At 72.1% G+C, this 56,355-nt stretch carries 48 protein-coding genes and 4 pseudogenes (1 of these 52 only partly in view); 20 read left to right on the top strand and 32 right to left on the bottom strand.

The window, feature by feature from the left end:
• A protein-coding gene (locus ACP4IX_RS29085; protein WP_426557484.1) for an MFS transporter crosses the window boundary here: on the bottom strand, positions 1–683 show its 5' portion. It extends 652 nt beyond the left edge of the window; only the first 683 of its 1,335 coding nucleotides appear in the window; it begins with the start codon at positions 681–683; the stop codon falls past the left edge of the window.
• A gap of 37 nt (positions 684–720) precedes the next feature.
• On the opposite strand from ACP4IX_RS29085, the gene ACP4IX_RS29080 reads away from it, so the two are divergent.
• Positions 721–1,278 (top strand): TetR/AcrR family transcriptional regulator, encoded by a 558-nt coding sequence (locus tag ACP4IX_RS29080; RefSeq protein ID WP_426523824.1) that lies wholly within the window; start codon positions 721–723, stop codon positions 1,276–1,278.
• A gap of 308 nt (positions 1,279–1,586) precedes the next feature.
• On the opposite strand, the gene ACP4IX_RS29075 is transcribed toward ACP4IX_RS29080, so the two are convergent.
• Positions 1,587–1,961, bottom strand: coding sequence for a DUF192 domain-containing protein (locus ACP4IX_RS29075; RefSeq protein WP_426523825.1), 375 nt, complete (start codon positions 1,959–1,961; stop codon positions 1,587–1,589).
• Between the two features lie 192 nt (positions 1,962–2,153).
• On the opposite strand from ACP4IX_RS29075, the gene ACP4IX_RS29070 reads away from it, so the two are divergent.
• The 5 genes from ACP4IX_RS29070 to ACP4IX_RS29050 all read left to right on the top strand — a co-directional run bounded on the left by ACP4IX_RS29070 (position 2,154) and on the right by ACP4IX_RS29050 (position 9,246).
• The gene (locus tag ACP4IX_RS29070; RefSeq protein ID WP_426557443.1) at positions 2,154–3,026 is read left to right on the top strand and encodes an LLM class flavin-dependent oxidoreductase; all 873 of its coding nucleotides are present in this window, start codon (positions 2,154–2,156) and stop codon (positions 3,024–3,026) included.
• A gap of 92 nt (positions 3,027–3,118) precedes the next feature.
• Complete coding sequence (locus ACP4IX_RS29065) at positions 3,119–3,910, top strand: class I SAM-dependent methyltransferase (protein WP_426557441.1); 792 nt, start codon at positions 3,119–3,121, stop codon at positions 3,908–3,910.
• Positions 3,911–5,233: 1,323 nt separating this feature from the next.
• Positions 5,234–6,559: a PhoH family protein gene (locus tag ACP4IX_RS29060; protein ID WP_426523828.1), complete on the top strand. Its 1,326-nt coding sequence runs from the start codon at positions 5,234–5,236 to the stop codon at positions 6,557–6,559.
• A 428-nt stretch (positions 6,560–6,987) separates the two neighbouring features.
• Positions 6,988–7,683, top strand: coding sequence for a transglycosylase SLT domain-containing protein (locus tag ACP4IX_RS29055; protein WP_426523829.1), 696 nt, complete (start codon positions 6,988–6,990; stop codon positions 7,681–7,683).
• Positions 7,684–7,842: 159 nt separating this feature from the next.
• Entirely contained in the window at positions 7,843–9,246 is a 1,404-nt protein-coding gene (locus ACP4IX_RS29050) for an AI-2E family transporter (protein ID WP_426523830.1), read from the top strand.
• Between the two features lie 76 nt (positions 9,247–9,322).
• Here the strand turns inward: ACP4IX_RS29050 and ACP4IX_RS29045 are convergent, their stop codons facing one another.
• On the bottom strand, positions 9,323–9,859 hold the full coding sequence (locus ACP4IX_RS29045) for an alkyl hydroperoxide reductase (RefSeq protein ID WP_395574522.1): 537 nt from the start codon (positions 9,857–9,859) through the stop codon (positions 9,323–9,325).
• A 6-nt stretch (positions 9,860–9,865) separates the two neighbouring features.
• Entirely contained in the window at positions 9,866–10,420 is a 555-nt protein-coding gene (locus ACP4IX_RS29040; RefSeq protein ID WP_395574520.1) for a peroxiredoxin, read from the bottom strand.
• Between the two features lie 138 nt (positions 10,421–10,558).
• Here ACP4IX_RS29040 and ACP4IX_RS29035 point away from each other — a divergent pair, with 138 nt between their 5' ends.
• On the top strand, positions 10,559–11,497 hold the full coding sequence (locus tag ACP4IX_RS29035; RefSeq protein ID WP_426557439.1) for a LysR substrate-binding domain-containing protein: 939 nt from the start codon (positions 10,559–10,561) through the stop codon (positions 11,495–11,497).
• A 162-nt stretch (positions 11,498–11,659) separates the two neighbouring features.
• On the opposite strand, the gene ACP4IX_RS29030 is transcribed toward ACP4IX_RS29035, so the two are convergent.
• The 5 genes from ACP4IX_RS29030 to ACP4IX_RS29010 all read right to left on the bottom strand — a co-directional run bounded on the left by ACP4IX_RS29030 (position 11,660) and on the right by ACP4IX_RS29010 (position 16,671).
• Entirely contained in the window at positions 11,660–14,002 is a 2,343-nt protein-coding gene (locus ACP4IX_RS29030; protein ID WP_426523832.1) for an ABC transporter permease, read from the bottom strand.
• Positions 13,999–14,688: an ABC transporter ATP-binding protein gene (locus ACP4IX_RS29025; protein WP_426557437.1), complete on the bottom strand. Its 690-nt coding sequence runs from the start codon at positions 14,686–14,688 to the stop codon at positions 13,999–14,001. The genes ACP4IX_RS29030 and ACP4IX_RS29025 overlap by 4 nt, the downstream gene beginning before the upstream one ends.
• On the bottom strand, positions 14,685–15,209 hold the full coding sequence (locus ACP4IX_RS29020) for a PadR family transcriptional regulator (protein WP_426523834.1): 525 nt from the start codon (positions 15,207–15,209) through the stop codon (positions 14,685–14,687). Before ACP4IX_RS29020 ends, ACP4IX_RS29025 begins: the two co-directional genes overlap by 4 nt.
• Before the next feature lie 176 nt (positions 15,210–15,385).
• Positions 15,386–15,727, bottom strand: coding sequence for a hypothetical protein (locus ACP4IX_RS29015; protein ID WP_426523835.1), 342 nt, complete (start codon positions 15,725–15,727; stop codon positions 15,386–15,388).
• Positions 15,724–16,671 carry an SPFH domain-containing protein gene (locus ACP4IX_RS29010; RefSeq protein WP_426557435.1) on the bottom strand — a complete coding sequence of 316 codons (948 nt, stop codon included), beginning with the start codon at positions 16,669–16,671 and terminating at the stop codon, positions 15,724–15,726. Before ACP4IX_RS29010 ends, ACP4IX_RS29015 begins: the two co-directional genes overlap by 4 nt.
• A gap of 271 nt (positions 16,672–16,942) precedes the next feature.
• On the opposite strand from ACP4IX_RS29010, the gene ACP4IX_RS29005 reads away from it, so the two are divergent.
• The gene (locus ACP4IX_RS29005) at positions 16,943–19,252 is read left to right on the top strand and encodes a transglycosylase domain-containing protein (RefSeq protein WP_426523837.1); all 2,310 of its coding nucleotides are present in this window, start codon (positions 16,943–16,945) and stop codon (positions 19,250–19,252) included.
• Positions 19,253–19,322: 70 nt separating this feature from the next.
• Here the strand turns inward: ACP4IX_RS29005 and ACP4IX_RS29000 are convergent, their stop codons facing one another.
• From ACP4IX_RS29000 to ACP4IX_RS28985, 4 genes are all read right to left on the bottom strand, one after another.
• Positions 19,323–21,389, bottom strand: a complete 2,067-nt coding sequence (locus ACP4IX_RS29000) for a SpoIIE family protein phosphatase (protein ID WP_426557433.1) — start codon at positions 21,387–21,389, stop codon at positions 19,323–19,325.
• Between the two features lie 295 nt (positions 21,390–21,684).
• Entirely contained in the window at positions 21,685–22,401 is a 717-nt protein-coding gene (gene fomD / locus ACP4IX_RS28995; protein ID WP_426523839.1) for a cytidylyl-2-hydroxypropylphosphonate hydrolase, read from the bottom strand.
• 109 nt (positions 22,402–22,510) lie between these two features.
• Positions 22,511–23,914 carry a class II fumarate hydratase gene (locus ACP4IX_RS28990; protein ID WP_426523840.1) on the bottom strand — a complete coding sequence of 468 codons (1,404 nt, stop codon included), beginning with the start codon at positions 23,912–23,914 and terminating at the stop codon, positions 22,511–22,513.
• 77 nt (positions 23,915–23,991) lie between these two features.
• Positions 23,992–25,659, bottom strand: coding sequence for a fumarate hydratase (locus tag ACP4IX_RS28985; RefSeq protein WP_426523841.1), 1,668 nt, complete (start codon positions 25,657–25,659; stop codon positions 23,992–23,994).
• A gap of 221 nt (positions 25,660–25,880) precedes the next feature.
• Here ACP4IX_RS28985 and ACP4IX_RS28980 point away from each other — a divergent pair, with 221 nt between their 5' ends.
• Both ACP4IX_RS28980 and ACP4IX_RS28975 read left to right on the top strand, forming a co-directional pair.
• Positions 25,881–26,588: a DUF1707 SHOCT-like domain-containing protein gene (locus tag ACP4IX_RS28980; protein WP_426557431.1), complete on the top strand. Its 708-nt coding sequence runs from the start codon at positions 25,881–25,883 to the stop codon at positions 26,586–26,588.
• Positions 26,589–26,693: 105 nt separating this feature from the next.
• Entirely contained in the window at positions 26,694–27,077 is a 384-nt protein-coding gene (locus ACP4IX_RS28975; RefSeq protein ID WP_426557429.1) for a WhiB family transcriptional regulator, read from the top strand.
• Positions 27,078–27,274: 197 nt separating this feature from the next.
• On the opposite strand, the gene glpX is transcribed toward ACP4IX_RS28975, so the two are convergent.
• A complete protein-coding gene (gene glpX / locus ACP4IX_RS28970) occupies positions 27,275–28,306 on the bottom strand; it encodes a class II fructose-bisphosphatase (protein ID WP_426523844.1) in 1,032 nt (343 codons plus the stop codon).
• Positions 28,307–28,432: 126 nt separating this feature from the next.
• Between glpX and ACP4IX_RS28965 the strand changes: the two genes are divergently transcribed.
• A complete protein-coding gene (locus tag ACP4IX_RS28965) occupies positions 28,433–28,969 on the top strand; it encodes a DUF4245 domain-containing protein (protein WP_426557427.1) in 537 nt (178 codons plus the stop codon).
• Between the two features lie 106 nt (positions 28,970–29,075).
• On the opposite strand, the gene ACP4IX_RS28960 is transcribed toward ACP4IX_RS28965, so the two are convergent.
• Positions 29,076–29,666: a malonic semialdehyde reductase gene (locus ACP4IX_RS28960; protein ID WP_426523846.1), complete on the bottom strand. Its 591-nt coding sequence runs from the start codon at positions 29,664–29,666 to the stop codon at positions 29,076–29,078.
• Between the two features lie 312 nt (positions 29,667–29,978).
• Here ACP4IX_RS28960 and ACP4IX_RS28955 point away from each other — a divergent pair, with 312 nt between their 5' ends.
• Positions 29,979–30,191, top strand: a complete 213-nt coding sequence (locus ACP4IX_RS28955) for a DUF4287 domain-containing protein (protein ID WP_426523847.1) — start codon at positions 29,979–29,981, stop codon at positions 30,189–30,191.
• A 298-nt stretch (positions 30,192–30,489) separates the two neighbouring features.
• Here the strand turns inward: ACP4IX_RS28955 and ACP4IX_RS28950 are convergent, their stop codons facing one another.
• The 3 genes from ACP4IX_RS28950 to ACP4IX_RS28940 form a co-directional block, all read right to left on the bottom strand.
• A complete protein-coding gene (locus ACP4IX_RS28950; protein ID WP_426523848.1) occupies positions 30,490–30,741 on the bottom strand; it encodes an exodeoxyribonuclease VII small subunit in 252 nt (83 codons plus the stop codon).
• Positions 30,742–30,750: 9 nt separating this feature from the next.
• On the bottom strand, positions 30,751–31,959 hold the full coding sequence (gene xseA, locus ACP4IX_RS28945) for an exodeoxyribonuclease VII large subunit (protein ID WP_426523849.1): 1,209 nt from the start codon (positions 31,957–31,959) through the stop codon (positions 30,751–30,753).
• A gap of 215 nt (positions 31,960–32,174) precedes the next feature.
• Positions 32,175–33,602, bottom strand: coding sequence for an APC family permease (locus ACP4IX_RS28940; protein ID WP_426523850.1), 1,428 nt, complete (start codon positions 33,600–33,602; stop codon positions 32,175–32,177).
• 124 nt (positions 33,603–33,726) lie between these two features.
• On the opposite strand from ACP4IX_RS28940, the gene ACP4IX_RS28935 reads away from it, so the two are divergent.
• Together ACP4IX_RS28935 and ppgK are read left to right on the top strand one after the other, a co-directional pair.
• On the top strand, positions 33,727–34,734 hold the full coding sequence (locus ACP4IX_RS28935) for a 4-hydroxy-3-methylbut-2-enyl diphosphate reductase (protein ID WP_426523851.1): 1,008 nt from the start codon (positions 33,727–33,729) through the stop codon (positions 34,732–34,734).
• A 29-nt stretch (positions 34,735–34,763) separates the two neighbouring features.
• Positions 34,764–35,528: a polyphosphate--glucose phosphotransferase gene (gene ppgK / locus ACP4IX_RS28930; RefSeq protein ID WP_426523852.1), complete on the top strand. Its 765-nt coding sequence runs from the start codon at positions 34,764–34,766 to the stop codon at positions 35,526–35,528.
• Between the two features lie 178 nt (positions 35,529–35,706).
• Here ppgK and ACP4IX_RS28925 read toward each other — a convergent pair whose 3' ends face one another.
• Positions 35,707–36,132 carry a DUF6542 domain-containing protein gene (locus ACP4IX_RS28925; RefSeq protein WP_426523853.1) on the bottom strand — a complete coding sequence of 142 codons (426 nt, stop codon included), beginning with the start codon at positions 36,130–36,132 and terminating at the stop codon, positions 35,707–35,709.
• Between the two features lie 452 nt (positions 36,133–36,584).
• Here ACP4IX_RS28925 and ychF point away from each other — a divergent pair, with 452 nt between their 5' ends.
• The 3 genes and pseudogenes from ychF to ACP4IX_RS28910 form a co-directional block, all read left to right on the top strand.
• Positions 36,585–37,673 carry a redox-regulated ATPase YchF gene (ychF, locus tag ACP4IX_RS28920; RefSeq protein WP_426523854.1) on the top strand — a complete coding sequence of 363 codons (1,089 nt, stop codon included), beginning with the start codon at positions 36,585–36,587 and terminating at the stop codon, positions 37,671–37,673.
• A gap of 75 nt (positions 37,674–37,748) precedes the next feature.
• A pseudogene (locus tag ACP4IX_RS28915) lies at positions 37,749–38,132 on the top strand (hypothetical protein); the annotation flags it as partial.
• A pseudogene (locus ACP4IX_RS28910) lies at positions 38,122–38,457 on the top strand (relaxase/mobilization nuclease domain-containing protein); the annotation flags it as partial. The pseudogenes ACP4IX_RS28915 and ACP4IX_RS28910, both read left to right, overlap by 11 nt.
• A gap of 123 nt (positions 38,458–38,580) precedes the next feature.
• Here ACP4IX_RS28910 and ACP4IX_RS28905 read toward each other — a convergent pair.
• On the bottom strand, positions 38,581–39,849 hold the full coding sequence (locus ACP4IX_RS28905) for a hypothetical protein (RefSeq protein WP_426557425.1): 1,269 nt from the start codon (positions 39,847–39,849) through the stop codon (positions 38,581–38,583).
• 186 nt (positions 39,850–40,035) lie between these two features.
• Here ACP4IX_RS28905 and ACP4IX_RS28900 point away from each other — a divergent pair.
• A pseudogene (locus tag ACP4IX_RS28900) lies at positions 40,036–40,521 on the top strand (tetratricopeptide repeat protein); the annotation flags it as partial.
• 71 nt (positions 40,522–40,592) lie between these two features.
• Here the strand turns inward: ACP4IX_RS28900 and ACP4IX_RS28895 are convergent.
• The 10 genes from ACP4IX_RS28895 to ACP4IX_RS28850 all read right to left on the bottom strand — a co-directional run bounded on the left by ACP4IX_RS28895 (position 40,593) and on the right by ACP4IX_RS28850 (position 50,463).
• Positions 40,593–41,540, bottom strand: coding sequence for a hypothetical protein (locus tag ACP4IX_RS28895; protein WP_426557423.1), 948 nt, complete (start codon positions 41,538–41,540; stop codon positions 40,593–40,595).
• Entirely contained in the window at positions 41,537–42,187 is a 651-nt protein-coding gene (locus tag ACP4IX_RS28890) for a flavoprotein (protein ID WP_426557421.1), read from the bottom strand. The genes ACP4IX_RS28895 and ACP4IX_RS28890 overlap by 4 nt, the downstream gene beginning before the upstream one ends.
• Positions 42,184–43,518, bottom strand: coding sequence for a M16 family metallopeptidase (locus tag ACP4IX_RS28885; RefSeq protein ID WP_426557419.1), 1,335 nt, complete (start codon positions 43,516–43,518; stop codon positions 42,184–42,186). The genes ACP4IX_RS28890 and ACP4IX_RS28885 overlap by 4 nt, the downstream gene beginning before the upstream one ends.
• Positions 43,515–44,801 (bottom strand): M16 family metallopeptidase, encoded by a 1,287-nt coding sequence (locus tag ACP4IX_RS28880; RefSeq protein WP_426523858.1) that lies wholly within the window; start codon positions 44,799–44,801, stop codon positions 43,515–43,517. Before ACP4IX_RS28880 ends, ACP4IX_RS28885 begins: the two co-directional genes overlap by 4 nt.
• 77 nt (positions 44,802–44,878) lie before the next feature.
• Positions 44,879–45,031 carry an LxmA leader domain family RiPP gene (locus ACP4IX_RS28875; RefSeq protein WP_184823924.1) on the bottom strand — a complete coding sequence of 51 codons (153 nt, stop codon included), beginning with the start codon at positions 45,029–45,031 and terminating at the stop codon, positions 44,879–44,881.
• Between the two features lie 95 nt (positions 45,032–45,126).
• Positions 45,127–46,119: a T3SS effector HopA1 family protein gene (locus ACP4IX_RS28870; RefSeq protein WP_426557417.1), complete on the bottom strand. Its 993-nt coding sequence runs from the start codon at positions 46,117–46,119 to the stop codon at positions 45,127–45,129.
• Between the two features lies 1 nt (position 46,120).
• On the bottom strand, positions 46,121–47,263 hold the full coding sequence (lxmK, locus tag ACP4IX_RS28865; RefSeq protein ID WP_426557415.1) for a class V lanthionine synthetase subunit LxmK: 1,143 nt from the start codon (positions 47,261–47,263) through the stop codon (positions 46,121–46,123).
• Positions 47,264–47,415: 152 nt separating this feature from the next.
• A complete protein-coding gene (locus ACP4IX_RS28860; RefSeq protein ID WP_426557413.1) occupies positions 47,416–49,068 on the bottom strand; it encodes a DUF6297 family protein in 1,653 nt (550 codons plus the stop codon).
• Positions 49,061–49,723, bottom strand: coding sequence for an ABC transporter ATP-binding protein (locus tag ACP4IX_RS28855; RefSeq protein WP_426523862.1), 663 nt, complete (start codon positions 49,721–49,723; stop codon positions 49,061–49,063). Before ACP4IX_RS28855 ends, ACP4IX_RS28860 begins: the two co-directional genes overlap by 8 nt.
• Positions 49,723–50,463: a class I SAM-dependent methyltransferase gene (locus tag ACP4IX_RS28850; RefSeq protein WP_426523863.1), complete on the bottom strand. Its 741-nt coding sequence runs from the start codon at positions 50,461–50,463 to the stop codon at positions 49,723–49,725. The genes ACP4IX_RS28855 and ACP4IX_RS28850 overlap by 1 nt, the downstream gene beginning before the upstream one ends.
• A gap of 603 nt (positions 50,464–51,066) precedes the next feature.
• Here ACP4IX_RS28850 and ACP4IX_RS28845 point away from each other — a divergent pair.
• Positions 51,067–53,247, top strand: a complete 2,181-nt coding sequence (locus ACP4IX_RS28845; protein WP_426557411.1) for a DEAD/DEAH box helicase — start codon at positions 51,067–51,069, stop codon at positions 53,245–53,247.
• A 120-nt stretch (positions 53,248–53,367) separates the two neighbouring features.
• Here ACP4IX_RS28845 and ACP4IX_RS28840 read toward each other — a convergent pair whose 3' ends face one another.
• Positions 53,368–54,105: an SAM-dependent methyltransferase gene (locus ACP4IX_RS28840; RefSeq protein WP_426557409.1), complete on the bottom strand. Its 738-nt coding sequence runs from the start codon at positions 54,103–54,105 to the stop codon at positions 53,368–53,370.
• A gap of 428 nt (positions 54,106–54,533) precedes the next feature.
• Between ACP4IX_RS28840 and ACP4IX_RS28835 the strand changes: the two genes are divergently transcribed.
• Positions 54,534–56,126, top strand: a complete 1,593-nt coding sequence (locus tag ACP4IX_RS28835) for a S8 family peptidase (protein WP_426557407.1) — start codon at positions 54,534–54,536, stop codon at positions 56,124–56,126.
• A 141-nt stretch (positions 56,127–56,267) separates the two neighbouring features.
• Here ACP4IX_RS28835 and ACP4IX_RS28830 read toward each other — a convergent pair.
• A pseudogene (locus ACP4IX_RS28830) lies at positions 56,268–56,355 on the bottom strand (2-oxo acid dehydrogenase subunit E2); the annotation flags it as partial.

Below are 56,355 nucleotides of genomic sequence, written 5' to 3'. Positions count from 1 at the left end.
GCAGCGGGCGCCGCGGCACGGACCCCGGTCCCGGCGGGGACGGCACCGATGGCGTACCCGAAGATCGCGGCCGTCACCGCGGCCACCGCCAGGAGGTGCCAGTGGGCGGGGAACGCCGCAGCGGTGGCCGCCATGCCGGCCAGGCCGCCGATGACGGTGCCCAGGCTGAAGCACCCGTGCAGCGTGGGCAGAACCGCCGTACCGGTGATCCGCTCCACGTCGGCACCGTCCACGTTGATCGCCACCTCGCCCGACCCGACCCCCAGGCCGAACAGGCACAGCCCCGCGGTGACCAGGGGCGCGGAGCCGAGGGCGCTGCCCGCGCCCACGACGACCACGCTCGCGATGACGAACAGGGTGCCGAGCGCCGTCACGGGTCTGGTCCCGAAACGCGACACGAAACGGCCGGAACAGAGGATGCCGGCCATCGAGCCGACGGACAGACCGAACAGCACCAGCCCCATCTGCCCCGTGGACACGCCCAGACGGTCACGGACGTCCGGGGTGCGCGTGATCCATGAGGACATGGCGATGCCGTTGAGGAAGAAGAAGAGGTACAGCGCCCGGCGGCGTCGGCGTACGGCACGGTCTGTCAAGGAAGGGCTCCGCCGGTGTTGGAGACAATGGGGGACAGGCGGGCGACGATCCCGCGTCACCCACCGAGTACGAACAAATGTACACATCGGGTCGGCGACCGAGAAGACAAGGCGGACAACGGCGATGGCAGGCAGCACGCGTGGCCCCAACGACCCCCGGCGCCGCGAACGCATCCTCGACGCCGCGCTCGACGTCATCGCAGAGCACGGCGCCATCAAGGTGACCTTCCGCAGGATCGCGGAGGCGGCGGGTGTGCCGCTCGGGTCGCTCACCTACTACTTCGACGACATGCAGCACCTGTTGGCCGACGCCTTCACCCGGCTCGCGGAGACCGTCTCCACACGCTACGGCGCCCTTCTGGAGGCCGCGCGGACCCGCCAGGAGGCCGAGGAGGCGGTCGTCGAGATCATCTGCGGCAAGGTCTGGGGGACCGACCGCAACCTCCTGCTCAGCTACGAGCTCTACGCCTTCGCCACCCGCAACCCCGAGGTGCGCGCCGTCATGCGCTCCTGGATGCGGGCCAGCCGGGAATCCCTGGCCAGGCACTTCGACCCGCTCACCGCGCGGGCCCTGGACGCGCTGGTCGAGGGATTCTCCATCCACAACTCCGTCGACCCGCGGCCCACCGACCGCGAGGAGGTCGCCGCCGTCGTCCGTGCCGTCGTCGACAGGCACCACTGAACAGGATCGAACGAGCGGAGTCGCCGTGCCTCTCCTCGCCACCGCCTGCTCCGTGCCCACCGCCCGCTCCGTGCCCACCGCCCGCTCCGTGCCCACCGCTACAGCCTCACCCTCCGCGCCGCTCCGCATGTGCTGGGACGCGTGGTCCGGGCGTGCGCCGGTGACGGGGGCTCAGGCGACGCTCGTGAGCCGCCCCGGCGGCACCCGTATGCGGGCGGTGCTGCCGCACGCCGGGGCCTGTCGCCATGCCGGGGACGGGTGAGCGAGCGGGTGGCCGCGGGGCCGGACGGGCGGGCGCCGTCCGCCCTCTACGCTTCCACGACCTCGACCCGTACCCCTGCCCTCACTCCCCACCCGTTCATCGCCCCGGCCTCGGCCTCCAGCACATGCCGGGAACGCAGCCGGGGCAGGCCCAGCCTGCCCGGACGCATGGTCCGCACGGCGATGACCACGAACCGGCGGTCGAGGTAGGCGACGTCGATGGGGATCCGCATCCGGAAGGTGTGCACGCTGTTGGCGGGGGACAGGAGCATCGCGCCGTCGACGGAGTCCCTCCCCAGCAGGCCCTTGGTGCGGGCGCGGTAGGAGCCGGCGATCTCCAGCGGGACGCGTACGCCCCCGCCGTCGGCGTCCCCTTCCACCACCAACACGCCCGTCCCGTCCCGCCCGTGCCACCGGCCCATACCGGTACCCCTCCCGCAGCCCGACCCCGTCACCGCCCCCGCCCCACCGAACGTATCTGCCCCGGGGCCGGCCGGCCCAGGCATACGGCTTCTACGCCACCGCCCCGGCGAAGGCGCGGGCGGTCCGCCCACCGCGGTGCGCCCGGCGGGAAAGGCGTTGCCCCGCAGCTCCGCCGAAGGTAGGAAGATCCCATGACTGGACTCGGTGCCGTGTTCCGCCCTCAGCTCGCCCCCGAACGACTGCGTGCCGTCGCGCGGGCCGCCGACGAGGCCGGGTTGGAGGAGCTCTGGCTGTGGGAGGACTGCTTCCGCGAGGGTGGGATCTCCACCGCTGCCGCCGCGCTCGCCTGGACCGGGAGGGTGCGGGTCGGGGTCGGGCTGCTGCCCGTCCCGTTGCGGAACGTGGCCGTCACCGCGATGGAGGCCGCCACCCTGCACCGGATGTTCCCCGGCCGCGCGATCCTCGGCGTCGGGCACGGTGTGCAGGACTGGATGGGGCAGGTCGGCGCGCGGGCCGAGTCGCCCGTCACCCTGCTGCGGGAACACCTCCTCGCCCTGCGGGCGCTGCTGGGCGGTGAGCGGGTGACGACCGAGGGACGGTACGTCCGGCTCGACGACGTCGCGCTCGACTGGCCGCCGGGGCAGGCCGTCGAGGTGCTCGCCGGGGCCACCGGGCCCCGTTCGCTGCGGCTCGCCGGTGAGGCCGCCGACGGGACCGTTCTCACCGCGAACACCCCGCCCGACGGGGTGCGTCAGGCCCGGAGGCTCATCGACGAAGGGCGCGCGGCGGCCGGCCGGACCGGGCCGCACAAGGTCGTCGTGTATCTGCTGGCCGCCACCGGGCCCGGCGCCGGTGAGCGGTTGCGGGCCGAGCTGGTCGCCGAAGGCGTCGGATCGGTGCCGGACCTCGGTGTCGCCGGGGACGCGGGAGCCGTCGCCGAGGCCGTGGAGAGGCTGGCCGAGGCCGGGGCCGACACCGTGATCCTCCAGCCGACCGGTGACGAGCCCGACCCGGAGGGCTTCGTGCGGTTCACCGCCGAGGAGGTCCGGCCCTTGGTGGTCTAGGCCCTGGGCAGTACCTCTGGGACCACCGCCGGTCCACGGCCCGCGCGCCGGTCCCGCCCCGCCCCCCGCAACGTCGATCGGACGTCTCCTCCATGCCTCATCAGCACCCCCGCGCCTTCGACGACCTCGTCGCCGAAGGCGCCTCCGTCCCCACCGCGGGGTGGGACTTCTCCTGGTTCGAGGGGCGGGCCACCGAGGCCCGGCCCTCCTGGAGGTACGCGCGGTCCATGGCCACGCGGCTGACCGGGGCCACCGCCGTACTGGAGGTGCAGACCGGGGGAGGGGAGGTCCTGGACCAGGCCCTCGAAACCGCCGCCCCTCACCGCCCCCCGCTCGTCGTCGCCACCGAGGGCTGGCCCCCCAACGTCGCCACGGCCACCCGGCTGCTCCGCCCCCGCGGCGTCCCGGTGGTCGCCTCGCCCGACGACGCGCCCCTCCCCTTCGCGGACGGAGCCTTCGACCTGGTCGTGAGCCGGCACCCCGTCGAGCCGCACTGGTCCGAGATCACCCGCGTGCTCGCGCCCGGCGGCACGTACTTCGCCCAGCACGTCGGCCCCGGCAGCGTCTTCGAGCTCATCGAGTACTTCCTCGGGCCCCAGCCGCAGGAGAGCCGGAACCACCGCCGTCCCGACCGGGAACGCGCCGACGCCGAGGCGGCCGGTCTGGAGGTCGTCGACCTGCGGGCGGAGCGGCTGCGGATGGAGTTCCACGACATCGGCGCCGTCGTCCACTTCCTCCGCAAGGTGGTGTGGATGGTCCCCGGCTTCACCGTCGAGGGGTACCGCGACCGACTGCGCGACCTGCACGACCGCATCGAGACCGAAGGCCCCTTCGTCGCCCACAGCACGCGCCACCTCTTCGACGCCCGCAAACCACACCGCTAGGGCCTTTGCCCGGCCGACGACGCGGGCACGCCCGCCGCATCGGCGACAGACGCGCCCGTTCGGGCAGACTTGGCCAAGAAATGCTGTTCGGGCAGTCGAGCACCGGACGCGGTCCGCCTGATCCGCGGCGTCTTCGTCGGGGGGTGACGTCAGGCGGGGAGCGGTGCGGTCCGCGGCTCCACGGGGATCGGGTACGGCGGATCTTCGGGGCGTATGCGACGTACCTTCGCGAATATCCGCGCGCCCGGAGAGAGGGGAGGGAATCGCCCTTTGATCCTCACAGGGTTTCCACATCGTTATGCGTCATGGCCCTCCTGGGGTCGATCGCTCCCTGCCCGATCACATAGGTTCTGGCCCAGGTAATTCGCGTGAGCAAAGCTGCGCGTGCGGCACCGTGCAGTGGAGGGGGCTGCGCGGTGCCCGGTCAAGCGGGCGCTCGCCGGTGGGTTCACCCGGTGGGGGGAAGCGGGGGCGGTCCGCCGGCCGGGTTCCGGCGCGCACCGAGCCCGCTCCGCATCCGTTCCCGATCCGCTCCGCGCGTCCCTCCGGCCCCACCGGACGCCCTGCTCAACCATGGGTTCACTGTGTTCTGGCCATGATTCAGGGCGGAATGAGTGCCTCCGCGGCCTTCCGGGCGTCGCCGGGCGACTTCGGAGAGTAGTTGTGGCACGCCGATGCACGCAGCATCACTTACAAAGGGTTATGGTGGAAACCCCCCCTCGGGCCGGTCCGTCTCCCCCCCACGGACCGGCCCGTTTTTTCTGCCTCGGCCCGGCGCCCGCTCCGTCCTCGCCCCGGCGCCCGCTCCTTCCGCCGGCCGGCCCCCGCGCTCCCGCCATCTCCCCGGCCCCGCTCCTCCCCTCCCTCCGGGCCCTGCTCCGCCACCCCCGCGGCCCCGCTCCTCGTTGCCCCGTGCGCCCCACCCTCCGGGCGCCGCCCGCTCCTCCGTCCGCGCCCGGCCCGCGCCTCGCTCCCCGCGCGGCACCTCGCGCCGCAGCCTCCTGGCGGGACGTCCGTCACAAGGAGTTCACCGGTGCGCCGTCCTGTGCCGTGGCATGGCGGCGCTTGTTCGAGGGCATAAACCAAGCAGGTCGACGCCCGAACCACGGGTGTCGGATCTCAGCGGACGGCCGGAGCCGTCCGCCCGGGAGGCCCTTTGCACCAGCCCCACCGTGCAGTCGCGGCACGGAAGACGCGGCGGAGGGCCGGTTCACGGCCCGCGCCAGTGCAGGGCGGCCGTCGACCGGTCGGCTCGTTCCCGCCCTCCCGGACCAGCGTCCACTCCGTCGCTCCCCGACCTCTTCCGAGGGGGTACGTCCTTCCGTGGTGACCAGCACAAAGCGCCACAAGCCCGATAGGCGCACCTACGTTCTCGACACCAGCGTCCTGCTGGCCGACCCGAACGCTCTGAACCGCTTCGACGAGCACGAGGTCGTGCTCCCGATCGTCGTGGTCACCGAGCTGGAGGCCAAGCGGCACCATCCCGAACTCGGCTACTTCGCACGGCAGGCCCTGCGCCTGCTCGACGAGTTCCGGGTGCGGCACGGTCGCCTCGACGCCCCCATTCCGATCGGGGATCTCGGCGGCACCGTGCGTGTCGAGCTCAACCACTCGGACCCCAGCGTGCTGCCCACCGGCTACCGCCTGGGGGACAACGACTCCCGCATCCTCGCGGTCGCCCGCAATCTGCAGGCGGAGGGATACGACGTCACCGTCGTCTCGAAGGACCTCCCGCTCAGGATCAAGGCGTCCTCCGTCGGCCTGCTCGCCGAGGAGTACCGGGCCGAGCTCGCCATCACGGACGCCTCCGGCTGGACCGGCATGTCCGAACTGACCCTGCCCGGCGAGCAGGTGGACATCCTCTTCGAGGAGGGACGCGTATACGTCCCCGAGGCCGCCGAACTGCCCGTGCACACCGGCCTGACCATCCAGTCGGAGCGCGGCAAGGCCCTCGGCCGGGTCACGCCCGACGGCAGTGTCCGCGTCGTGCGCGGCGACCGGGAGGCGTTCGGTATCAAGGGCCGCAGCGCCGAGCAGCGGATCGCGCTCGACCTGCTCCTCGACCCGGACGTCGGGATCGTGTCGATGGGCGGCCGGGCCGGCACCGGCAAGTCGGCGCTGGCGCTGTGCGCGGGGCTCGAGGCCGTGCTGGAGCGCCGGCAGCACCAGAAGGTGATGGTCTTCCGCCCGCTGTACGCCGTGGGCGGGCAGGAGCTCGGCTACCTGCCCGGCTCCGAGGCCGAGAAGATGAGCCCCTGGGCGCAGGCGGTCTTCGACACGCTGTCGGCGGTCACCAGCCGGGAGGTCATCGAGGAGGTCACCGCCCGCGGCATGCTGGAGGTCCTCCCGCTCACCCACATCCGCGGCCGCTCGCTGCACGACGCGTTCGTGATCGTGGACGAGGCCCAGTCGCTGGAGCGGAACGTCCTGCTGACCGTGCTGTCCCGGATCGGGGCCAACTCGCGGGTCGTACTCACCCATGACGTGGCACAGCGGGACAACCTGCGGGTGGGGCGGTACGACGGAGTCGTCGCCGTCATCGAGAAGCTGAAGGGGCATCCGCTCTTCGCGCACGTCACCCTGACGCGCTCCGAGAGGTCCCAGATCGCGGCACTTGTGACCGAAATGCTGGAGGACGGCCACATCTGACACTTCCGCGGACTCCGACCCGTCAAGGGCCGGTTACCGGGAAGCCGGCGCCGTTCGGAAAGGCCGAGAGCCTAGCCGGGCGGCGCCTTCGCGTGCGGGGATTTCCGGAAATCCCCTGGCGCAAACGAGATGTGAGCTTTCACACGCGGCACAGAATTGCCTCACCCCGGCGGGTTACGGCAGAGTCTCCTTCCTGTCAGGCCCCGCATACGACACAGCCGTACCCCCAGCGGTACGGCGCCACAGAAGCACCAGACTCAACTCCATAGCAGCGTCGTATGCCGCCCGAGCACCACGCGGCGCTCCCCCGCAGGGGAGTTGCCCACCGGGTCCGTGCCTCCCGTGACCCGTAGTTGGGGAGGCCAGCGCCAGGGGCACGATTGCGTCCGCGAGGGTCACCGAAGCGGGCGATGCTGGAAGGAAACCGTGTGAGCCGGATCTCGGTCCGGGGATTCGCAGTGGCCTCGGCCACGGCGGTCACCGCAGTCGGAAGCGTCGTCGGCGTTGCCTCGGGCAGCACCGCGCAGAACAACGACGCGGAGGCGACAGCAGCCGGTACGACGCTGCTTGCGGACATCCCCATGGGCGAGCAGGCGCAGGTGCAGACCGCGTCCCTGACGCAGCAGGCCGACGTACAGGCCATCGCCGCGGACGCGAGCGCCAGGAAGGACGCCGAGGAGGCGGCCCGCAAGGCGGCCGCCAAGACCGCTGTGGCCAAGCAGGAGAAGGCCAAGGAGGCGGCCAAGGCGGCCAAGAAGCGGGAGGACGCGAGGAAAGCGGCCAGCCGCGACGCCCAGCGCGACGCCACCAGCTTCGCCGTCCAGAGCTCCTACAGCGTCAGCCAGATCCAGGCGATGGCCCGCTCGATGGTGCCCAGCGGCCAGTGGCAGTGCTTCAGCAACATCGTCGACCACGAGTCCAGCTGGAACTACAAGGCGGTCAACCCGTCCTCCGGCGCCTACGGTCTCTTCCAGGCACTGCCGGCGGGCAAGTACGTCTCCGCGGGCGCCGACTGGCGGACCAACCCGGCCACCCAGATCAAGTGGGGCCTCAACTACATGGACAACCGCTACGGCAGCCCGTGCGAGGCCTGGAGCTTCTGGCAGGCCAACCACTGGTACTGAGCCCGCCCGGCGCGGTCCACCGCTCAGGCCCACCGCTCAACCTCGCGCAGCCCCTCACCGTCCTACGGTGAGGGGCTTTCGCGCTCCCGCCATGTACGGTCGGAGCGAAAACGACTCCAGGGGGGAGTGGTGGGGAGAGACGGGGGAAGAGGACGGATCATGTCTCGAGTGCCAGGGTGGCTCGGTCGGCTCGGCGCCGGACTGACGCGGATGAGCGAGCGGCTGGACCAGCGCCGCGAAGAAGACCGGCAGGAGGGCTCCGACGACGGACCGGCTCCGGCCGCCGACCACGTGCCGCCTTCACCGTCACTGTCACCGGAGGACACGCATCCGGAGCCCGGCTCCGCGTCGCAACAGCGCGTGCTCCAGTCCCGGCCCGACCCGGCGCAGGCCGTGCCCTGGGGCGTACGGGTCGCCGCGGAGGCCGGGTGGCGGCTGCTGGTCCTCGCCGGCACCGTGTGGGTGCTGATGCGGGTCATCAGCGCCGTGCAACTGGTGGTGCTGGCGTTCGTGATCGCGCTGCTGATCACGGCACTGCTCCAGCCGACCGTGGCGTGGCTGCGCCGGCACGGGGTGCCCCGGGGGCCGGCCACCGCCCTGACCGCGATCCTCGGGTTCGTGGTGATGGGGCTGATCGGCTGGTTCGTCACCTGGCAGGTCATGGAGAACATCGACAACCTCTCCGACCAGGTCCAGGACGGCATCGACGAGCTGCGCAACTGGCTGCTGAACAGCCCGTTCCACGTCACCGACAAGCAGATCAACGAGATCGCCAAGAACCTGCGCGAGGCGGTCGGCGCCAACACCGACCAGATAACGTCCGCCGGTCTCGAGGGCGTCACGGTCGTCGTCGAGGCGCTCACGGGCATCCTGCTGGCCGCCTTCTCGACGCTCTTCCTGCTCTACGACGGCAAGCGCATCTGGCGCTGGACGCTGAAGCTGGTGCCGGCGGCGGCCCGGCCGGCCGTGGCCGGTGCCGGTCCGCGGGCGTGGCGGACGCTGACGGCGTACGTGCGCGGCACGGTGATAGTGGCGCTGATCGACGCCATCTTCATCGGCCTCGGCATCTACTTCCTGGACGTGCCGATGGCCGTCCCGCTGGCCGTGTTCATCTTCCTGTTCGCCTTCATCCCGCTCATCGGCGCGGTCATGTCGGGCGCGCTCGCGGTCGTCGTGGCGCTGGTGACGCAGGGCATGTTCGCCGCGGTCATGACCCTCGTCGTGGTGCTGGTGGTGCAGCAGATCGAGGGCCACATCCTGCAGCCCTTCATCCTCGGGCGCGCGGTACGGGTCCATCCGCTGGCGGTGGTGCTGTCGGTGACCGCCGGCGGCATGGTGGCCGGCATCGGCGGCGCGGTGGTCGCCGTACCGCTGGTGGCGGTGACCAACACCGTCGTGGGCTATCTGCGGGCGTACTCCCGCGAGGCCGCCGTGCGGCAGGCGCCGAAGCCGCGCGGGGCGACGTCCACGGACGCGTCCCCGGCGACCCCGGCGGCCTCGACGACGGACCCCCCGTCGGCGTCCTCCGGGTCCGAGCCGCCGTCGGACACCTCCCCGGCGTAGCGGCCCGCACGACGGCGACGGGCCCCGCCCACCCTCAGGGTGAACGGGGCCCGTAGCCGTGTTCCGCGCCGCGGGACTACTGGGCGGCCAGGACCGCCTCGGCGTCCAGCGTGACGCCGACGGCCTCGACCACGGCGGCGATCTTGAACGCCTCCTGGATCGTCTCGCGGTCCACACCGGCCTTGCGGAGCACCTGCTCGTGCGAGTCCAGGCACATGCCGCAGCCGTTGATGGCGGACACCGCGAAGGACCACAGCTCGAAGTCGACCTTGTCGACGCCCGGGTTGCCGATGACGTTCATCCGCAGACCGGCGCGCAGGGTGCCGTACTCGTGGTCCGACAGCAGGTGCCGGGTGCGGTAGAAGACGTTGTTCATCGCCATGACGGCGGCGGCCGACTTGGCGGCCGAGTACGCCTCCGGCGAGAGGTTCGCCTTCGCCTCCGGCTCCAGCTCGCGCAGCACGATCGGGGAACGCGAGGCGATGGCGGTCGCCAGCACGGTGCCCCACAGCTGCTGCGCCGGGAGGTCCGAGTTGCCGATGACCGAGCCCAGGTTGAGCTTCAGGTCCTTGGCGTAGTCCGGTACGGCGGACTTCAGGGAGTCGAGCGACATCTCAGATCACTCCCCGGCCAGCAGCGCGACCGGGTCCAGGGTCTCGTCGCCCTTGCTCCAGTTGCACGGGCAGAGCTCGTCGGTCTGCAGGGCGTCGAGGACCCGCAGGACCTCCTTCGGGTTCCGGCCGACCGAGCCCGCGGTCACCATGGTGAACTGGATCTCGTTGTTCTGGTCCACGATGAACACGGCGCGCTTGGCGAAGCCGTCCTCGCCCTCGATGCCGAGGTCGCGCATCAGCTCGTGCTTGGAGTCCGCCATCATCGGGAACGGCAGGTCGGTCAGGTCCGGGTGGTCCTTGCGCCAGGCGTGGTGCACGAACTCGGAGTCGCCGGAGAAGCCGAGCACCTGGGCGTCACGGTCGGCGAACTCGTCGTTCAGCTTGCCGAAGGCGGCGATCTCGGTCGGGCACACGAAGGTGAAGTCCTTGGGCCAGGCGAAAACGACCTTCCACTTGCCCTCGTAGGTCTTGTGGTCGATCGTTTCGAACTCCTTGCCCTTCTCCAGCGAGACGCAGGCGGTCAGTTCGAACTCGGGGAACTTGTCACCGACAGTGAGCACACGCTCTCCAATAAATGCAGCGAAGAAACACCCATTTTGCGAGTGTTTCCCATGGGTTGGACGTTGTTGATGTTGGCACAAGGTGCATTGATTAGTGAAATAGCTACACTCGGTCGAGTTGATCGGAGGTGATTATGAGTGGCAGGTAGGAAGAGGCAGCCCAGCCTCGCCCAGCTGAGGGCATTCGCCGCGGTCGCCGAGCACCTGCACTTCCGCGACGCCGCCGCCGCGATCGGTATGAGCCAGCCCGCGCTCTCGGGCGCGGTCTCCGCGCTGGAGGAGACGCTGGGGGTCACCCTGCTGGAGCGTACGACGCGCAAGGTCCTGCTCTCGCCCGCCGGTGAACGGCTCGCGGTCCGGGCGAAGGCGGTACTGGCGGAGGTCGGCGCGCTGCTGGAGGAGGCGGCGGCGGTACGGGCGCCGTTCACCGGCGCGCTGCGGCTCGGGGTCATCCCCACGGTGGCGCCGTATCTGCTGCCGACGGTGCTGCGCCTGGTCCACGACCGCTATCCGGACCTGGACCTCCAGGTCCACGAGGAGCAGACGGCGAGCCTGCTGGACGGTCTCACGACCGGCCGCCTCGACCTGCTCCTGCTGGCGGTGCCGCTCGGCGTCCCCGGTGTCACGGAGCTCCCCCTCTTCGACGAGGACTTCGTGCTCGTCACCCCGCTCGACCACCGGCTCGGCGGCCGGGAGGGCATCGAGCGCTCGGTGCTGCGCGAACTGAAGCTGCTGCTGCTCGACGAGGGGCACTGCCTGCGCGACCAGGCGCTCGACATCTGCCGGGAGGCGGGGCGCGCGGGTGTCCCCGCGACGACGTCGGCCGCCGGCCTGTCGACGCTGGTGCAGCTGGTCGCGGGCGGCCTCGGGGTGACGCTGCTGCCGCGCACGGCGGTCCGCGTGGAGACGTCCCGCTCCAGCCAGCTCCTCACCGGCTCCTTCGCCGACCCGGCCCCCACCCGCCGCGTCGCCCTCGCCATGCGCACGGGCGCGGCGCGTGCCGCGGAGTACGAGGAACTGGCGGCGGCCCTGCGGGAGGCGATGGGGGACCTGCCGGTCCGGACGGTCCACGACTGAGCGGAGGCGGGTCGGCCACCGGGCGGAGGCGGGTCGGGCCACCGGGCGGAGGCGGGTCGACCACCCGAGCGGAGGCGTCGGCCACCTGAGCGGAGGCGGTTCGACCACCCGAGCGGACGCGGGTCGATCACGGCGCCCGGCCGGCACCACGCACCGGCGGAGTCACTCCGTGCGCAGGCCCTCCGGCCGCATCAGCCGCAGCAGCGGCGGCAGACTCAAGAGGGTCACCACCAGGACGACCGCGGCGCCGATGCCCGTCATGGCGAGGACGCCGGCCCAGTCGACGCCGACCGGGGTGGACGTCATCTTCAGGAGCACCGTGCCCAGCGTCAGGCCCACCACCACGGCCAGCAGCAGGCCCAGCGCGATGGGGACAGCGGTCTGCCACAGCACCGACATGCTCAGTGTGCGGCGCCGGGTGCCGAAGGCGACCAGGGCCGACAGCAGCTTCTTCCGCTCGCGCAGCTGCTCCAGCTGCGAGACCAGCAGACTCGCGCCGATCAGCGCCAGCACACACGCCGCCCCGACGAACAGACCGGTGCGGATGGCGTCGAACCGGCCGGTCCGCTCCGTCGCCGACCACGTCATGGTGTCCGTCAGCGGATGGAGGGCCGCCGCGGAGTTGCGTACCCGGTCGTGCACGTCCGCCACCGAGTCGTCCAGCTTGAGGTAGGCGTGCCCGGTCAGGCCGGGCGCGAGCGTGGCCGGCATCGCCTTCGGCGTGATCAGGAAGCCGCCCCGGTCGATCCCGGCCAGCAGGCGCTGAAGCGGCTTCGCCGCCTTGACGCCCTGCGGCACCGTCCAGGGGATCTCCCGGCCCTTCGGGCCGCCCTCGTAGGTCGGGTCCAGGTACAGCTTCCGGCCCGGCGCGGCCAGCTTCGTCATGTCCTCCCCGGTGTCCCACTCGGCACCGTGGACGGCGAACACGTCCCCGTCCTCACAGGAGGTCAGGCGGGCGATCTCCCGCAGCGACGCGCAGTCGCCCACGGTCATCATCGTGCCGTGGTCCGGGGTCCGGGGGCGGTCGCCGAGGTAGCCCTCGGAGTAGCCGTAGACCGCCGTCACGCCCTCGGTGTCCCGGAACTCGTCGGCCGCCTGCGCCGCCGGCACCTCGCTCGGCAGGACCGCCTCCATCTGAGCCCACGACACGTCCTGCCCGGTGGACCTGGTGTAGTCGTCGTCCACACCGGCGAAGAGCATCTGCAGCGCGATCGCCCCGGCGACGGCCACGGCGATGCCGTTGACCATGCGGGCCGCCGTGCCGCTGCTCATCTGCAGCCGGCGCACGGCCAACTGCCAGGCCACGCCGCCGGAACCGAGCCGGGCGACGACGGTCTCCACGATCCACGGCAGCAGCGCGGTCACGCCGACCAGGAGCAGCACGACACCGCCGGTCACCAGGTACTGGTTGAAGTCGCCGTTCTCGCGCCCGTTGCCGACCATCGGGTAGAGCATGGCCAGTCCGGCCAGCGGCAGCAGCAGCCGCCACCACAGCCGGCGCCTGGCCGGGCGGCCCGCGCGGACCACGCCGAGCGGTTCGATGACCACCCCGCGCAGCGCGAACAGCGTCACCAGCACCGCCGCCGCCGGCACCGCCACCGCGACCAGCAGGGCCAGCAGCGGCGAGGGGTTGAGATAGCTCGGGAACACGCTGATGCGGTACACCTCGGCCGTGCCCGCGAGCTGACGCCCGACCAGGAAGAACCCGGTGCCGAAGACCAGCCCGAGGATCGCGCCCGCCATCGCCTCGCCGGCGGCGACGCGCCGGGTCATGCGGCCGTCGGCGCCCACCAGACGCAGTGCCGCGAGCCTCCGGTCCCGCCGCTCGCCGCCGAACCGTACGGCGGCGGCGATGAAGACCGCGACCGGTGTCAGCAGCACCACGAAGACGACGAGGACCAGCAGGAGCAGCACCGGGTCGGACTGCTCCTCCCCCGGGTCCGGGTCGCCGAACCGGTCGATACGCTCGATCCGGCCGGGATCGATGTGCTGCTCGAGCCCTTCCGCGCCCCGGTAGAAGGCGAGTTCGGCCGAGCCGATCAGCCCGCTCTCCCCGATCGTGCCGACGATCCGGTCCGACAGCCGTTCACGCAGCAGCGCGCCGGAGTCCGACTCCAGCAGCTCCCTCAGCGCGGGGGAGACCACCATCTCGCCCACCGCCGGGAACTCGTCCACCCCCGGCGGCAGCGGTGCCCGCGGCCCGTCGGGGTCCAGCGCCCGGCCCCGGACGTCGTCGTCGCGGAAGTTCGCGTCGAGCCTGGCGACCACGAGCGTGTCGTTCGCCTTCGGTATCTGCTCGGAGCTGAAGGTGATGTCGGAGCGCGCCGCCTCCCGGTCGTGCCGGACTTCGAGCGCGTTCGGGACCGCCGTCGTCAGCAGGAGCAGCGCCACGCCGAGCCCGACGCCGACGGCCGTCAGCACGGCCCGGGTCCACCCCTCGCGCCCGCCGGTGAAGGCGAAGCGGACGCCCATGGCCAGGTCCCGGCTCCACTGCCGCACGCTCATACGGCGCGCTCCATGTCCCGGGACTTGCCGTCCCGTACGACGATCTCCCGGTCGGAGTAGGCGGCCACCCGCGCCTCGTGCGTGACGAGGACGACGGCGGCGTTGGTGGTGCGGGCGGCGTCCGTGAGGAGTTCCATGACGCGTTCGCCGTTGAGGGAGTCCAGGGCGCCGGTCGGCTCGTCGGCGAAGAGCACGCGGGGGCTGGTGACCAGCGACCGCGCCACCGCGACCCGCTGCCCCTGGCCGCCGGAGACCTCGCCGGGCCGCTTCTTCCTCAGGTCGTCGACCTCGAGGCGCTGCATCCAGGTCAGCGCGGTCCGCTCGGCCTCCTTGCGGGGGGTGCCGTTCAGACGCAGCGGAAGGGCGACGTTCTCCACGCACGTCAGCTCCGGCACGAGCTGCCCGAACTGGAAGACGAACCCGAAGTCCGAGCGGCGCAGCGCACTGCGCTGGGCGTCGCTCATGCCGGACAGCTCCCGCCCGCCGTACGTGATCGTCCCCGAGTCGGGCGGCACGATGCCGGCGAGGCAGTGCAGCAGCGTCGACTTGCCGGACCCGGAGGGGCCCATCACGGCGACGACCTCGCCGGGGTGGATGGAGAACTCCGCGCCGTCCAGGGCGAGGGTCGGGCCGTAGGCCTTGCGCAGCTGCTCGGCCGAGAGCAGCGAACCTGCGGGGGGAGTCATCGGGTTACCGCCTCACGGAGCTTGTCGAGGCGCGCGGCGGTCAGTTCCAGCCAGCGCAGGTCGGCCTCGAGATGGAACAGGGCGTGGTCGCAGATCAGCTGGTCGGCGAGGTCGCCCTTGCGCTTGCGGTCGGTGAGGATGCGCATGCTGCGCAGGTGCTCCGAGCGCTGCGTGTCGAGGACGTCGGCGGCGTCGCGGTGGGTGAGCAGTGCGAGGACGACCTTGGTGTACAGCGTCGACTGGAGGTACGGCTCGGGCTTCTCGGGCGTGGCGAGCCACCGCTGTACGTCGGTGATCCCCGCGTCGGTGATCGCGTACCGCTTGCGCTCGGGGCCGCCGCCCGCCTCGATGCCGTCGACGACGACGAGGCCGTTCTTCAGCAGGCGGGACATCGTCGAGTAGACCTGGCCGTAGTGCAGCGGCCGGTCGTGACCGAACTTCTCGTCGAAGGCACGCTTCAGGTCGTAACCGTGGCGTGGCCCGGACTCCAGGAGCCCCAGGAGGGTGTGACCGATGGACATGCCGATCACTCTACACACGGTGTATACGCGCTATGTATACGTCGTGTGCAGAGCCTGTGGCGGCGCGTACGGGAGTGCAGGTCGGGGCCGATTGTCACGGTTGTGCCACGCCGGACGCCGCGCCTCGGGGAGGTGAGGTGGAGTGGGGCGAGGCGGCCCGGCCTGCCCGGCTTTCGTCAGGAGGGGGGTGAGGGGGGCGGGCTCGTCCCCGGTCCCGCGCCCGTCCCGGGGCCCGGTCCCCGGCCCCGGGAAGGACGGCCCCGGCGGGGCAGTGGTCCGGTGTCCGAGGGCAGCCGGCCCGCCTCCGAGAGTGCCCTGCGGAGCAGGAACTCGATCTGGGCGTTGGCCGAGCGCAGCTCGTCGCCCGCCCAGCGGGCCAGCGCCTCGTACACCTGGGGGTCCAGTCGCAGCAGCACCTGCTTGCGCTGCTGCGGCCGGCGCTTCGGGGCCGGGCCCCCGGCCGGGAGGCCGCCGGGCGGCCGGGCCTCGGACGGGGAACCCTCGGGTGAGGTCGTCACTGGTAGAGCGTCCCCGTGTTCAGGACCGGCTGGGCGGCGCGGTCCCCGCAGAGCACGACCATCAGGTTGGACACCATCGCCGCCTTGCGCTCGTCGTCCAGCTCCACGATCCCCTGCTCGCTGATCCGGGCGAGCGCCGCCTCGACCATGCCGACCGCGCCGTCCACGATCTGCCGCCGTGCCGCGACCACCGCGCCGGCCTGCTGCCGCTGGAGCATCGCGGAGGCGATCTCCGGCGCGTACGCGAGGTGCGTGAAGCGGGACTCGATGATCTGCACGCCGGCCGCCTCCACGCGCGCGTGCAGCTCGACGGCGAGCTTCTCGGTGATCTCCTCGGCGTTGCCGCGCAGCGAGAGGCCGTCCTCGTCGTGGGCGTCGTAGGGGTACTCGATGGCGATGTGCCGCACGGCCGCCTCGGTCTGGGTGGAGACGAACTCGATGTAGTCGTCCACCTCGAAGGTGGCCTGTGCGGTGTCCTCCACCCGCCACACCACGACGGCGGCAAGCTCGATCGGGTTGCCGTAGGCGTCGTTCACCTTCAGGACGGCCGTCTCGTGGTTGCGCACCCGCGTGGAGATCTTGGTGCGCGAGGTGAGCGGGTTCACCCAGCGCAGCCCGTCCTGCCGGATCGTCCCCCGGTACCGCCCGAAGAGCTGCACCACCCGGGCCTCGCCCGGCGCCACCATGTTCAGCCCGGACATCGCGAGGAAGGCGGCCAGGGCGATCACGACGCCCGGGATGATCAATGCCGCCTTGCCTCCCGACGAGTCGACCGCCGTGGCGGCGGCGAGCAGGCCGGCGCCGGCGATCAGCCCGATCAGTCCCAGCAGCAGCGCCAGGCCGCCGCCGATGCTGTGCGCCTGTATCTCGCGCACCCGTGGTGCCGGCATCTCGGGCACATCCGCCGTGACCTGCGAGGTGTCGTGCGCGTCGTGTGCGGACATGAGGGGTCCCCCGTTCTCGCGGGGCGCGCTCGCGCACGCCCCGGCGACTATCTTCGGTCTAGCTAAGTGATATCACTTTACCTCGTGATGGCAACCCTTGACCCCTCTCGTACGTCGGTTCCTTGGGAGCGGGTGCTGATTCTCACGTCCGTACAAGGCCGGATCGGCAGCCGTTTGCCACATCTCCCGGTGTTAGCTTTCTGAGCTGATGTGAGCGGCGAACCTGTGTGACACGTGAGCGCACATGAACGAAGCGGAGCGGATCGGACCCATGGGACGAGCGGAAGAGAGAAAAGCGCGACAGCGCGGTGGCCGCCGCGCGGCGCCGAAACGCCGCCGTCCGTCGGGCGCGGGCGGGAAGAGCGGCATACGCAGGTTCTTCACCTGGAAGAAGGTCCTCGGCACCTTCTTCGGCCTCTGCCTGCTCGGCATGGGCGCCTTCATCGTCCTGTACATGGTGATCGAGATCCCCGAGGGGAATCCCGAGGCGGAGCTGCAGAGCAACGTCTACAAGTACAGCGACGGCAGCATCATGGCCCGCACGGGCGAGCGCAACCGTGAGATCGTCGACCTGGCCAAGGTGCCCAAGGAGGTCCAGCGCACCTTCGTCGCCGCCGAGAACAAGACCTTCTACAAGGACTCCGGCGTCGACCTCAAGGGCACCGCGCGCGGTGTGCTCAACACGCTCTCCGGCAAGGGCGCGCAGGGCGGTTCGACGATCACCCAGCAGTACGTCAAGAACTACTACCTGTCCCAGGAACAGACGGTCACGCGCAAGCTGAAGGAACTGGTCATCTCCCTGAAGCTGGACCGGGAGAAGCCCAAGGACTACATCCTCGCCGGCTACATCAACACCAGCTACTACGGCCGTGGCGCCTACGGCATCCAGGCCGCCGCGCAGGCCTACTACCGCGTCGACGCGGAGGAGCTGACGGTCGAGCAGGGCGCGTACCTCGCCGCGCTGCTCCAGGCGCCGAACCAGTACGACTGGGCGATCGCCAGCGAGACCGGCAAGAAGCTCGTCCAGGAGCGCTGGAACTACGTCCTGGACAACATGGTCGGCGAGGGCTGGCTGAGCGGGTCCGACCGCGGGGGCATGACGTTCCCGGAGCCCAAGGAGCCCAAGGCCGCCGCCGGGATGGAGGGGCAGACCGGGTACCTGGTCGAGGCCGCCAACTACTCGCTCAAGAAGCAGCTCGTCGCCCAGGGCGCCGCCGAGGACATGGAGCAGGCCAAGGCCCTGGTGGACCTGGGCGGCTACACCGTCACGCTCAACGTCGACAAGAAGAAGCAGGCCGAGCTGGAGAAGGCGGTCAAGGCCAAGCTCACCAGCAAGCTGGACCCCGAGAAGCGCGAGGTCGACGCCGACGTCCAGGCCGGTGCCGTCTCCGTGGACCCGAAGACGGGCGCGGTCCTGGCGATGTACGGCGGCGTGGACTACGTGAAGCACTACACGAACAACGCCACCCGTGACGACTACCAGCCCGCCTCCACCTTCAAGCCGGTGATCCTCGCCGCGGCCGTGGACCAGGACGCCGAGACGCAGGACGGCGTGCCGATCACGGCCAACACGATCTACGACGGCACGAGCGAGCGCCCCGTGATGGACGGCGACCGCGAGGTCGGCTTCGCGCCCCCCAACGAGGACGACGTCGACTACGACGACATCACCGTCCAGGACGCGATGAACAAGTCCGTCAACTCCGTCTTCGCGCAGATGGGCATCGACGTCGGCATGTCCGAGGTCATGAAGGTCGCCGGCGACCTCGGCATGGACACCGAGGGCGTGCAGGCCGTGCCCGCCCAGACCCTGGGCAGTATGGGCGCCAGCCCGCTGGAGATGGCCGGCGTCTACGCCACCCTCGACAACCACGGCAAGAAGGTCACCCCGGCCATCGTGAAGTCGGTGGAGCACAAGGACCGCACGGTCGAGATGCCCGACCCGATCGGCGAGCAGGTCATCAGCCGCGAGGCCGCCGACACGGTGACCTCGGTGCTCACCGGCGTGGTCGACGACGGTACGGCCAAGAAGTCCGTGCGGGAGAACCCGCTGCGCGACGGCCAGCAGGTCGCCGGCAAGACGGGTACGTCCGACAACAACAAGTCGGCCTGGTTCACCGGCTTCACCCCCGAACTGGTCACCTCGGTCGGCCTGTTCGGTGAGGACGACAAGGCGCCGCACCCGCAGGTCGCCATGTACAAGGCGGGCGGCGTCGACCACCGCGTCAACGGTGGTGGCTTCCCCGCGGAGATCTGGGCCGCGTACACCTTCGGCGTCATGGACGGGATCAGCAAGTTCGACCTGGAGACCAAGCAGGGCAACGCGGTGAAGCCCAGCAAGTCGCCGACGGGCTCCGAGTCGCCGACCCAGTCGCCGACGCAGGAGGAGACGACCGAGGCGCCGCCGTCCAACGAGGCGACGACCGAGGCGCCGCCGTCCAGGGAGCCGACGACCGAGGCGCCGCCGTCGGGCAGCCCGTCGTCCGAACCGCCGCCGTCGGGCAGCCCGTCGTCCGAACCGCCGACGAGCGGGGAGCCGACGCAATCGGAGGACCCGCTCTTCCCCGGCGCGGACTGGTAGAAGCAGCAGCCGCGGGAACACGACGGAGGGGCGCCCGGAGGTCCGGGCGCCCCTCTCGCGTGCACGGGCCTCAGCCCCGGTTCAGCTCGAACCAGACCACCTTGCCGGTGCTCAGCCGCGTCGCGCCCCAGCGCCGGGCCAGCCGGTTCACCAGGTACAGCCCGCGCCCGCCCTCGTCCGTGGCGCGTGCCTGCCGCAGCCGGGGCAGCTGCGGCACGTCGTCGCCGACCTCGCAGCGCAGCACGTCCGTGCGCAGCAGCCGCAGCGTGACCGGCTTCGAGGCGTACCGCACGGCGTTGGTCACGACCTCGCTGACCAGCAGCTCCACGGAGTCCGTGAGGTCCTCCATGCCCCAGCGGGCCAGCGCGCGCCGGGCCAGGCGCCTGGCCCGGCCGGGAGCCGTGTCCTCGGGCTCCAGGTACCAGTACGCCACGTCGCTGGGCGCGATGCCGTCGAAGCGGGCGGCGAGCAGGGCGATGTCGTCGTCCCGGTCGCCCGGCCCGAGCATGTCCAGCACCTCGTCGCACAGGGCTTCCAGGGGCGGCGGATGGTCGGGCCCGGTGAGCTGCGCGGTCGCGGCGAGGCGCTCCCGCAGCTGCTCTATGCCGGTCCACACGTCCCGCAGGCGGGACTCGACCAACCCGTCCGTGTAGAGGAGCAGGGTCGCGCCGGCGGGGGCGTCCAGCTCCACGGCCTCGAAGTCCACGCCGCCCACGCCGATCGGGGCGCCCGCGGGCACCCGCAGCACCTCGGCGTGGCCGCCCAGGTGCAGCAGCACGGGCGGCGGGTGTCCGGCGTTGGCGACGGTGATGCGGTGCGCCACCGGGTCGTACACGGCGTACAGGCAGGTCGCCATGCGGTCGGTGCCCAGGCGCTGGGCCTGTTCGTCGAGGTGGTGCAGCACCTCCTGCGGCGGCAGGTCGAGCCCGGCCAGGGTCTGCGCGGTGGTCCGCAGCTGGCCCATGATGGCCGCCGACGTCATCGAGTGCCCCATGACGTCCCCGACGACCAGCGCGACCCGGCTGCCGGGCAGCGGGATGGCGTCGTACCAGTCGCCGCCGACCCGCGCCGTCTCCGCGGCCGGGAGGTAGCGGGAGGCCAGCCGCACGCCGGTGCAGCGCGGCAGGGTCTCCGGGAGCATCGTGCGCTGCAGCTCGTCGGCGATGTACGCCTCCCGCCCGTACAGCACCGCCTTGTCGATGCCGAGCGCGCTGTGCGTGGCGAGCTGGGCGGCGACCAGCAGGTCGTCGGCGTCGAAGGCGACGCGCTCGGGACCGCGCAGGAACAGGGCGGCCCCGATCACCCGGCGCCGGCCGCGCAGCGGCGCGAGGATCGCCCGCCGGCCGTCGGGCACGGCGAAGTCCCCGTCGTCACCGAGTAGTTCCGGAAGGGCGGCGCGGGCGGCGGGGGTGTCCGCGAAGACCGGACGCACCCCGCGCAGCACCTCGGCGAGCGCGCTGCCCGGCCGCACCTCGCACAGCTCGGAGCCCACCGTCTCCAGCTCGGAGGGCTCCGGCTGGACCGCGGGCGTGAACCCGCCCTCGGTGTCCCGCTCGACCGGAATCCGGTCGGTCCGGCGCAACCGCAGCACCAGGGGGCCCGTGGGCCGCTCGTCACCGACCGGCAGCGGCTCCCGCAGATAGACGAGGATCGCGTCCGCGAACGTCGGCACGGTGGCCCGGCACAGCCCCATCACGATCTCGTCGAGGTCCATGCCCCGGGCGATCCGCCGGGTCGCGGCTCCCACGAACCGCAGCCGGTCCCCGTCCCGCCGCATGGGCGTGGGCCGCCCGGGCGTGGTGGGCTGCCCGGTCCGGCGCTCCGGTGGTGCCCCGGGGCCGGGAACGGCTCCGGCTCCGGTCTGCGCGCCGCCGGGCTGGACCGGTACGCCTTCGGGCGCGGGCCGCGGGCGGTGCGTACCGGGCTCGGTGGCCTGCCCGGCACCCGGCTGGGCGTGCTCGAAGGCGGCGGGGGAGTCCGCGCCGGCGGCCGGCGGTGTCTCTCCGGCGCGCCCCTGTGCGGGTAACGGGGCACCGAGGGCGCGCGGCTGCACGGGGGTAGGCAGGAGCGCCCCGCGGGGATCCGCGGGGTCGCCGCCCGTCGGGGGGCGGTCGAAGGAGGTCGGGTGCTCCGTCACGCGTGTCGAATCCGTCCGTCCGGGACTGCCCGCGGCGCGTGCAGTTCGTCCCGCAGAAATCCCGATACCCGGAATACGTGCCCCGGGAACGGGATTCCCGCGTGGTCAGAGGCTGTTCCTGTGTCGCCGGCGGACCGTCTGCGGCCCGTGTCCGGGTTGCCGTCGTACCCCTCGCTCACGTCCTGCCGCCCCTCGGTGACGATCGGTCAAGCACAGCGCACGCCCCGCCGGTTGCTGCCGCACTTCCTTGCGGAGGACGATCCTACGTTTCCTGCCCGGGGGCGTATCAAGGGTCTCATGAGGACGCATGCGCGGGCGTGCGGTCCCAGTCACCCGGCAGTGAAGGTACCGCCCAGGACGGATCGGGTCGCCAGTGTTCCCAGCCGTCCGCGTACGGGGAGCCCCAGGAACGGATCTCCGCCACCGCCGCGCGCCCCGCCGCGCGCACCCGCCCGGCGAGCCGGGCGTCCATCAGCCGGTCCCGCTGGGCCTGCGCGAACTCGTCCTCGTCCCGCCAGTGCCAGGAGCGGTCCGGGTGGACGGAGATGTCCAGGAAGTGGTCCTCGGAGTCGACGCCGCCCTCCCAACGGGTCAGCGGCTCCTCCAGGTTCACGTACCAGTTCTTGAACCGCCAGCCCGGATCCCAGAACAACCACACCGACCAGGGCTCGCCGGGCCGTGCCAGCTTCAGCACGCCCGTGCCGAACCACCGGTCGCGCTGCACCGCGCGCGGCTTGGTGTAGCGCGACGCCAGTGGTTCCAGGTGTACGGGCGTGCCGTCGGCGAGCACCGGCTTCACGCACTCGGTGCCGGGCGCCAGCCACACGGCGAGCAGGCCGGCGTCGTCCCGTACGACGGTGACGGGGCGTGCGATGTGGGGGCGGGGGCCGCCGTTCTCCCGGTACCGCCACAGGATGTGGCTGCCGGGCGCCCAGTACCTCGCCGGGGCCTTCGGGCCGCCGGTCGTCGCCTCCGCTTCCGTCGCGGCGCTCACCGCTTCACCGTCTGTCATGGACAGATATTAGGTGCCCGGGCCACGTGACGCGCCGGTGATCGCGACGAACGCCCGTCACGGGCGCCCGCCTCCACGGCGAGCGCCCGCCTCCCCGACGGCCGTCCGGTCACGGGCGGGTCATCCGCAGCACGTCCAGCGCCTCGTCCAGCTGCTCGTCCGTGAGGTCGCCGCGCTCGACGTACCCGCCGTCCAGCACGACCTGACGGATCGTCTTCCGCTCGGCCAGCGCCTTCTTGGCGACCTTGGCGGCCTCCTCGTACCCGATGTACTTGTTGAGCGGTGTGACCACGGACGGCGACGACTCGGCGTACTCGCGGGCCCGGTCCCGGTGGGCGACGATGCCGTCGACGGTGCGGTCGGCGAGCAGCCGCGAGACGTTGGCGAGCAGCCGCACCGACTCCAGTACGTTCTTGGCGATGACCGGCAGCATGACGTTGAGCTCGAAGTTGCCGGCCGCTCCGGCGGCGGCGACGGTCGCGTCGTTGCCGGTGACCTGGGCGGCGACCATGAGTACGGCCTCGGGGATCACCGGGTTGACCTTGCCGGGCATGATGGACGACCCGGGCTGGAGGTCGGGCAGCGAGATCTCCGCGAGCCCGGTCCGCGGCCCGGACGCCATCCACCGCAGGTCGTTCGCGATCTTCGTCAGGCCGACCGCGACGGTCCGCAGCTGCCCGCTGGTCTCGACGATGCCGTCCCGGGCGCCCTGCGCCTCGAAGTGGTCGCGCGCCTCGGTCAGCGGCAGCCCGGTCGCGCGGGCCACCTCCGCGATGACGGCGGCGGAGAAGCCGGGCGGGGTGTTGATCCCGGTGCCGACGGCGGTGCCGCCCAGCGGCAGCTCGGCCAGGCGCGGGAGGGACGCCTCCAGCCGCTCGACGCCGTACCGCACCTGGGCCGCGTACCCGCCGAACTCCTGCCCCAGGGTGACCGGCGTGGCGTCCATGAGATGCGTACGCCCGGACTTCACCACGTCGGCGAACTCCTCCGCCTTGCGCTCCAGGGCGCCGGCGAGGTGGTCGAGGGCGGGGATCAGGTCACGGGTGACGGCGGCGGTGGCGGCGATGTGGATCGACGACGGGAAGACGTCGTTGGACGACTGGGAGGCGTTGACGTGGTCGTTCGGGTGCACGTCCCTGCCGAGCCGCTCGGTGGCCAGGGTGGCGATGACCTCGTTGGTGTTCATGTTGGACGAGGTCCCCGACCCCGTCTGGAACACGTCCACGGGGAAGTGCGCGTCCCACTCGCCCTCGGCGACCTCGTCCGCCGCCTCCTGGATCGCGGCGGCGACGTCCTCGTCCAGGACCCCCAGCCCGGCGTTGACCTTGGCCGCCGCGCCCTTGATCCGGGCGAGCGCCTCGATGTGCGCGCGCTCGATGCGCTGCCCGGAGACGGGGAAGTTCTCCACCGCCCGCTGGGTCTGGGCCCGCCACTTGGCGTGGGCGGGCACCCGCACCTCGCCCATGGAGTCGTGCTCGGTGCGGTACTCGGTCCTGTCCTGCTCGTCGGTCATCGACGATCACCTCCACGTCTCACAGCGTCCGCGACGCGACCACTGTTCCCCGTGGAGGCGGACCGTCACCACCGCTGTCAGGCGAGTCCGGGACCCCGTACCGGGATGGACGTGAACGTCGGCGCGGGCGCCGGGTCCTGGAAGAAGTCGTTGCCCTTGTCGTCCACCACGACGAACGCCGGGAAGTCCTCGACCTCGATCTTCCAGACCGCCTCCATGCCGAGCTCCTCGTACTCGACGACCTCGACCTTCTTGATGCAGTCCTGCGCGAGCCGCGCCGCCGGCCCGCCGATGGAGCCGAGGTAGAAGCCGCCGTGCGCGTCGCACGCGTCCGTGACCTGCTTGCTCCGGTTGCCCTTGGCCAGCATCACCTTGGAGCCGCCCGCCGCCTGGAACTGCTCCACGTAGGAGTCCATGCGCCCGGCCGTCGTCGGACCGAAGGACCCGGACGCGTACCCCTCGGGCGTCTTCGCCGGACCCGCGTAGTACACCGGGTGGTCCTTCAGGTACTGCGGCATCTCCTCGCCCGCGTCCAGCCGCTCCTTGATCTTGGCGTGCGCGATGTCGCGGGCCACGACCAGCGGGCCGGTCAGGGACAGCCGGGTCTTGACCGGGTGCTTCGTCAGCTCGGCCAGGATGTCGTCCATCGGCTGGTTGAGGTCGATCCTGACGACGTCGCCCTCCGACTCCAGCTGCTCGTCCGTCGTCTCCGGCAGGAACCGCGCCGGGTCGGTCTCCAGCTGCTCCAGGAAGACGCCCTCGGCGGTGATCTTCGCGACCGCCTGCCGGTCCGCCGAGCAGGACACGGCGATGGCGACCGGGCAGGACGCCCCGTGCCGCGGCAGCCGCACGACCCGCACGTCGTGGCAGAAGTACTTGCCGCCGAACTGCGCGCCGATGCCGATCTTCTGCGTCAGCTCGAAGACCTTCTCCTCCAGGTCCTGGTCCCGGAAGCCGTGCCCGAGCTCCGAGCCCTCGGCCGGGATCTCGTCCAGGTAGTGCGCGGAGGCGTACTTCGCGGTCTTCAGCGCGTACTCGGCGGACGTACCGCCGACCACGATCGCCAGGTGGTACGGCGGGCAGGCGGCCGTCCCCAGCGAGCGGATCTTCTCCTCCAGGAACTTCATCATGGAGGCCTCGTTCAGGACGGCCTTCGTCTCCTGGTAGAGGAACGACTTGTTGGCGGACCCGCCGCCCTTCGCCATGAAGAGGAACTTGTAGGCGCCGCCGTCGGTCGCGTACAGCTCGATCTGGGCCGGGAGGTTGGAGCCGGTGTTCTTCTCCTCCCACATGGTGAGCGGAGCCATCTGCGAGTAGCGCAGGTTCAGGTTCTGGTAGGCGTCGTAGATGCCCCGGCTCAGGGCCTCCTCGTCGCCGCCCGCCGTCAGCACGTTCTGCCCGCGCTTGCCCATGACGATCGCCGTGCCGGTGTCCTGGCACATCGGCAGCACGCCCGCCGCCGCGATGTTCGCGTTCTTCAGCAGGTCCAGCGCCACGAACTTGTCGTTGCCCGACGCCTCGGGGTCGTCGATGATGCGGCGCAGCTGCGCCAGGTGGGCGGGGCGCAGGTAGTGCTGGATGTCGTGGACGGCCTCCTCGGCCAGCTTGCGCAGCGCCTCGGGCTCCACCTTGAGGAAGGTCCGCCCGTCGGCCTCGAAGGTGGAGACACCCTCGGAGGTCACCAGCCGGTACGGAGTGGTGTCCTCTCCCTGGGGGAGCAGATCGGTGTACGCGAACTCAGGCATCTCGCCCATTCCTCACTCGGCATGACGCGCGGCTGGATTCCTCAGCAACGACGGCTGGCCTCCGTTGGCAGCGTCCACCAGCGTAAAACCTGCCGTCGGCGGCGGGCTTGTGAGGTAAGGCTCAGTAGCCGCGACAGGAGTGGTGTGCGGCCCGGACGGGGACGCGACGAGGTTGTCCACAGGGCTGGTCGCGATCTATCGCGTTTGGGTACGCTGCTGCCGTGGACCTTCAGAAGCACGCCCGACCGCAGGACGCGGCCCCGCGCGGTACCGCACCGCGCGTCTCCGAGATGCGCGCCTCGGACGCCGACCGCGACCGCATCACCGACATGCTGCGCGACGCCCTCGCCGAGGGGCGGCTCACCGCCGAGGAGCACGCCGAGCGCGTCGAGGGCGTGCTGGCCGCCCGGACCGTCGGTGAGCTGGACGTCTTCGTGCGGGACCTGCCCGCCGCGCACGCCGGGCGGGACACGGCCGCCGCCCCGGCCCCCGACCGCCCCATCGCCGGCGCCGTCCCGGCGGCCCCCGACGAGAACGTGGTGGCGGTCTTCAGCAGCGCCGTCCGCAAGGGCCGCTGGCGGGCGAGCCGCCGCATCCACGCGTACGCGGTCTTCGGCAGCGTCGAGATAGACCTCAGCGAGGCGGTCTTCGCGCACCAGCAGGTCGTGATCAAGGCGTTCGCCGTCTTCGGCAGCGTCGAGGTGCGCGTCCCGGAGAACGTCTCGCTGCGCGGCGCGGGCGGCGGGGTGCTCGGCAACTTCGAGGTCCACGCCCTCGACTCGGCCGAGGCCGAGGCCCCCGTCATCTACGTGGACGGCTGGGCCGTGCTGGGCAGCGTCGAGGCGCGCCCCAAGCGCGGCAGGATCGTCGCGGACCTCCTGGACCGGGTGCACCGGAAGGTGGACAAGGGTTTGCGCAAGCACGTGTAGCGCGGCGACCGGTGGCGGTTGGAAACCCAGTGCATAGGCGCGCGTACAACGGGTAAGCCTTGACGCATCGTCTCTCGCTCGCGAAGCCGTCGTCAGGAGTAGACCGTGCTGCAACCGCCGCATTCGTCCCTGCAGGTAGCCGCCGTTCCGGCCCAGCGGGTGCCCGTGCGGGACAGGGACCAAGACGCTCCCTGGCACACCGAGGCGGTGTGCCGGCGCGACGAGGCCGGACTGTTCTTCGCACCCTCCAAGGAACCGACCGCCGCCCGGCTCTCCCGGGAGGAGGCGGCCAAGCGCGTCTGCGCGCGCTGCCCGGTCATGGTCGAGTGCCGCGAGCACGCCCTCCTGCAGCCCGAGCCGTACGGCGTCTGGGGCGGCCTCACCGCCGCCGAACGCCGCGTGGTCCTGGCCCGCCGCCGTCGCCGCGACGTCGAACTGAAGAAGAAGGCGGCCCGCACGGCGGCGGGACGCATAGCGGCGGTCGGTTAGAACCCAGACACGCGAAAGGGCACCCTCTCCGCACAGAGGGTGCCCTTTTCGCGCCGCAGGGGCTCATGCGCGCCGCAGGGGCGCGGGGAGCCGGCACCGTGCGGCTCCGCCGCGTGGTGCGGGGTGCCTGCGAGGTGGGGGCTCGTCCCCCCGCGCGGGCGCGGGGTGTCCGTGGCCGGTCGCGCCCGGCGGCGGGGTCACTTCGCCCGGTCGAAGTCCACCGCGCTGTAGGCCCGCAGCTTGCTCAGCCGGTGCTCGGAGTCGATCCGCCGGACGGTCCCCGACTTGGACCGCATCACGATCGAGTCGGTCGTGGCCGTCTCGGACCGGTACCGCACCCCCCGCAGCAGCTCACCGTCGGTGATCCCGGTGGCGACGAAGAAGACGTTGTCCCCGGAGACCAGGTCGTCCGTGGTCAGCACGCGGTCCAGGTCGTGCCCGGCGTCGATCGCGCGCTGCCGCTCCCCGTCGTCCTTGGGCCACAGCTTGCCCTGGATGGTCCCGCCCAGGCACTTCACGGCACAGGCCGAGATGATGCCCTCCGGGGTGCCGCCGACGCCGAGCAGCAGGTCGATGCCGGTGCCCTCGCGCAGCGCCAGGATGGAGCCGGCCACGTCGCCGTCGGAGATCAGCTTGATGCGGGCGCCGGTCTCCCGGACCTCCTTGATGAGGCCCTGGTGCCGGGGCCGGTCGAGGATGACGACGGTGACGTCCTCGGGGGTGCGCCGCTTGGCCTTGGCGATCCGGCGGATGTTCACGGACACGGGGGCGTTGATGTCGACGAAGTCGGCGGCCTCCGGCCCGGTGACCAGCTTGTCCATGTAGAAGACCGCGGACGGGTCGAACATGGAGCCGCGCTCGGCGGCGGCCAGGACCGCGATCGCGTTGGTCATCCCGTTGGCGGTCAGCGTGGTGCCGTCGATCGGGTCGACGGCGATGTCGACCTCGGCTCCGGTCCCGTCGCCGACCCGCTCCCCGTTGAAGAGCATCGGGGCTTCGTCCTTCTCGCCCTCGCCGATGACGACGACGCCGTTCATCGAGACGGTGTGGACGAGGGTCCGCATGGCGCGCACCGCGGCACCGTCGGCGCCGTTCTTGTCACCGCGCCCGACCCAGCGGCCGGCGGCCATGGCCGCGGCCTCGGTGACCCGCACGAGTTCCATGGCGAGGTTGCGGTCGGGAGCCTCTGAGGGGACGTCCAGCTCGGACGGCAGATGATGCTCGGTCATCGGAACGCACCTTTCTGATACGACGACGGCCGGATGAGGGTGTGGCCCCGACTCTATCGCCAGTCCGACAGAATGAGCAGGGGACCCCACGTATGAGCGCATCGGGGACCTGCGACGATAGGGGGCGTGGCAGGTACGAACGGCAAGCAGAAGACGGCCCGGGACATGGTCCTCTCCCTGGGCGTCATCGTCCTCGCTGGACTGGTCATGTGGCTTTTCATCCCGCACGACGACGATGGCGAGCCCGACCTCAAGCGGGTCGACTACTCGGTCGAACTGATCACCGCGCGCCGGGCCGCGCCGTATCCGGTGGCCGCGCCCGAGGGGCTGTCCGAGGACTGGAAGCCGACCCTGGTCCGCTACCGGGGCGACCAGTTCGACGCCTGGCACCTGGGCTTCCGCGCGCCCGACGGGGAGTACGTGGCGATCGAGCAGTCCACGGAGAAGCCGTCGGCCTTCGTCGAGGAGGCCAGCCAGGGCGCGCAGCGGACCGGGAAGACCGAGGAGATCGGCGGCCGGACGTGGACCCGGTACACGGGCGGCCGGTACGACGCGCTCGTCCTGCACGACACCGACGGCGTGAAGGGCGCGACGACGGTCGTGGCGGGCACGGGCTCGTTCGACCAGCTGAACCAGATGGTGGCGGCGCTGAAGCTGGCGTGAGCCACCGCCGTACCCCGCGCGCGCGACGAAGCCCCCGGTGACGCACCGGGGGCTTCGTCGCGCGCGGGGTGGCCGCGGGCCCCGGACTCCGCCGGGGTCACCGCTCTCAGACCGTGGTGACGACCTGGTCGTAGGCCAGGCGCGGCGAGCGCGGGAACCAGGCGTCCGGGCCCGGGCGGCCGATGTTGACGACCATCAGCGGGGTGTGGTCGTCGTCCAGGAACTCCTTGCGGACGCCCTCGAAGTCGAGGCCGGTCATCGGGCCGGCGGCCAGCCCTGCGGCGCGGACGCCGACGATGAAGTAGGCGGCCTGCATGGCGGCGTTCAGGGCGGCGGCGCCCTCACGCACCGGGCGCTCGCTGAAGAAGGCGTCCTTGGCCTGCGGGAAGTGCGGGAAGAGCTGCGGCAGCTCCTCGTGGAACTCGTTGTCCGCCGAGAGGATCGCCACCAGCGGGGCGGCGGCCGTCTTGGGCTGGTTGCCCTCGGCCATGAGCCGGACGAGGCGCTCGCGGGCCTCGGGGGAGCGGACCAGCGTGATGCGCAGCGGCGACTGGTTGAAGGCGGTCGGGCCGTACTTGACCAGGTCGTAGATCGCCTGCACCTGCTCGTCGGTCACCGGCTCGTCGGTGAAGGTGTTCGCCGTGCGGGCCTCGCGGAACAGCAGGTCCTGGGCGGCGGGGTCAAGAACGAGAGACATACGTGATCTTCCTCGGGGGTGCGTCGGCTCCGCCTGGATCGGCGCGGAGCCGTTGACGGGAACGACGCTACGGCAAGGAAGTTCAACCTTCAACCAAAAACGGGAGGGCGGTGATCCGCTTCACACGGCCGGCGGGGTGGCGGGGTGTGGTGCCGTGACGCCTCAGGTGCCGGGCGGACGGTGCACGGAGAGGGACCGCGGGACTGAGCGGTGACGCGGATCACAGGGGCCGGGCGATCACTTCCGCCGCTCGCGGCGGTCGTACAGGGCAGTACACCGCCCACCGCCCCGGACAGATGGGACCGCATCGACATGACCGCCTCCGTGAAGGGCCCCGCCTCCTACTTCCCGTCGATCGAGAAGAAGTACGGCCGACCGGTCGCGGAGTGGAAGGAGCTGATCCGCTCCTCGCCGCTCACCAAGCACATGGAGCTCGTCTCCTGGCTCAAGACCGAGCACGGGCTGGGCCACGGCCACGCCAACGCCCTCGTCGCGCACACCCTCGCCGAGGACAGCGCCGAGTAGGACAGCCCGAGCAGGCCGGCGTCGCGGGGACGGGTGCCCGGCGGGGCCGGTGGGGGCGGGGCCCAGCGGCCCCATCCGGCGCCCCGGCCGAGGAAGCCGGGGGCCTGGGGCCTGGGGCCTGGGGCCCACCCGGACCCGAAGAGGACCCTCACCCGGAACCGATGGGGGCATCGGACCTGACCGGGGCGCGCTTGCAGGTCTCGCCGGGAGCGGCGGGCATCTCGGGATCGTAGGCCCCGGCGTCGGCCCGTGCGGGCCCCGGCCGAGGAGGCCCGGGCCCCGCCCGGGCCGACGGCGGCTACTCGTCCCCGTCGCCGTCCTCCGCCCCGGCCTCCTCGGCCAGCGCCGCGTCGAGGCGGGCCCGGGCGCCGTCCAGCCGGCGCCGGCACACCTTCGCCAGCTCCTCGCCCCGCTCCCACAGGGCGAGGGACTCCTCCAGCGTCGTACCGCCGGCCTCCAGCCGCCGTACGACCTCGATCAGCTCGTCCCGCGCCTGCTCGTACCCGAGCGCCTCGGACATGGCCGTCGGCTGCTCCACCTCGCTGGTCATCCACCCACCTTATGCGTCGACCCGTACGGAGAAATCACCCTCGGAGACCCGTGCGCGCAGTGTCTCGCCCGGCTCCACCTCGCCCGGGTCGCGGACGGCGTGGCCGTCGGCGCGCTGCAGCACGGCGTACCCGCGCTTCAGGGTCGCGGCGGGGGAGAGGGCCACCACGCGCGCGTGCGTGTGCGTCAGCTCGGAGTCGGCCCGGTCCAGGTGGTGCCGCAGCGAGCGGCGGCCCCGGTCCAGCAGCGCCGCGACCTGCTCGGCCCGCTCGTCGATCATCCGGTGCGGGTCCTGTATCGACGGCCGGGCCAGGGCATGGGCCAGCCCCCGCTCCTCGCGGTCCACATACGCCGCCACGCACCGCCGCGCCCGGTCCCGCAGCTGGCGCACCCGCTCGTACTCCTCGCCGACGTCCGGTACGAGCTTCTTCGCGGCGTCGGTCGGCGTGGAGGCGCGCAGGTCGGCGACATGGTCCAGCAGCGGATTGTCCGGCTCGTGCCCGATCGCGGAGACGACCGGCGTACGGCACGCGGCGACCGCCCGCACCAGCTGTTCGTCGGAGAACGGCAGCAGGTCCTCCACGCTGCCACCGCCCCGCGCGACGACGATCACGTCGACGTCGTCCCTCGCGTCCAGCTCCTTCACCGCCTGCACCACCTGCGGCACCGCGTGCACGCCCTGCACGGGGACGTTGCGCACCTCGAAGCGGACGGCGGGCCAGCGGTGCCGGGCGTTCTCCAGGACGTCCCGCTCGGCGGCCGACGCCCGCCCGCACACCAGGCCGATCAGCTGCGGCAGGAACGGCAGCGGCTTCTTCCGCTCCGGCGCGAACAGCCCCTCGCGCGCGAGCGCCTTCTTCAGCTGCTCCAGACGCGCGAGCAGCTCCCCGACGCCCACCGGCTTGATCTCGGCGGCCCGCAGCGAGAGCTGCCCGCGCGGCGCGTACCACTCCGGCTTGGCGTGGACGACCACCCGCGCGCCCTCGCCGACCACATCCGCCACCGCGTCGAACACCTGCCGGTAGCAGGTCACGCTCACGGAGATGTCGTACGACGGGTCGCGCAACGTCAGGAACACGACCCCCGCGCCCGGCCGCCGGGACAACTGCGTGATCTGCCCCTCGACCCACACCGCGCCGAGCCGGTCGATCCAGCCCCCGATCAGCCGTGACACCTCGCCCACGGGCAGCGGACTTTCGGGAGACGAGTTGGCAGCCATGCGCCCGAGCGTAACGGCCGGGTGTGACAGGCCGGGTGCGACAACCCTCCAGGGCGGGTGCGGCACCCCGCCGAGCCGGGCTTGGTACCCCGCCGAGCCGGGTGCGGCACCTCGTCGAGCCGGGCGTGGTGCCCCGCCTGAGCCGGATGTGACGCCCCGCCCGGTGCGCGGCGCCCGGTGCGCGGCGCCCGCCTCCCGGGCCACGCCCGGCCGGCTCACACTCCCGCCGCTCTCCTCCCGCGCGCCTGCGCCGCCAGGACCACCAGCCCCACCACCAGCCAGACCGCCCCGACCAGCTGCGCGGTCCGTGACGCCTCCACGATCACCGCGACGGTGATCGCCGCACCGAGCACCGGGATCAGCGCATGCCGCCACCAGCTGACCGGGCCCGAGCCGCGCCGCACCACGAACCAGCCCACCACGCTCGCGTGGAGCATCGTGAACGCGGTCAGCGCACCGACGTCGACCACCGAGACCAGGTGGTCGAGACCGTCGTCCCGCCGCGCCGCCCACACCGCCGCCACCATCGTGATCACGGCGGCGACCAGCAGCGCCACGCGCGGCACCCCGGAGTCCGTCCGCGACAGCGCCCTCGGCAGCCGCCGGTCGCGGCCCATCGCGAACAGCAGCCGCCCGGCCGCCGCCTGCCCGGCCAGCGCCGCGAACGCCGCGCCGATCGCCTTGCTCACCGCCACCAGATCGTGCAGCCACGTCCCCACGGACGCGTCCACCGCGTCGTAGAAGGCCGCCCCCTGCCGTTCCGGCTCCGCCGCCAGCCGCGCCGACGACACCGGCTCCAGCAGTGCCACCAGGTACGTCTGCGCGACGAACAGCACGCCCGCCAGCGCCAGGCAGAACAGCAGCGCCCGCGCCACCTTCGCGGAACCCCCGGTCACCTCCTCCGCGAACGTCGCGATCGCGTCGAAGCCCAGGTACGACAGCACCGCCACCGACACCGCGCCGACCACCGCCGACAGCGCGAACGCCCCCTGCGTGCCGTCCCCGGACAGCGGCGACAGCCAGCCCCGCTCGGCCCCGTCGCGCGCGAGGACCACGATCGCCGCCACCACGAACACCAGCAGGACCACGATCTCCATGGCGAGCACCAGGAAGCCCACCCGGGCCGCCGCACGCACCCCCCACAGGTTCAGCAGGGTCGTGGCGACCACCGCGATCGCCGTCCACACCCACCGCGACACCTCGGGAACCAGCGCCTCCATCGCGATGCCGGAGAACAGGTACGCCACCGCCGGAATGAGGACGTAGTCCAGCATCGCCATCCAGCCGGCGACGAATCCGGCCCCGTTGCCGAGTCCCACGCGCGCGTACGCGAACACCGACCCCGCCTGGGGGACCACCCGCACCATCTGGGCGTAGCTGAACGCGGTGAACGCCATCGCGATCGTGGCGACGAGGTACACCAGCGCCACCGCGCCGTGCGACTTGGCGTCCAGCGTGCCGAACACGCCGACCGGCGCCATGGGCGCGATGAACAGCAGCCCGTAGACGACCAGGTCCCTGAAGCCCAGGCTGCGCTTCAGCCGGCCTTCCCGGTGTTCCTGGTGTTCCTGGTGTTTCGGATGTTTCGGGCGTTTCGGGTGTTCGTCGCCGGCCCCCTGGGCCGCCGTACCGGTCTCGGACATCGTGCCTCCGCCAGGGCCTCGGACTGTGCCTCGGAACGTCCCCGTCGACGTCCCCGCCAGTTTCCCCGGCACCGCCGCACCCACGCGATCTCTGACCCGCCGAACGCACCCTTACGATGGGGCCATGACTGCTTCGCCCGGCCGCCGTGTCCTGCTCGCCGCCCCCCGTGGCTACTGCGCGGGTGTGGACCGCGCCGTGATCGCCGTCGAGAAAGCCCTGGAGCAGTACGGGGCTCCCGTCTACGTCCGGCACGAGATCGTCCACAACAAGTACGTCGTCCAGACCCTGGAGAAGAAGGGCGCCGTCTTCGTCGAGCAGACGGAAGAGGTCCCGCCGGGGAACATCGTCATGTTCTCCGCGCACGGCGTGGCCCCCGTCGTCCACGAGGAGGCCGAGCGCGGGAAGCTCGCCACCATCGACGCCACCTGCCCGCTCGTCACCAAGGTGCACAAGGAAGCCGTCCGCTTCGCCAACGACGACTACGACATCCTTCTGATCGGCCACGAGGGCCACGAGGAGGTCATCGGGACCTCCGGCGAGGCCCCCGACCACATCCAGCTCGTCGACGGTCCCGAGGACGTCGCCAAGGTCGAGGTCCGCGACCCGTCGAAGGTGGTCTGGCTCTCCCAGACCACCCTCTCCGTCGACGAGACCATGGAGACCGTCGACGCGCTGAAGGACAAGTTCCCGCAGCTCATCTCCCCGCCGAGCGACGACATCTGCTACGCCACGCAGAACCGCCAGCTCGCCGTGAAGCAGATGGGCGCCGAGGCCGACCTGGTGATCGTCGTCGGCTCCCGCAACTCCTCCAACTCCAAGCGCCTCGTCGAGGTCGCCAAGCAGGCCGGCGCCCGCGACGCGTACCTCGTGGACTTCGCCGACGAGATCGACGAGGCCTGGCTGGAGGGCGTCACCACGGTCGGTGTCACCTCCGGCGCCTCCGTCCCGGACATCCTGGTCGAGCAGGTCCTGGAGTGGCTGTCGCAGCGCGGCTTCGAGGACGTGGAGATCGTCAAGGCCGCCGAGGAGTCGATCATCTTCTCGCTGCCCAAGGAGCTCCGCCGCGACCTGCGCGAGGAGGCGGCGTCCCTGGTGGCGGAGCGGGGCGGCTCGGGTACGCCCGGGGCGTGACCGTCAGTCGCAGGCCGTAACGTGGTGCCATGCAGATCTTCGGCGTGGACATCGGCGGATCCGGGATCAAGGGCGCCCCTGTGGACCTCGACAGGGGCGACCTGGCCCAGGAGCGCTGCAAGGTACTGACCCCGCACCCGGCGACCCCCGACGGCGTGGCCGACGGTGTGCGGCAGGTCGTCGAGCACTTCGGCTGGAGGGGACCGGTCGGGCTCACCTTCCCCGGCGTGGTCACCGGCGGCGCCACGGTCCGCACCGCGGCCAACGTCGACAAGAGCTGGATCGACACGGACGCGCGCGCCCTGTTCAGTGAGCGGCTGGGCGGCCTCGACGTGACGGTGGTCAACGACGCGGACGCGGCGGGCGTCGCCGAGATGCGCTTCGGCGCCGGCCGCGAGCGCAAGGGCACGGTCATCCTGCTCACCTTCGGCACCGGCATCGGCAGCGCCGTCTTCACCGACGGCGTCCTCGTCCCCAACAGCGAGCTGGGCCACCTGGAGCTGGACGGACACGACGCGGAGAAGCGCGCCTCCAGCAAGGTCAAGGACGACCACGACCTGTCCTGGGAGGAGTGGGCCCACCGCGTGCAGCGCTACCTCGCCCATGTCGAGATGCTGTTCTCACCCGACCTGTTCGTCATCGGCGGCGGGGTCAGCCGCAAGGCGCACAAGTTCCTGCACCACATCGAGGGCATCCAGGCGGAGATCGTTCCCGCGCAGCTCCAGAACAACGCGGGGATCGTCGGGGCGGCGATGCGGGCGGCGGAGGCAGCCGGCCGGCCCGCCGCGGACTGAACCAGCCGCCACACCGTGGGCTGAACCCGCCGCCACACCGTGGGCCGGACCGGCGGTCAGAGCCGGTGGGCGTTCCGGGCCGGTGGGTGGCTCCGGGCCCTCGGACCCGCGGCCGGCACCGGGCCCCCGGGTCCTCACGCCGGCCGGGCCGGGCCCTCACACCGGTCGGGCCGGGCCCTCACACCGGCGGACGGTTCCGGACGGCGTCGGCCCGGTCGCGCACCAGCCGGATCCTCCGGACGATCACGGTCGATCCCGCGACCAGGGTCCCCCCGTACAGCCAGCCCGCCTCGGTGGCCAGGGCGGTCACCAGCCCCATCAGCCACCCTCCCGGCCCCTTGCCGCTCTCGGCGACGGACACCAGGCCCACGGCGAAGGCGATCGGCACGACGACGGGGGCGGTCAGCAGGTCGCCCTTGCGCACCGAGAGCGCGGTGAGCAGGCACACCGGCAGGAACAGCACGCCGTACACCGTCAGCGACGCGTCGAACAGCAGCTGGTCGAGAAGGCCGAGCACGAGCATCACCGCCGCGCAGAGCAGGCCGCTGCCCAGCCCGGTCAACCGCGGGTTGGGCAGCTCACGCATCCCCAGGACCGCACGCATTCCCCGCACCCCCGGCATTCCCCCCGTTCCCCGTATTCTCCGCAGGGCGCGCACGGCGTGCAGGGCGCGCCGCACCAGAGGCCCGGGCCGGGCCGGCCGTACGGCGGCCGGCCGCCGCGCCCCGCCGCCCGCAACCGGCCCGGCGGATCGCCCGGCCGGCTTCCCGACCGGCTTCCCGACCGCGGCACCGCCCGCTCGCCGCCCCTGCGGGGGCAGCGGCGCCCGGCCCCGATGCGGTCCGTACTGCGCAGGTCGCGTCCTGTATTGCTCCACTGGACCAACTTAGGTCGGGTTATGTGCCGAATAGCCCGACAGACACGCCGTCGGGCACGGCTTGGCCAAGCGTTCGAGACCGCGCGGGGCAGGCACCGGACACCCCGTAGACTGGTGGATCGGCCCCCTGCCCGGCCCGCCCCACCTCCTCCGCACCCTCACGTACGGGAAGTCGCAACGTGTCGCTCACGATCGGAATCGTCGGTCTGCCCAATGTCGGCAAGTCGACCCTGTTCAACGCCCTGACCAAGAACGACGTGCTGGCGGCCAACTACCCGTTCGCCACGATCGAGCCCAACGTCGGCGTCGTGGGCGTCCCGGACCCCCGTCTGACCAAGCTGGCCGAGATCTTCTCCTCGGACAAGGTCCTCCCGGCGACGGTCGACTTCGTCGACATCGCGGGCATCGTGCGCGGCGCGAGCGAGGGCGAGGGCCTGGGCAACAAGTTCCTCGCCAACATTCGCGAATCCGACGCGATCTGCCAGGTCATCCGTGCCTTCAAGGACGAGAACGTCGTCCACGTCGACGGCAAGGTCTCGCCCAAGGACGACATCGAGACGATCAACACCGAGCTGATCCTCGCCGACCTCCAGACCATCGAGAAGGTCCTGCCCCGCCTCCAGAAGGAGTCGCGGATCAAGAAGGACATCGCACCCAAGGTCAAGGTGGTCGAGGAGGCCAAGGAGATCCTGGAGAAGGGCGACACGCTCTTCGCCCACGGCATCCTCCAGGGCAGCGAGCGCGCCGAGCTCCTCCACGACCTCCACCTCCTCACCACCAAGCCCTTCCTCTACGTCTTCAACGTCGACGAGGACGAGCTGACCGACGAGGACTTCAAGAACGAGCAGCGCGCCCTGGTCGCCCCCGCCGAGGCGATCTTCCTCAACGCCAAGCTGGAGGCGGACCTCGCCGAGCTGGACGAGGACGAGGCCCTGGAGCTCCTCCAGTCCGTCGGCCAGGAGGAGCCCGGCCTCGCCACCCTCGCCCACGTCGGCTTCCGCACCCTCGGCCTGCAGACCTACCTGACGGCCGGCCCCAAGGAATCCCGCGCCTGGACCATCAAGAAGGGCGCCACCGCCCCCGAGGCCGCCGGTGTCATCCACACCGACTTCCAGAAGGGCTTCATCAAGGCCGAGGTCATCTCCTTCGACGACCTGGTCGCGACCGGCTCGGTCGCCGAGGCCCGCGCCAAGGGCAAGGCGCGCATGGAGGGCAAGGACTACGTGATGCAGGACGGGGACGTGGTGGAGTTCCGCTTCAACGTCTGATCCGTTCGGCAAAAGGCCGTCTGACCTGCGGCGGAGCGGGTTGGGCGGCCTTTGCGGTCCGCGCAGAGTCCGCAGCGTGCCGTGGAGAACCGCGACCAGGAGAAGACCATCCGGTTCACACGGACCGCGGTCGGTGTCATCAGCGCCGCCGCTCATCGGCGCGGCCAGAAGTTCGCCGGATTCGTCGGCGACGCCGCCCTCGCCGTCGCCCTCGGCAAGACCGGGCTTACCGGAAGCCCGGAAGACGATCCGCTCCGCCCGCTGATCGAAGCCATCGAGGCACACACCGTCGCGTTGAACCGCATCGGCGGCAACCTCAACCAGATCACCGCAGCCATCCACCGCGGAACCCTCCCCAAGCACGCCGAGGCGGTACTGGACAGGGTCGAGCAAGCAGCCCGGAACAGCTACCAGCTCATCGACCAGGTCCTGACGGAAGGCACCGCGCATGGTTCCTGACGTCTCGACCGGATCCCACACCCGCGGACTGATCGCCTACCTGTTCGGCCCCGGCCGCCGCGACGAACACACCGACCCCCACATCGTCGCCGCCTGGGACATGACCGGCACCCCCGACCCCGGCCGCGACCCGGCCGCCACCTACTCCCAGCTCGCCAAGCGCCTCGACCACCACGTCGACCTCCGCACACGCGAACTCGGCGGCAGGAAACCGCGCCAGCACGTCTGGCACTGCCCGGTCCGCACCGCACCCGGCGACCGCTACCTCACCGACACCGAATGGACCGAAGTCGCCCGCCGGATCGTCCACGCCACCGGCATCGCATCCTCGCCGACCCCACGTTGATTCCCCACCCGGCCGGTGGTCTACGCCCGATATCGCTCGAGTGGACGAGATGTCGCTCCGGTCGGCCTCGCACTCAGATGAGGCCGACCGGCGGAACACGCTTCAGGGGCAGTTCCACTCCTCGCTGGGCAGCGCATGCCACAGGTCGAGCCAGTCGTGGAGCAGGAAGAGGGGGCGGGTCAAGACGACGTCGCCGGCCCGCTGAGAGCGGATCGCCAGGCCGAGGTCGGCGAAGATCGGATCGCCGGCGACGCTGTACGCCAGGCTGCCGGGCCGTGTTGTGCGGTGGACGAGCCAGTCCTCCACCTGGGAAGGTGCGCAGCCGGTCAGCGGGGCTGCGTCCAGTCTCACCTGGGGGCCGGTGAGGGCGTCTGCGGCGACGCACCCCAGGCGGCCGTCGTGGAAGAGGGCCCTGATCCCACTCTCAGTGAAGTCGGCGTAGTTGAGCTGCTGGCCTTCGCCGTGGTGGGAGTAGGACGAGACGGCCGGTCCTTCGCCGAGGACGCGGGTGATCTCTTCCGAGGTCATCCCGAAGTGCAGGGGGCCGACTCCTACATACGGCGTGAACGTCCACTCGGCGCGTTCCTCCTCCCTGGCGATCCGCCACGGGCCGCAGTACCCCGCCCCGCTACCTGGAGCGGCCACGGGCGGCTCGGGTGCCGACTCCTGCGGGGCGGCTGGGCTGGGCGCGGTCCGGTCCTTACACCGGTGGCCGAGTCGTTCCGGAGCCGCGGTGTCCTCGGGTTGTTCTTCCAGCCAGCGGATCGCCTGCTCCTGCCCCTCCCCGAACGGGTCCTCCGCCAGAACGTGTGCCCGGTCCAGGGCCGCGCGGCGCTCCTTCTGCGCAGTGACGAGATCAGTGACATCCTCGCCCCAAGCAGCCAGCCGTTCCCGGGCGACCCATCGGTAGTACGAGTCCGCGCTCACGGCAAGGACCTCGCGAACGACAGGCGCGTACCGGGGTACGGACGAGGCGAGGGCGGGGTCGGCCAGGAGCAGGGCGGTGGCCACGAGCGCGGCCTCCCTCACCAGTGGATCGTCGTCGTCGCAGAAATCCGCGATGCGGTCGTGGAGTACTGGCCTTGCCGCACGAGCGGCAGCCAGATCCTGCGCCGTGCCGACGCCGTCCTCGACGTCCAGGCGGGCGATGTCGGCGAACGAAGCCAGCCAGTTCAGCAGTTCGGCGCGAAGCGATCGCCGGCCGGCCCTGCGCTCCCACCGGTCTTCGGCGAGGGTGCGCGGATCGTCGAGAAGACGAGCGAGGACCAAGGCCGCCGGAGCGGTCGCCGGAAACACCTGCTCCCGATTGAGGAGCAGCCGATACAGATCCCCCACCGCCCGCACCCGGCGAGCCGGGTCGGTGGCAAGCACAGCGCCGAGGATGTCCGGTGTGTCAGGCACACTGTGCTGGCCCGTACAGACGTGGGGCAGCTCCTCCCACGCGGTGCCGGCAAGCTCTGCCTGTGCTCTGGGTGGCAGGGAGCCGGCGGGAGCATCAGGAATGTCTGGGGCCATCTCGTTGATCACGGCCGCAGTGTTCCAGCCGACTCCGACATCAGCGCCGCCGAGCCCGACCCGGTCCTCGCCGTCACCGACCTGGGCCGCGCCGACGTCGAGCGCCGCCGCTTCCTCGCCATCGCGGCCTTCACCACCGCCGGCGTCGTCATGCCGCTCAGCCACGACCACGAGGCCACCGCCCGCATGCTCCGCGCCCGCACCGGAACTTCCCTGGTCGGCGCGGAGGACGTGGACGTCGTACGCCAGATCACCGCAGCCTTCAGTGCCGCCGACGAACGCCTCGGCGGCGGCCCCGGACTGACCACCGTCACCGCCTACCTCGCCGACACTGCCGCCCCCATGCTCCGCGGACGCTTCCCCACCGAAGTCCTGCGGCAGGCGGCCTTCGGCGCCGTCGCCGAACTCGCCCACCTCGCCGGCTGGAAGCACCACGACCTCGGCCAGGAAGGCGCCGCCCAGCGCTACTACCAGGTCGGCTGCCAACTCGCCTGCGAAGCCGACCCCCACGGCCACGCCGCCTGGATGCCGGGGACCGCCGACCGAGTCGGAACGCGCGCCGAGGCCCGCAGGCGTCGAGTGGCCTTCCCGGCGTCGAACTACACCGGCCGCGCCTCGGGAGCGGCAGTCGAAAGCGGTACGGCGACGGCGTCCAGAGCGGCTCGGCCCGAGGTGTCCACCAGGTCGGGGAGCAGGGCGATGCAGTGGTCCAGGCCGTCGGTCCAGCCGACGTACGCCGCGTAGTCCGCGACGTGGACGACGCTGCGCAGGCCTGCTGCGAGGGCGAGGGGGGTGATGTCGTCGGGGCCGAGGGGGCCGTAGCCGGTGAGGAGAGCGGTGGCCAGGGCGGCGAAGGACGGGGCATGGGCGGGGCCGGAGAGGCGGGCCATTTCGGCCAGCTCTCCTATGAGCCAGCCGGTGTCGAAGGCCGCCGGGCCGTGGGAGAGGGTCTCGCCGGTGAGGAGGACGGCGTGGGCCGGTGCGGGGGACGGGATGATCAGGCCGACCGAGGGCTCGCCGTGCAGGAGTGTCCGCGGGTGTGCCGGGGTGGGGGCGGCGAGGACGTCGCACCAGGCCGAGAGTGCGCGGAGGCGGGCCGGACCGAGGACGGCGGTCAGGCGGTGGTGAGCGTGGTCGTCGGCCGAGTGCAGCCAGCGTGCCAGACGGGTGACGGGTGGAGGCACGGGGGCCGGGTCGATGAGGACGGGACCCTGGGCGTGCAGGGAGCGCAGGGCACGGCCCGCGCTCGCCATGGCCGGGGTGAGCGTCTCGCGGTGGGCGGGGCCCGCGGCGTCGGCTGTCGGGGGCCAGATCAGGTGGCCGAGGGACGAGCCGCCGGCGACCCGGTACTCGTACGCGCCGTCTTCCGCGAGCTCGGCGGCAGCCAGTCCGGTGCCGGCCGGGAGCGCGGGGAGTGCGCGGGCGGGGATGCCGTCCTGGAGGACCTCGCGGCGCCAGAGGTGGCCGTCGCCGGACCGGTGGACGCGGGTGTGGAGGCGGCCCGTGCGCATGTCGCGGACGGGGGCACCGAGCGAGGGGTGATTCATGCCGCTTCCGTCCGCAGCGCCGTGTGCCTGGCCTGGAGCTGTTCGACGACCGCCGGCATGGGGGGCGGCACACGGGCGTCGTCGCGGCCCGTGGTGACGCTGCGGCCGGGGACCGTGGGGACGACCACGACGTTCTTCTGTGCGGAGAGGGTGGCGAGGTGCGTGCGGACCGTCTCGCTCCGGTCGGCACCCGGGGGGAGGCAGGGGGCGACCGCCACCGGGGCTTGAAGGCACTGCAGGGCGAGGAGGACGGGGGTGTCGGCCATGCCGGTGGCGTACCGGCTGATGAAGTTCACGGTGGCGGGGTAGACCAGGACGGCGTCGGCCCACTGGGCGAGCTCGACGTGGAGCGCCCCCGCCCCCGCCCCGGTGTCCGTGTCCGGCGGCCACTCGTCGACGAGGGTCTCGCGGCCGCCGAGGGCGGTGAGCGTCTGGCGGGTGACGAAGCGCTCGGCGCTGCGGGTGATGACGGTGCGCAGGCCGAGCCGGGGGTACGTCATGCGCAGCCAGCTGACCCAGGTGGGCAGTTGCCAGGCATGCAGTGCGCCGGTGCCCACCAGGAGCAGGCGTTCGAAGGTCAGGGCCGGGGCGGGGGCGGCGAAGGGGTTCGCGGTCTGGGGCGTGCCGGGTGAGGGGGAGCTGGTCACTGGGGGGTCTCTCCGGAGGTGAGGACGGTGGCGTCGCCGACCACGACGCGGGACGTGGGGCCGGGGCCGAGGAAGGCGTGCGCGGCGTCCGTCACCTCGGCCGGGGTGACGGTCCGCAGTCGCCGGGCGTAGCCCTCCGCCCAGTCGAGGGGGATGTCCCAGCAGCACAGCGTCGAGAAGAACTGGGTGAGGGCGGCGGGTGAGGCGCGCAGGGCGGCGATCATGCCGAGTGAGTAGCGGCGCGCGTCCTCGACCTCGGACGGCTCCGGTGGGCGGGTCGCCATCCCGGTCCACTCGGCGCGCAGTTCGGACAGCACCGTGCCGGTGGCGGCGGTCGCGCACGCGCCTTCGAGGAGGACGCTGTGCGTGCCGAGCGTCTGGTCGAAGTACGACACCACATGGCACGACAGGCCGAGGCGCTCACGGAGCCGTCCCATCAGGCGGGAGGAGAAGTATCCGGCGAAGACGGCGTTGGCCAGGGCCAGGGCCGGGTAGCGGTCGTCCTCCCAGGGCACGCTGGGGAAGGACATCAGGAAGTGCGACTGGAGTGCGCGGGGGCGGTGGACGACGACCTGGTGGTCGCGCGGGGAGGGCAGCGGTTCGACAGCGGGGGGAGGTGCCGCGGGGGGCCGGGCGTCGAGGCCGGCGAACGCGGCTTCGGCCAGGTCCAGTACGTGCTCCGGGGGCAGGTCCGCGACCACGACGAGATGGGCGCCGGACAGGCGCAGCATGGACCGCCTCGCCGTTTCGACGTCGGCGGTGGTGAGGGCGGTGATGTCGTCCGGCCCGGGCAGGCGGGCGAAGCAGCCGAGGGGACCGAACCGGCTGGTCCACAGCGCCTCACGGGCGGCGGTGGCGGGGTCGGACGCCTGCAGGGGGGCGCGCCGCCCCAGCCGGGTGCGGGCCAGTGCCACCCGATCGGCGGGGACGGCCCGCGGGGTGAAGGGGAGGGTGAACTCGCGCAGGAGGTCCGTGAGACCGGCCGGGTCGACGTGGGCGGTGGTGACGAACCACTCCGCCGTCCGGGCGGACCGCAGTTCGTGGTCGGTGCCGCGCAGCACCGCGTCGGCCAGCAGTTCCGCGAGCGCCGACTCCCGTGGTGTGCCCGGGGTGTACGGCTGCTGCAGCTGGACCTCCGCGGTCGCCGCGTGGGGGTCCTGGACGGCGACGGCACGCAGGCCGCAGTCCAGCGGACGCCAGGCGGCGGCGGGCAGGCTGATCCGGTCGTCGGAGCCGAGCGGGGGCAGCGGCCGCGGTGCGGCGGCGGACGCCAGCTCGGCGGCGCCGCGGTAGCGGGCGTGGCCGGGCAGTGGTGTGCGGAGGCCGCTCATACGGGGTCGCCTTGGGGTGGAGGGCCGACGGTGAGGGCGGCGGGGTCCTGGCAGGCCAGCCGGCCGGCCGCGGTGGCGGCCTCCGCGGGGTCCACCTGTGCCAGCAGGGCCGGGACCTCGGCGACGAGGTCGGGCCGGTCGTGCAGCAGGGTGAACGCGCCCAGGGCGCGGGCCTGCCGGAGAGGTTCGGCATGGCGGCGGGCCCAGCCCAGGCGCAGCAGGCGGACGGCCCGGGCGAGCCGGTCGGGGCGGGGGCCGTCCGCCGCCAGGGAGGTCAGCTCCCGCTGGACGAAGGCGGCCAGGTGCCGGGGGTCCCGGCCGTCGTGGTGGAGCGTCACGACGAGGGAGTCCGGGTCGAGCGCGTCGAAGGGGGCGAAGAAGCCGCACTGCACCTTCACCGAGGTCACGGGCAGCCGGTGGGCTCCGGCGGCTTCGGCGAGGCCGCCGGGGGAGTCGCCGGTGAGCATCCCGGCGAGCACCACATGGGCGGCGTAGCCGAGGGGGTCGGTGCGGAAGGACGGCAGCCGAAAGCCGAGGGCGGTGGCGTGGGCCGTGGTCCGGGCGTCCGTGACGCGGCGCAGGCGTGTGGAGCCGGGCGGCGGCTCGGGCAGCGCGGGCGCCACCGCGGCGGGCCGGGCGGGCAGGGCGCCGAAGTGCCGCGTCACCAAGCGGGTGACGTGCTCCTCGGGGAGGTCCGCGACGACGGTGAGGACGGCGTTGGAGGGGGTGTAGTACGCGTCGAAGAAGGCGGCGCAGTCCTCGACCGTCGCCCGCTCCAGGTCCTCGAAGACGCCGTATCCGTTGTGCGCGTTGGAGAACTTCCGGTACATCGCCCCGGGCAGCTCGGTCCACGGGAAGCCGCCGAAGGGCCGGTCCAGGACGTTGCGCCGGACCTCCTCCTTGACGACCGCGAGCTGGGTGCTCAGATTCCGCTCCGTGAATGTCGGCGCGGCCATGCGGTCCGATTCCAGGAACAGCATTCTTTCCAATGCTGATTCTGGTGCGCTCTGGTAATACTCGGTGTAATCCTGCCGGGTCGACGCATTGGCCGTCCCGCCGGATCCCTGAATAACCGAGAAATGCTGTGAAGGGGCGATGCTCGTGCTGCCCTGGAACATGAGGTGCTCGAAGAGGTGCGCGAATCCGCTGCGGCCTTCCGGCTCGGAGCGGAAGCCCACTCCGTAGTGCACGCTGACGCTCGCGAGGCCCTTCGGGCCGTACCGGCCGTGGACGGTGCGAAGGCCGTTGGGCAGCTCGGACCGGGAGGGGGACAGGTCGGTCATCTACTGCCTTCCGCGCGGGGCACTCCGGGCCGGGATCCGGCTGTTCCCGGCCCGGAGGCGCTGGTCGGTCGCCTGGATCAGCAGCCGAAGATGGCGCTGACGGTGATCGCGCAGCCCTGCGAGGAGGTCACGGTGCTCGTGATGGCCGGCGCCTCCGAAGCGTCGGCGGCGGCGACCTCCTCGGTGCTGGCGTAGGCGGAGTAACCCTCGAAGAGCTCAACGGCGTCCATGGTATTCACCTTTCTCTGAGGAAATACGGATGAATATCGCACGGAAGCTTTCTGCCCCGCACGCGATGCAATGCTTACATATTCCATGGAGGCGTTCAATGGGGAAAAGGGAGATCTGGGGAATCAATATTCCGATGCAATGCGGAGGGGTCGATTCCTGATTCGGTCAGCCGAGTGAGCACATGCGCGTGCGCACGGGACAGGCCGCCGTCCGCCATCGCGTCCACGACTCCCTCGGCGATCGCGAGGCTGCGGTGCTGGCCGAAGCTGCCGCCCGACCGGCCCGGCCGTGCGTCGTCCGGCTCCCACGCCAGGGACAGACCGGGCGCGAGGGCGCGGGCGAAGGCCGAGGTCTCCGTGCCGACGTCCGCCGCGGACACAGCCCCTACGACGGCGGGTACGGCGTGCCAGGCCGCCGCGCCCAGATAGACCACCATCCCGTCGCGGCGGGGCAGCAGCTTCCGGCTGGAGGTGATCTTGGACCGATAGGGGACCTCGAGCCCCTCCAGCACACCGAGCACCGCGCTCCAGACCCGCACGGCCGCGCCGGGGTCGGTCAGATGGATGTACAGCCGCACCAGCGGACCGGGACCGCAGCTGCCCCGGGAGCCGTCCACCAGGAAGAAGCCCGGGGACAGCCGGGGCCGCGCGGTCGGTAACCGCAGGACGTGGTACCCGGCCCCGGACACGCCGCCCACGGACTCCGGCGGCAGCTCCTCCGGCAGCCGCACCCGTACGCCTCCGACCGCGGCCACCCGGCCGCCGGGAGCCGGGCCCCGTTCGGCGGGGCCGTCGAGCAGGCGTGCGGCCACCGGTGTGGTCGCGTGCGGCACGGCCCGGGCCAGGGGCACCTCCAGCGCCGGGTCGCGACGCAGGATCCCGGGCTTGTCACCGAAGGCGTGCCCGGCGTGGAAGACCTCGTACAGCGCGGTGCCCAGACGCTGGCACAGGCGGCGCGGACGGTCCGCCGTCACATCGCGGTCGCCCAGACGCACCCCCGTACCGTCCGGCGACGGGGAGAGCGCGGCCAGCACGCGGGAGACGGCCGGATCGAGCGCGCCCTGCCGGGTGTTCTGCGCGACGGTCATCTCAACCCTCCAGACCTATGGTCCTGGCGAACTTCTCCGGCCGGAGCAGCGCCGTCCGGCCGATGCCCGAGGCGGCCCGGCTCATCGTGTCCAGGCTGGGCTGCTGCTCGGCGGAGGCGATCATGCGGTCGATCAGATGCCAGCCGGCGAAGGCGGTGGCGCGGACCGCCACCTCGTCCGCGCCGCTGCCGGACAGGCCGGCCGCCTCCCGGTAACCGGCCCAGAAGGCGGTGTTACGGCTCCGCAGCCGCGTCAGTTCGCTCACGCCCCGGTCGACGATGTCCCGGTGCGAGAGCTGCGCACGCTCCGCCGAGCCCTCGGGGATGCCGAGCACCGCCCGATACAGCCACTCCCCGGCGTAACTGCCCACGTCCCGGGCCGGGTCGGCGAGCCGGAACTCCTCCCAGTCGCACACGTACAGGTCTCCCTCGTGCCAGAGCAGCTGGTCGAGCCGCAGATCGCAGTGCGCGGGCGCCTGCGCCGCGGCACGCTCCCGCGCGCGCAGCCCCGTCAGCGCGGACCGCAACTCGCCGTCGTTCTGCAGGAGCCGCCAGGCGTCGAGCATGGCCCCGCTCGACAGCACGTACGTGGACAGCGGGATGGCCTCCAGGAACGCCAACGGCGGCAGCATCGGCGGTGAGGTGTCCAGCACACGGGGCGCCCGGGCCACCGCCTGCGCGCCCACCGCGTGCAGCGCGCCGGTCGCACGGCCCGTCCGGTACGCCATCTCCTCCGTGAACGCGTCGTCCTCGGCCAGCGCGTTGCCCGTCCGCGAGCCGCGCAGCCAGGCGAAGGCGATCAGCAGCTCCGGCTCGTCGAAGCCCAGCAGCCGCGGTGTACGCAGCTCCGGAACCGGGTGGGCGGCTGCGAACTCCTCGAAGTCGCGCATACGGGCGAACCGTTGCCGCGCGTCCGGCTTCATCGCGTCCACCTGCTTGACGAAGACGTCCACACCGGTGTCCGTCGTCCCCGTCACGCTCTGGTTGCTGCCCAGCGGCGCCGTCGTGTCCGAGCCTGCCAGGCCGCCCAGTCCGAGCCGGTCCAGCAGCACGTGCACAGCCGCCGACGAGCCGAGCCCGGTGGCCGGAGCCGGAGCCGGAGCCGGAGCCGCAGCCGGAGCCCACGCCACGCTGTTCACCGTCATAACGACGTTCCCCCTCGAAGTCATTCGGTCGGACGAACTCGTAGTGCAAGAAGGCCGTAGAGGCCGTAGATCAGGACGGTCCCGGATCAGGACGGCCGCAGATCAGGAAGGCCGTGGAGCGAGGCGGTCGCAGAGCGACGGGCCCGGCGGGCTCACCGGCCGCGCATGGTCCTGCTCGCCGTCACCCCCACCCACCAGGCCATCCCCGCCCCGACGACCAGGGGCCACAGCAGCCCCGCGGCACCCGGCTCAGCTCCGCGCACCGGGCCGTCCACGACCGCCAGGCAGCCCAGCGCCACCAGCGGTCCCCGCGCCTGCCACAGCAGCGCCGCGAGTGGCCCCGTGTCACCCAGCGGCGTCATCGAACCGATCATCAGATGCACCGGTACGACGCCCCGGTAGGCGCTCACCAGCGCGGCACCGACCAGCGCGGGCACCAGTGCGGGCAGCACCAGCAGCCGGTCCGACCACAGGCCGGCCCCCGCGGCCGCCGCCGCGCCCAGGGCGAACAGCACCAGCAGCCCCGCCGCGGGCACCACCCCGTGCCACAGCGCCAGCACCCGGGCGGGCCAGGGCAGATGCGCCGAGCGCCGGACGTCGTCCGTCTCCAGACGGGCCGGTTCCGCCAGTTGCGCGGCGGCCAGATAGCCGGCCGGCAACGCCATCAGCGGCACCGCGGCCGGTGTGTCCTCCACGCACAGCAGCGCCACGGTCGCGGCGGCCCAGACCGCTGCCCACGCCGGCCGCCCCGGTGCGCGCAGCAGCGCGGTCGCATCCCGCCACGGGACGAGCAACCACGTCCGTCGCGGGAACGGCAGACGCACCACGGAGCGCACGGTGCGCGAGCGCGTGGCTCGTACGGCCGCTCGTGCCTGCCGCAGGTCCAGGGAGTACAGGGACGCCTGCACCCGCAGCGCGGTGCCCGCCTGGGTGCGCAGCACCCGGGCCGGGATCCGTGCCGCCGCGTCGGCTCCTGCCCGCCCCGCGGCAGCCAGCAGCAGGGCCGACAGGGCGACCCCGGTCCACCCGGCTGCTGCGGGGGCCTCGCCCGCCACCGCCACCAGCGGCAGCGCGGCCCAGCCCCACGGCCCCGACCAGGGCACGACCCGTTCCCCGGCCCACGGGCCGCCCGCCAGCGAGACGGCGGCGAGCAGCCAGAGGACCACCACCACCGCCCACGCCGTCCGCCGGATCCAGGCCCTGCGCCGCAGCCCGGTGTCGCAGTGGCGCTGGACCAGGGTGGCCAGGGCGGTCCCGGCGAAGCCGGCCGTCGCGCCCGTCAGCGCTCCCCCGGCCGTCGCGGCCCACCAGGCGCCCGCCCCGAGGGCGTGCAGCAGGAATCCGGCCACCGCGCCGACCGCGGTCGTGATCGCCGTGGTCGTCACCGACGCCACGACGAAGCGGGGCAGCAGCAGGGCGCGGCGCAGCACCGGCTGCGGCAGCAGCCACGCCAGCGCTGCCCGCTCCAGCAGCACCGGCCCCTGCCACATGGCCCGCCCGGCCAGCATCAGCACCACGGTGGCCAGCACGGCGGGCAGGGTCGTCGGCAGCGCCGACAGCAGGCGCTCGGCCACCGGCCCCCGCAGCCGGCCGTCCGCGCCGGCCTGCGCCGCGGCGACCAGCAGGGGGACGCCCCAGATGCCGACGAGCAGCGCCGTGCAGTACAGCGTGTAGGCGATGCTCTTGCGCCGCTCCTCACGCCGCCCCGCCCGGAGCATCCGGAGCCGGGCCAGGACCGCGCCGGTGTGCCGGGCGGCGTCGGCCTCGTCCGCGGTGCGCACCGGACGCGTCATCAGCTCAGTCACCGGACACACCCGCGACCAGCAGGCCTTCGCCGGACACGGTGTACTCGGCGTCGGCCACGGCGTCCGCCAGCTCCCGGTTGTGGGTGGCCAGGAGCACCGCCGTCCCCCGCTCCTTCGCGGACCGCAGCCGTCCGGCCAGCCGGGCCCGAGCGTCCGCGTCGAGCCGCTGCTCGGGCTCGTCGAGCAGGAGCAGCTCGGCGGGCCGGACGAAGGCGTGCGCCAGCGCCATCAACTGGCTCTGCCCGGAGGACAGCTGGTGTGGCAGCGCGTCGGCGCGCTCGGTCAGATGGTGCTCGGCCAGCACCTCGTCCACCGCGTCGTCCGCCCCGTCGCCCAGGCCGTGTGCCAGGGCGACGAGCATCAGATGCTCACGGACGCTCAGGTCCGGATAGCCCACCCCGCTGTCCAGGACGGCGGCGACGGTGGCCCGTACGGTCCAGTCGTCCTCGGAGACGGCCGTGCCGCGCAGTGTGACGCTGCCCGACTCCGGGAGCTCCTGCCCGGCGGCGAGCCGCAGCAGAGTGGACTTCCCCGAGCCGTTCTCACCGAGCAGGACGACGCACTCACCCGCGCCGACGGCCAGGCTCACCCCGTTGAGGACGGCCCGGCCGCTGTACCCGTGCCGTACGTCCGCCAGTTCCAGCAGGGCGCTCATTACGCCGCGTCCGCCGCCTCGTAGACCGACACGTGACGCTGGCTGCCGGGACCGTAGGGCTCCTTCGACCAGCCCGCGTACCGCTCGACGAGCCGCAGACCCGCGCACCGGGCCATGGCGTCGATCTCGGCGGGCCAGGCGTAGCGCAGCGCGGTGTGGGCGGTGCGGGTGGGGCCGTCGGCGAGCAGGGCGAAGATCAGGACGATGAGCTGCTGCGACTGGACCACGTGGCTGCTCTCCAGCATCACCGTGCCCGGACCGAGGAAGCGGGTCGTGGTCTTCTCGCCCTCCTGCCGGTGGTACGGGGTGGGTTCGAAGGCCTCCAGGACCACCCGCCCGCCGGGGGCGAGATGCTCCCGCATGGCGCGCAGGCAGTCGATCTGCTTGTCCTGCTCGGGCAGTGAGAAGAACGTGTTGAGCGCCATCAGGACGACGTCGTGCCGCCGGCCGGTGGTGGCCGTGAGGAAGTCGCCCTCGACGGCCTTCACGGCACTGTCGGAGTCCCGCACGGCGAGGTCGGCGAGCATACGGGCCGAGGAGTCGATGCCGTACACATCCAGCCCGCGACCGGCCAGCGGCACGGCGATCCGACCATTGCCCACACCCAGCTCCAGCACGGACCCCCCGGGCGGGCAGAGCGTCGAGACGAACTCCACGGTCTCGGCCGTGCCGGAGAGCGCGTCCGGGTACATCTGGTCGTAGATGTCCGCGAGAAGGTCGTCGTAAGCGTTGGTCCCCATGCTGGGTGACGCTAGACATCCCCGAGCGGGTAGATCAAGAACGCATGATCAGCATGACCAGAAACCAATCCTCGTGCGCCAGAGCGGAACTGCTCGCGTTCGAGCAGTTGTCCAGCGCTCTCGGAGCGCTGCGTGCGGCTTTGGCACAAGGCCGAAAAACCGCCCTCGGAACAGCGGCTCGTACGGCAGGTCATCGTCGTCCGGGGTCGAACGTGAGGACGGTGGCCGGCCGGGGTGCGTTGCGGCGAAGGCGGCATCGATGGCGTACGTGCGGCCGTGGAGGTGATGGGCGCGCAGTAGCGCGGCGGCCTGGTCAGTGATCTCCTCGGTGACGTCGTGAACGTCGACGCGGGAGAGGACCCACTCGTAAGCCTCCGGCGGTGAGCAGCTCCTCGGGTCCGACTGATCCGCGTCGGCTTCTCCCGTCTCCCGTCTCCCGTGTCCGGGAGATCGCACGCAGGGGCCTCTGACCTGCGGCTGCGCAGGCGAGGTGCTCCCGTTCGGTGGGGCTTCGGCATCCACTCCGGCCCTGGACGGGCATCCCGTTCAGGGCCGGAGTGGGTGGTGGGAGGATGCGGGGACTGCGAGAGAGGGGCGAGGCGCGTGGGGCGTGGGGAGCGGGACACGGTCGAGAGGGGGGCGCGACTCCACGAGGCAGCGCAGACAGTGGCCGAGGACCACCGCAGGGCGGTCGAGGCGGTGCGGGCGGCGCTGGCGCCGATTCGCGACGCAGAGGTCGCGCGGGAGCTCGACGCCATTCCCGTCACCCGGCTGCAGGACGTCACCGAAGGACGCCTGCGGCTGGGGAGCGTCGAGAAGAACGGCTTCGGCACGGTGGGCCGTGTTCTCGAAGCGGGCCCCTACCGGTTGCGGCAGATTCCCGGTGTCGGGCAGCGCACTGTCGACCAGATCCTTGCGGCTGCTCGCCGGCTTTCCGAAGCAGTGCACGAGACGGTGGCCGTCCACATCGACGTGGACCGGCCGGAGCCGAGTACCACCGCGCTGGTCATCGCCCTGCACGTACTGGTGGAGGCCGGCCCGGACGCCCGGCGCGCGGTGGACCGAGCCGCAGCACTGTCGGAACGGCTCGGCCCGTTGCTGATCGACGCGAGGCCCGCCGCAGGGCGCTTCAGAATGCTGCTGGCCGGCCAGGAGAAGAAAGCACGTGCCCTGGCGGCGGTCGCCGAGATCCGCTCACTGGTGAACGAAGCGGAGCAGGCCGGCCTGCCCGAGCTGCTCGCCCAAGCCTCGGTGGACCTGCTGCGGGGCCCTTCGTCCGACATCGCGGCGTGGGTGGACTTCGAACTCCGCTCCGCGGAGTACTACAGCCTGCTCGCCGAGATCTCAGGGCGGCTGCCGGACGCGGCGGCCGCCGAGGGGTTCCTGCCGGAGGAGATCGCCGAGCGGGTACGGACGCAACAGCTCGACGACTCGCACCGTCGGGTCTCCCTGCGCGGTTACCAGGCGTTCGGTGCGCGATTCGTCCTCGCGCAGCGCAAGGTGATACTCGGCGACGAGATGGGTCTCGGGAAGACCATCCAAGCGATTGCCGTGCTGGCACACCTGGCCGCCGGGGGGCAGAGCCATTTCATGGTCGTCTGCCCGGCGAGCGTTCTCGTGAACTGGACTCGGGAGATCGAGGCCCGCAGCGCCCTTCGCGTCATGGTGCTCCACGGCCCCGACCGGCACTACGCGTTCGCCGACTGGAAAGGGCGGGGCGGGGTGGGGGTGACCACGTTCGACGCACTGCGCGGATTTCCGGCGCCGGGCGGTGGAGAGATCGGACTGCTCGTCGTCGACGAAGCACACTCCGTGAAGAACCCGAAGACCAAGCGGTCTCAGACGGCCGCCCTGTGGACGGAGCGTTGCGAGCGCACCCTCTTCATGACCGGAACCCCGATGGAGAACCGGGTCGTGGAGTTCCGCAACTTGGTCCAGATGCTCGATGGAGGAGTGGCGGACTCCCTCGGCGAGAAGGACGCCTTGGCAGGATCGGTCGCCTTCCGCAAGGCCGTCGCCCCGGTGTACCTGAGGCGCAACCAGGAAGACGTGCTGACGGAACTCCCAAGTCTTCAGCAGACCGACGAATGGGAGGAGCTGAGCGCGTCGGACGAGGAGGCCTACCGCGAAGCCGTGCGCGCGGGCAACTTCATGGCGATGCGCAGGGCCGCGTACACGCGCCCCGAGAAGTCGGCCAAGCTGGACCGGCTCCGCGAGATCGTTCAGGAGGCCGGCGAGAACGGGCAGAAGACAGTGATCTTCTCCAACTTCAAGGACGTGCTGGGCGTGGTGAGGGCGGCGCTCGCTGCGGGCCCCGCTTCCGGTACCCCGGTGCTCGGTCCGCTCACCGGCAGCGTCCCGGCCGGGCGGCGGCAGCAGATCGTCGACGACTTCGCCGGGGTCTCGGGACCGGCGGTGCTCCTGGCGCAGATCCAGGCGGCCGGCGTCGGCCTCAATATGCAGGCTGCCTCCGTCGTCGTCATCTGTGAACCGCAGATCAAGCCGACCATCGAACACCAGGCAGTGGCCCGGGCCCACCGCATGGGCCAGGTCAGGTCGGTTCACGTGCATCGCCTTCTCGCCACCGGGGGAGTGGACGAACGCATGGTGAGGATGCTGGAGGAGAAGACCCGCCTGTTCGATGCCTACGCCCGCCGTAGCGCTGTGGCCGAAGCCACCCCGGACGCGGTCGACGTGTCGGACACCGAGCTGGCCCGCCGGATCGTCGAGGAGGAGCAGGCGCGTCTGGGCATGACCGACGGGGGGCCCACGCCTTCCGGGTGACGGGGTCCTCCGGTCCTCGATCAGGCTTCGGGAGTCCTTCGCTGTCGAGCAGGCGGGTGCCGGGCATCAGGCGGCGTTCCCGCCGGCCTGCCGGTGGTGGCCGCGGGCCGGCCGCGGTGGTCACTCGGAGGTCCGGCGGAGTACGAGGGTGAGGAAGCCGAAGCTGTCGCGGTAGCCGTGCAGCCATTGGGAGCGGTGGGTGGTGGCGACTTCGAGGGCCTCGGCGCTGTCGGGGTGCTCGGGGTGGTCCAGTGCCCACGTCGCCACGGATCCGGTCCAGCACCACTCGAAGTCGTCGAGTTCCTGACGTGTGCTGAGGTGCCCGAAGACAGGGGTCCAGCCGTGGGCGACGACGCGGTCCACGGTGGTCGCCAGGTCCTCGTACTCGCCCAGTGTCTCGCGGGCCGCGGTGCTCGGCTCGCGCTCCCAGTAGGCGTCGCCGACCAGGACGCGGCCGCCGGGGGCGAGGTGCCGGCGGGCGGCGTCGAGGGTGGGCAGGAGACCGCCGAAGGCGTGGCTCGCACCGACGCTGAGCACCGCGTCGAAGGGCCGGGGGGACGCGAACTCGGCGGCGTCCTGGTGGTGCAGTACGAGTCGTCCGTCGACTCCCAGGCCGGTCGCCTCCTTCCTGGCCCTGGCCAGGGCCGGAGCCGAGGTGTCGACGCCCTCGGCGGTCACGTCCGGGTGAGTGGTCAGAGTCCGCAGGAGCCAGGCCGCCTCACCGCAGCCGAGGTCGAGTACGCGTTCATCGCCCCGGTGCACGGTCCGACGGAGCAGGCGGCGCACCGACTCGTCGTCAAGAGGGCTGTTGACGGGGTGGTCGGCGCGTGTCAGCCGAGAGATCAGATCGCGGTCCATGGCGCGCAGCCTGACAGCGTCGGACGCCGGTCGCATCTGCTTTCGGCCCGGCGATGAACGAGTACGGGACGACCGGGACTCGGTCGCGTCGGCCAGGTCCGCGAGGACGTCGAGGCGTGGGAGGAGCGCACCCGGGCCGCCGCCTTCGACGACGGAGCGGCGGCACGCCGGTGGGTGACCGGCGGTCGGCCGACGGCCGACGGCCGACCGGTCGGGAGCGAGGCCGGGGGCAGGTCGCTCAGTCGGCACGGGGGTCCGCACATCCGTGCAGGGCCCTTGTGCAAATCCTCTGGAAGCCTCAATCTTTCGACTGACGCACAAAAGTCGCCCTGCATTGACATGCTCATGACCCATTGGCGTGGCCGAGGGCGGCCTGCTCGGCGTGCACGAACCCCACCACGCACCACCGACTGAGGAGGACCCCTCACATGGCAGTGCTGCGTCAGCACACTCACCGCACCACCCGGCGAAGACTGGCCGCCGTCAGCGCCGCGGCCACCGCGGCCCTCGCCGCGGGCCTCGTGTCCGCGCTCCCCGCGGGCGCCGCCCCGGTCGCCGCGGAGGGCCACGTCCAGTACCTGGACGCGGCGAACGCGGTCGCCGGCAGCTACATCGTGACCCTGAAGGCGGACGAGGCGAAGGCCGGTTCCTCCGAGGGCCGCGCGGTCGCCGAGCGCCACGGCGCCGACATCGAGCGCACGTACACCAAGGCCCTCAACGGCTACGCGATCGAGGCCTCCGAGACCGAGGCGAAACGACTCGCCGCCGACCCGGCCGTCGCCTCCGTCGTCCAGGACCGCACCTTCCACGCCACGGGCACCCAGCCCAACCCGCCCTCCTGGGGCCTGGACCGCATCGACCAGCGGAACCGCCCGCTGGACAACTCGTACACGTACCCGGACAGCGCCGGGCAGGGTGTGACGGCGTACGTCATCGACACCGGCGTCCGCATCACCCACAACGACTTCGGCGGCCGCGCCTCCTACGGCTACGACGCCATCGACAACGACAACACCGCCCAGGACGGCCACGGCCACGGCACCCACGTCGCCGGTACCGTCGCGGGCAGCGCGTACGGCGTCGCCAAGCAGGCCAAGGTCGTCGGCGTCCGGGTCCTCGACAACTCCGGCTCCGGCACCACCGCGCAGGTCGTCGCCGGCATCGACTGGGTCGCCCGCAACGCCGTCAAGCCGGCCGTCGCCAACATGTCGCTGGGCGGCGGCGCCGACAGCGCCCTGGACGCGGCCGTCCGGGGCGCCATCGCCTCCGGCGTCACCTTCGCCGTCGCGGCCGGCAACGAGTCCACCAACGCCTCCACCAAGTCCCCGGCCCGGGTGACGGAGGCGATCACGGTCGGCGCCACCACGTCGAGCGACGCCCGCGCGAGCTACTCCAACTACGGCTCGGTCCTGGACCTGTTCGCGCCCGGCTCGTCCATCACCTCGGCCTGGAGCACCGGCGACTCGGCCACCAACACCATCTCCGGTACGTCCATGGCGAGCCCGCACGTCGCCGGCGCCGCCGCGCTCTACCTGGCCGACAACCCCTCGGCCACCCCCGCCCAGGTCGCGTCCGCGCTGACGTCCGCCGCCACCAGCGGCGTCGTCTCGAACCCGGGCAGCGGTTCGCCGAACCGGCTGCTGAACGTCGGCGACGGCGGCACCACGCCCCCGCCGGGCGACCGCTTCGAGAACACCGGCGACTACACCATCCGGGACAACGCCACCGTCGAGTCCCCGGTGACCGTCTCCGGCGTGTCGGGCAACGCGCCGTCCTCCCTGGCCGTCGAGGTGGGCATCGTCCACAGCTACATCGGCGACCTCCAGGTCCAGCTGGTCGCCCCGGACGGCACGGCGTACACGCTGAAGTCGTACGGCACCGGCGGCAGCGCGAACGACATCGACACCACGTACACCGTGAACGCCTCCTCGGAGACCGCGAACGGCACGTGGAAGCTGAGGGTCAGTGACAACGCCTCATGGGACACCGGGCGGATCGACGCCTGGGCCCTGCAGTTCTGAGGCTCCGGCAGAGCCCGTGAGCTCGGTGTCCAGCAGGTAGGCGTCTCCTCGTCCTCGCGGAAGGAACCCGGGCCGGTGACCCGGCCCGCCGCGAGGGCGAGGCATGTCGCGCCGCTGTGTCCGCCGTACCCGCAGCCGTGTCTACGCCCAGGTGATCAACCGCTTCGGCTGCTCCAGGATCGCGGCGACGTCGGCGAGGACCTTGGAGCCGAGTTCGCCGTCGACGAGG

The sequence above is a fragment of the Streptomyces sp. WG5 genome, assembly GCF_049974565.1.
Taxonomy (GTDB): domain Bacteria; phylum Actinomycetota; class Actinomycetes; order Streptomycetales; family Streptomycetaceae; genus Streptomyces.
The sequence above is the reverse complement of the archived record's forward strand: the minus strand, read 5'-3'. Positions and strand labels throughout refer to the sequence as shown.

Bases quoted from the DNA above. Each gene is read 5' to 3' on its own strand.
- ACP4IX_RS28835 (WP_426557407.1), top strand. From the start codon at position 54,534: ATGGCAGTGCTGCGTCAGCACACTCACCGCACCACCCGGCGAAGACTG.
- lxmK (WP_426557415.1), bottom strand. From the start codon at position 47,263: ATGACGGTGAACAGCGTGGCGTGGGCTCCGGCTGCGGCTCCGGCTCCG.
- ACP4IX_RS29045 (WP_395574522.1), bottom strand. From the start codon at position 9,859: ATGTCGCTCGACTCCCTGAAGTCCGCCGTACCGGACTACGCCAAGGAC.
- glpX (WP_426523844.1), bottom strand. From the start codon at position 28,306: ATGACCGAGCATCATCTGCCGTCCGAGCTGGACGTCCCCTCAGAGGCT.
- ACP4IX_RS28855 (WP_426523862.1), bottom strand. From the start codon at position 49,723: ATGAGCGCCCTGCTGGAACTGGCGGACGTACGGCACGGGTACAGCGGC.
- ACP4IX_RS28870 (WP_426557417.1), bottom strand. From the start codon at position 46,119: ATGACCGTCGCGCAGAACACCCGGCAGGGCGCGCTCGATCCGGCCGTC.
- ACP4IX_RS29050 (WP_426523830.1), top strand. From the start codon at position 7,843: ATGTCTCGAGTGCCAGGGTGGCTCGGTCGGCTCGGCGCCGGACTGACG.
- ppgK (WP_426523852.1), top strand. From the start codon at position 34,764: ATGCAGATCTTCGGCGTGGACATCGGCGGATCCGGGATCAAGGGCGCC.
- ACP4IX_RS29070 (WP_426557443.1), top strand. From the start codon at position 2,154: ATGACTGGACTCGGTGCCGTGTTCCGCCCTCAGCTCGCCCCCGAACGA.
- ACP4IX_RS28985 (WP_426523841.1), bottom strand. From the start codon at position 25,659: ATGCCTGAGTTCGCGTACACCGATCTGCTCCCCCAGGGAGAGGACACC.
- ACP4IX_RS28960 (WP_426523846.1), bottom strand. From the start codon at position 29,666: ATGTCTCTCGTTCTTGACCCCGCCGCCCAGGACCTGCTGTTCCGCGAG.
- ACP4IX_RS29025 (WP_426557437.1), bottom strand. From the start codon at position 14,688: ATGACTCCCCCCGCAGGTTCGCTGCTCTCGGCCGAGCAGCTGCGCAAG.
- ACP4IX_RS28990 (WP_426523840.1), bottom strand. From the start codon at position 23,914: ATGACCGACGAGCAGGACAGGACCGAGTACCGCACCGAGCACGACTCC.
- ACP4IX_RS28935 (WP_426523851.1), top strand. From the start codon at position 33,727: ATGACTGCTTCGCCCGGCCGCCGTGTCCTGCTCGCCGCCCCCCGTGGC.
- ACP4IX_RS28940 (WP_426523850.1), bottom strand. From the start codon at position 33,602: ATGTCCGAGACCGGTACGGCGGCCCAGGGGGCCGGCGACGAACACCCG.
- ACP4IX_RS29005 (WP_426523837.1), top strand. From the start codon at position 16,943: ATGGGACGAGCGGAAGAGAGAAAAGCGCGACAGCGCGGTGGCCGCCGC.
- ACP4IX_RS29080 (WP_426523824.1), top strand. From the start codon at position 721: ATGGCAGGCAGCACGCGTGGCCCCAACGACCCCCGGCGCCGCGAACGC.
- ACP4IX_RS29010 (WP_426557435.1), bottom strand. From the start codon at position 16,671: ATGTCCGCACACGACGCGCACGACACCTCGCAGGTCACGGCGGATGTG.
- ACP4IX_RS29020 (WP_426523834.1), bottom strand. From the start codon at position 15,209: ATGTCCATCGGTCACACCCTCCTGGGGCTCCTGGAGTCCGGGCCACGC.
- xseA (WP_426523849.1), bottom strand. From the start codon at position 31,959: ATGGCTGCCAACTCGTCTCCCGAAAGTCCGCTGCCCGTGGGCGAGGTG.
- ACP4IX_RS28875 (WP_184823924.1), bottom strand. From the start codon at position 45,031: ATGGACGCCGTTGAGCTCTTCGAGGGTTACTCCGCCTACGCCAGCACC.
- fomD (WP_426523839.1), bottom strand. From the start codon at position 22,401: ATGACAGACGGTGAAGCGGTGAGCGCCGCGACGGAAGCGGAGGCGACG.
- ACP4IX_RS28840 (WP_426557409.1), bottom strand. From the start codon at position 54,105: ATGGACCGCGATCTGATCTCTCGGCTGACACGCGCCGACCACCCCGTC.
- ACP4IX_RS29075 (WP_426523825.1), bottom strand. From the start codon at position 1,961: ATGGGCCGGTGGCACGGGCGGGACGGGACGGGCGTGTTGGTGGTGGAA.
- ACP4IX_RS29030 (WP_426523832.1), bottom strand. From the start codon at position 14,002: ATGAGCGTGCGGCAGTGGAGCCGGGACCTGGCCATGGGCGTCCGCTTC.
- ACP4IX_RS28950 (WP_426523848.1), bottom strand. From the start codon at position 30,741: ATGACCAGCGAGGTGGAGCAGCCGACGGCCATGTCCGAGGCGCTCGGG.
- ACP4IX_RS28895 (WP_426557423.1), bottom strand. From the start codon at position 41,540: ATGAATCACCCCTCGCTCGGTGCCCCCGTCCGCGACATGCGCACGGGC.
- ACP4IX_RS29065 (WP_426557441.1), top strand. From the start codon at position 3,119: ATGCCTCATCAGCACCCCCGCGCCTTCGACGACCTCGTCGCCGAAGGC.
- ACP4IX_RS28925 (WP_426523853.1), bottom strand. From the start codon at position 36,132: ATGCGTGCGGTCCTGGGGATGCGTGAGCTGCCCAACCCGCGGTTGACC.
- ACP4IX_RS28885 (WP_426557419.1), bottom strand. From the start codon at position 43,518: ATGAGCGGCCTCCGCACACCACTGCCCGGCCACGCCCGCTACCGCGGC.
- ACP4IX_RS28850 (WP_426523863.1), bottom strand. From the start codon at position 50,463: ATGGGGACCAACGCTTACGACGACCTTCTCGCGGACATCTACGACCAG.
- ACP4IX_RS28955 (WP_426523847.1), top strand. From the start codon at position 29,979: ATGACCGCCTCCGTGAAGGGCCCCGCCTCCTACTTCCCGTCGATCGAG.
- ACP4IX_RS28880 (WP_426523858.1), bottom strand. From the start codon at position 44,801: ATGACCGACCTGTCCCCCTCCCGGTCCGAGCTGCCCAACGGCCTTCGC.